This window comes from Pseudomonas sp. Irchel s3b6, assembly GCF_900187415.1.
Classification (GTDB): Bacteria; Pseudomonadota; Gammaproteobacteria; order Pseudomonadales; family Pseudomonadaceae; genus Aquipseudomonas.
This window is the reverse complement of record NZ_FYDM01000020.1, coordinates 1-57,032: the sequence shown is the minus strand read 5'-3', so window position 1 is coordinate 57,032 and position 57,032 is coordinate 1. Positions and strand designations below refer to the sequence as shown.

Below are 57,032 nucleotides of genomic sequence, written 5' to 3'. Positions count from 1 at the left end.
ACGCCGACCCCGAAAAAGGTCTACGACGTGGTCATCGTCGGCGGCGGCGGGCATGGTCTGGCGACTGCCTACTACCTGGCCAAGGAGCACGGCATCACCAACGTGGCCGTGGTCGAGAAAGGCTGGCTGGGCGGCGGTAACACCGCGCGCAACACCACCATCGTGCGTTCCAACTACCTGTGGGATGAGTCGGCGCACCTCTACGAACACGCCATGAAACTCTGGGAAGGCCTGTCCCAGGACCTGAACTACAACGTGATGTTCTCCCAGCGCGGGGTCTACAACCTGTGCCACACCCTGCAGGACATCCGTGACTCCGAGCGTCGGGTCAGCGCCAACCGCCTCAACGGCGTCGACGGCGAATTGCTCAACGCCCAGCAAGTGGCCGACGAGATTCCGTACCTCGATTGCTCGAAGAACACCCGCTATCCGGTGATGGGCGCGACCGTCCAGCGTCGCGGCGGCGTGGCTCGCCACGATGCCGTGGCCTGGGGCTTTGCCCGTGCCGCCGACGCCCTGGGCGTGGACCTGATCCAGCAGACCGAAGTGATCGGCTTTCGCAAGGAAAACGGTGTGTGCATCGGCGTGGAAACCAACAAGGGTTTCATCGGCGCCAAGCGCGTCGGCGTGGTCACCGCCGGTAACTCCGGGCACATGGCCAAGCTGGCCGGTTTCCGCCTGCCGATCGAATCCCACCCGCTGCAAGCGCTGGTGTCCGAGCCGATCAAGCCGATTATCGACAGCGTGATCATGTCCAACGCCGTGCACGGCTACATCAGCCAGTCCGACAAGGGCGACCTGGTGATCGGTGCCGGTATCGACGGCTACAACGGCTACGGCCAGCGTGGTTCCTACCCGGTGATCGAACACACCATCCAGGCCATCGTCGAGATGTTCCCGGTATTGTCCCGCGTGCGCATGAACCGCCAATGGGGCGGCATCGTCGACACCACCCCGGACGCCTGCCCGATCATCTCGAAAACCCCGGTGCCGAACATGTTCTTCAACTGCGGTTGGGGCACCGGCGGTTTCAAGGCCACACCCGGCTCGGGCAACGTGTTTGCCGCGAGCCTGGCCAAGGGTGAAATGCACCCGTTGGCCGCACCTTTCTCCATCGACCGTTTCCACAACGGTGCGTTGATCGATGAACACGGCGCTGCTGCGGTCGCCCACTAACAGGAGAAATCCCTATGTTGCATATCTTCTGTCCTCACTGCGGCGAACTGCGCTCCGAAGAGGAATTCCATGCATCCGGCCAGGCGCACATTCCGCGCCCACTGGATCCGAACACCTGCACCGACGAGGAGTGGGGCGACTACCTGTTCTTCCGTGACAATCCTCGCGGCCTGCACCACGAACTGTGGGACCACGTTGCCGGTTGCCGCCAGTACTTCAACGTCACCCGAGACACCGTGACCTACGAGATTCTCGAGACCTACAAGATCGGCAGCAAGCCGCAGTTCACCGACAAGACTGAAAGTCCGAAAGTGGCCGCGCAGGCTCTGGGAGCGAAGGTATGAGCCAGATCAATCGCCTGTCCAACGGTGGACGGATCGACCGCAACAAAGTCCTGACCTTCACCTTCAACGGCCAGGTCTACAAAGGCTTTGAAGGCGACTCCCTGGCTGCTGCACTGCTGGCCAATGGCGTCGACATCATCGGTCGCAGCTTCAAGTATTCCCGTCCGCGCGGGATCTTCGCCGCAGGCTCCGAGGAGCCGAACGCCGTGCTGCAGATCGGCGCCACCGAAGCCACCCAGATCCCCAACGTCCGGGCCACGCAACAGGCGTTGTACCAGGGCCTGGTCGCCACTAGCACCAACGGCTGGCCGAGCGTGAACAACGACATGATGGGGATTCTCGGCAAGGTCGGCGGCAAGCTGATGCCGCCGGGCTTCTACTACAAAACCTTCATGTACCCGCAATCGTTCTGGATGACTTACGAGAAGTACATCCGCAAGGCTGCCGGCCTGGGTCGTTCGCCGACCGAGAATGATCCGGACACCTACGACTACATGAACCAGCATTGCGACGTGCTGATCGTCGGTGCCGGCCCTGCCGGTCTGGCGGCTGCCCTGGCCGCTGCGCGCAGCGGCGCCCGGGTGATCCTGGCCGATGAGCAGGAAGAGTTCGGCGGCAGCCTGCTCGATACCCGCGAAAGCCTGGATGGCAAGCCAGCCACCGAGTGGGTCGCCAACGTGATCGCCGAGCTGAAGGCCACCCCGGATGTGCTGTTGCTTCCACGGGCGACCGTCAACGGCTACCACGACCACAACTTCCTGACCATTCACGAGCGCCTCACCGATCACCTCGGCGACCGCGCGCCGATCGGCCAGGTGCGCCAGCGCATCCACCGGGTTCGCGCCACGCGCGTGGTGCTGGCCACCGGGACCCACGAGCGTCCACTGGTCTACGGCAACAACGACGTGCCGGGCAACATGCTGGCCGGTGCCGTCTCGACTTACGTGCGTCGCTACGGTGTGGCGCCGGGTAAAAAACTGGTGCTGTCCACCAACAACGATCACGCCTACCGCGTGGCCCTGGACTGGCTCGATGCCAGCCTGCAAGTGGTCGCCATCGCCGACGCCCGCAGCAACCCGCGCGGTGCGCTGGTGGAAGAAGCGCGGGCCAAAGGCATTCGTATCCTGACCGGCAGCGCGGTGATCGAAGCCCGTGGCAGCAAGCACGTGACCGCTGCCCGCGTGGCGGCCATCGATGTCAAAGCCCACACCGTGACCAGTCCGGGTGAATGGCTGGAGTGCGACATTGTCGCCAGCTCCGGCGGTTACAGCCCGGTGGTTCACCTGGCCTCGCACTTGGGTGGCAAGCCGATCTGGCGTGAAGACATCCTCGGTTTTGTACCGGGCGAAGCTCCGCAGAAGCGCGTATGCGTCGGTGGCATCAACGGCGTCTATAGCCTCGGTGACTCGCTGGCCGACGGTTTTGAGGGGGGCGCCCGCGCCGCCGCCGAAGCCGGTTTCAAAACGGTCGAAGGCGTGCTGCCCAAGGCCCTGAGCCGCCATGAGGAATCGACCCTGGCGTTGTTCCAGGTCCCCCATGAAAAGAGCACCGCACGGGCGCCGAAGCAATTCGTCGACCTGCAAAACGACGTCACCGCCGCCGCCATCGAACTGGCGACCCGCGAAGGCTTCGAATCGGTCGAGCACGTCAAACGCTACACCGCACTGGGTTTCGGTACCGACCAGGGCAAGCTGGGCAACGTCAATGGCTTGGCCATCGCCGCCCGTTCGCTGAACGTGACCATCCCGCAGATGGGCACCACCATGTTCCGCCCGAACTACACGCCGGTCACCTTCGGCGCGGTGGCCGGTCGTCACTGTGGGCATATCTTCGAGCCGGTGCGATACACCGCGCTGCATCACTGGCACGTGAAGAACGGTGCCGAATTCGAAGACGTCGGGCAGTGGAAGCGCCCTTGGTACTTCCCGCGCAACGGCGAAGACCTGCATGCCGCGGTCAAGCGCGAATGCCTGGCCGTGCGTGAAAGCGTCGGCCTGCTCGATGCCTCGACACTGGGCAAGATCGACATCCAGGGACCGGATGCGCGGGAGTTCCTCAACCGCGTCTACACCAACGCCTGGACCAAGCTGGACGTGGGCAAGGCGCGCTACGGCCTGATGTGCAAAGAAGACGGCATGGTCTTCGATGACGGCGTCACCGCCTGCCTGGCCGACAACCACTTCGTGATGACCACCACCACGGGCGGCGCCGCGCGTGTGCTGCAGTGGCTGGAGCTGTATCACCAGACCGAATGGCCGGACCTGAAGGTGTACTTCACCTCGGTCACCGATCACTGGGCGACCATGACCCTGTCCGGGCCGAACAGCCGCAAGCTGCTCAGCGAGGTCACCGACATCGACCTGGACAAGGACGGCTTCCCGTTCATGACCTGGAAAGAAGGCCTGGTCGGTGGTGTGCCAGCGCGGGTGTTCCGGATTTCGTTTACCGGTGAGCTGTCGTACGAAGTCAACGTGCAGGCCGACTACGCCATGGGCGTGCTCGAGAAAATCGTCGAGGCCGGCAAGAAGTACAACCTGACGCCGTATGGCACCGAAACCATGCACGTATTGCGGGCCGAGAAGGGCTTCATCATCGTCGGCCAGGACACGGACAGCTCGATGACTCCGGACGACTTGAACATGGGCTGGTGCGTGGGTCGCACCAAACCGTTCTCGTGGATCGGCTGGCGTGGCATGAATCGCGAAGACTGCGTGCGTGATCAGCGTAAACAGCTGGTCGGCCTCAAGCCAATCGATCCGACCAAATGGCTGCCGGAGGGTGCGCAGCTGGTGTTCAACACCAAGCAAGCGATCCCGATGACCATGGTCGGTCATGTGACCTCCAGCTACGCCCACAACTCCCTGGGCTACTCGTTTGCCATGGGTGTGGTCAAGGGCGGTCTGGAGCGCCTCGGTGAGCGAGTGTTCGCACCGTTGGCCGACGGCAGCGTGATCGAAGCGGAAATCGTTTCTTCGGTGTTCTTCGATCCGAAAGGCGATCGCCAGAACGTGTAATCGATCACCCCCGCGCCAGGCGCGGGGGGACACAGAATTCAGGACAGGTGCTTTATGACCGCAGCCAATGTGTACCAACAACGCCCAACCACCGGGGCCAAGGCCGAGTCGTCGCTGCATCATGCCGACCTCGCCAGCCTGGTGGGCAAGGGCCGCAAGAGCGCCGGTGTCACCGTGCGCGAGAAAAAACTGCTGGGCCACCTGACCCTTCGCGGCGATGGCCATGACCCTGCATTCGCAGCCGGTGTGCACAAGGCCCTGGGTCTGGAACTGCCCGTGGCCCTGACCGTGGTCGGCAAAGGTGAAACCAGCCTGCAATGGATGGGACCGGACGAGTGGCTGCTGATCGTGCCGACCGGCGAAGAGTTCGCCGCCGAGCAGAAGCTGCGCGCCGCGCTGGGTGACCTGCACATCGCCATCGTCAATGTCAGCGGCGGTCAGCAGCTCCTCGAGCTGAGCGGCCCGAATGTGCGTGAAGTGCTGATGAAATCCACCAGCTATGACGTGCACCCCAACAACTTCCCGGTGGGCAAGGCGGTGGGCACGGTGTTCGCCAAGTCCCAGCTGATGATTCGCCATACCGCTGAAGACACCTGGGAACTGCTGATCCGTCGCAGCTTCTCCGATTACTGGTGGCTGTGGTTGCAGGATGCGGCAGCGGAATACGGGCTGAGCGTCCAGGCCTGATGATCATTCCCACCTGTGGCGAGGGAGCAAGCTCCCTCGCCACAGTGTGGTATTGCCTTTGCCGTGTTGGTTTCGCAACAGGAGTCACCGCACTATGAGCCGCGCCCCAGACACATGGATTCTGACCGCCGACTGCCCCAGCGTGCTCGGCACGGTAGACGCGGTGACCCGCTTTCTGTTCGAACAGGGTTGCTACGTCACCGAACACCACTCCTTCGACGACCGGCTCTCGGGCCGATTCTTCATTCGCGTGGAATTCCGTCAGCCCGACGGCTTTGACGAACAGTCATTCCGCGCAGGTCTGGCTGAACGAGCTGAAGCCTTCGGCATGATCTTCGAGCTGACACCGCCGCATCATCGACCCAAAGTGGTGATCATGGTTTCCAAGGCCGATCACTGCCTTAACGACTTGCTCTACCGCCAGCGCATCGGCCAGTTGTCGATGGACGTCGTCGCCGTGGTGTCCAACCACCCGGACCTCAAGCCCTTGGCCGACTGGCACCAGATTCCGTACTACCATTTTCCCCTCGACCCCAACGACAAACCGTCCCAGGAGCGTCAGGTGTGGCAGGTGATCGAGGCGTCCGGCGCCGAACTGGTGGTCCTTGCCCGCTACATGCAAGTGTTGTCGCCGGAGCTGTGCCGCAAGCTCGACGGCAAGGCGATCAACATTCATCACTCCCTGCTGCCCGGCTTCAAGGGTGCCAAGCCCTATCACCAGGCCTACAACAAGGGCGTGAAACTGGTGGGCGCCACGGCGCACTACATCAACAACGACCTCGACGAAGGCCCGATCATCGCCCAAGGCGTGGAAGCGGTGGATCACAGCCACTACCCCGAAGACCTGATCGCTAAAGGGCGAGATATCGAAGGCCTGACCCTGGCTCGGGCGGTGGGGTATCACATTGAGCGGCGGGTGTTCTTGAACGCCAATCGCACGGTTGTTCTCTGAAAGCAGCTTCAAGTTGCAAGCTTCAAGTAAAAGCGGTGTGCTGAGGTCAGCTTGTAGCTTGACGCTTGAAGCTTGCCGCTCAATAACAACAACAGCGAGGTGAAAGCATGTCTGGCAATCGTGGTGTGGTGTATCTCGGCGCGGGCAAGGTCGAAGTGCAGAAAATCGACTATCCGAAAATGCAGGATCCGCGCGGCAGGAAGATCGAGCACGGTGTGATCCTGCGCGTGGTCTCTACCAATATCTGTGGTTCCGACCAGCACATGGTGCGCGGTCGCACCACCGCCCAGACCGGTCTGGTGCTGGGTCATGAGATCACCGGCGAGGTGATCGAGAAGGGCAGCGATGTCGAGAACCTGAAAATCGGCGACCTGGTGTCGGTGCCGTTCAACGTCGCCTGTGGGCGCTGCCGCTCCTGCAAGGAGATGCACACCGGTGTCTGCCTGAGCGTTAACCCGGCCCGTCCTGGTGGTGCCTACGGGTATGTCGACATGGGCGACTGGACCGGTGGCCAGGCTGAATACGCCATGGTGCCGTACGCTGACTTCAACCTGCTGAAACTGCCGGATCGCGACCGGGCCATGGAAAAAATCCGTGACCTGACCTGCCTGTCCGACATCCTGCCTACCGGCTACCACGGCGCTGTCACCGCCGGCGTTGGCCCGGGCAGCACCGTATACATCGCCGGCGCCGGCCCGGTCGGCCTGGCGGCTGCCGCTTCCGCGCGCTTGCTGGGCGCTGCGGTGGTGATCATCGGTGACGTCAACCCGATCCGCCTGGCCCATGCCAAGGCCCAGGGTTTCGAAATCGCCGACCTGTCCCTGGACACCCCGCTGCACGAACAGATCGCCGCCTTGCTGGGCGAGCCTGAAGTGGATTGCGCCGTCGACGCCGTTGGCTTCGAAGCCCGTGGCCACGGCCATGCCGGGGTGAAACACGAAGCTCCGGCCACCGTGCTCAACTCGCTGATGGGCGTGGTCCGTGTCGCCGGCAAGATCGGTATCCCGGGCCTGTACGTCACCGAAGATCCGGGTGCAGTGGATGCCGCCGCAAAAATGGGCAGCCTGAGCATCCGCTTTGGTTTGGGCTGGGCTAAATCCCACAGCTTCCACACCGGCCAGACCCCGGTCATGAAGTACAACCGCCAGTTGATGCAGGCGATCATGTGGGACCGGATCAAGATTGCCGACATCGTGGGCGTTGAGGTGATCAGCCTGGATGATGCGCCACGTGGTTATGGCGAGTTTGATGCGGGTGTACCGAAGAAGTTTGTGATTGATCCGCATAAGTTGTTTAGTGCGGCTTAGGGGTATGAGGTGAAAAAGAGGGCGACGTAATGTCGCCTTTTTTAACAGTGTGGATATTGCATTGGGTCTGCGGTAGCTGGTGATTTTCTATTACTGCTGTCGGAATTTAATTGTCCAGTGTGCAGCAAGTTCTTGTTCGTACATAAATCTATTGAAGTTTGAGCTTATGTCTGAATTTTCTATATTTTTGAATGTTAAGGAAGTGTGAATTTCTTTGGGGATTTTAACTTGCTCTATATTGCTGGAGCCCTTGACTATGCCGCGTGCAGAGTATGAGCGCAGCTCTTAAAATTTATTAGTGTAAACGGCAAGGATTGAGCCATTTTCATGTAGGCTGGCGTAACTTTTCGCCCCGTCGAAGGTGTTGGTTATAAAAATATGTTTGCTGTTGTCATGGACTCCTACGCTCAATACATCGGCCGCGTTTTTTTTGCTCGTACCGTGAAAGCCAAGAAAAACATGTTCTTTATCAGCTAGGTTGGAAGGGGGTTTTGTAATCGACGTGATTTTAACAGTATTGGCAGTGCCGCGTTTTTTCATCACCCCAAGCCCGCGCAGAATGCTTTTCAGCCAGATAGGTGTATGTCCGTTAGGATCTCGTCCATTCACCGGATCCCCCACGCAATACGTGTACGCATTTAAACCACCCTCCCCGAATGGGCTCCAACTGTCCGGGCTGTTGAATCGCATCAACACTGGGTTAAACGCCCGATAACCATTGCCCAACAGATAATGCCCGGTCACCGGGTCTGGCCGTTCGCCGTTGAAACCGAGGAGGCAGACCAAGCCATTTCCGGTGAGCGGTGACCATAAGGTGTGTAGACGAACGCATCAGGCTTAATCCCATCGAGCACTTTCATCACTGAGCACTGTTGGTCGGTCGCGAGCAGGTTGGTTTGCACTGTGCCGCTCAAATGCTGTTGCTGGGTCAGCAGTTCGTCGTCGTGTTGCATGATCGAGTGCTGCACCACGCCCTGGATCTCGGTCGTCAGGCGACGTTTCTGGTAGAAGCGTTGGGTGTCGGCCTGTACTGCCGGTTTACTGGAAGCCAGGTGATCCAGCGAGTCGTAATGATATCGGCAAAGAAGAATTTTGCTGTTGATGTGCATGAGGTTCGCTCCCTGACAAGGAAATCGGATTAAGGATTAACTGCGATGCAATCGGCCTACGTTGCTACCAACTGAATTGAAAGGGTCGACGTCTTCAGGTTTACCAGCTCCTGTGGCAAGTAGGCGTAGCCTGAGGTTTGGTGCTTTATCAATGCGTTGGTCATCCATTTCAACATTCTTGAATGAGGTTATTGGAATTTGAAATCTTGTCTAATGGCAGTGATGTGAGTTATGGGGCTTCTAAGTCTTCTGGAGCTGCTAGAGCTGCTAGAGCTACTAGAGCTACTAGAGCTACTAGAGCTGCTAGAACTACCACTTTGGTGAAATTGGCTCCGCCAATTCCAGTAACTACTTGATCGCACTTCGTAATCAGGGAGTACTTTGTATCCAGGGGGTGGATTTGACTTGAAGTGCCTTGTCAGCCCGTCCAGCATTTCATCCTTCACTGCTTGGTCGGTGGTGCTGTAGTAAGTATCTCTATAAAAACGGACGATTTCAGACTCGTCGTGTCTCCAATTTTTCGGAATAGAGGGTAGATCTTCAGGGGTGGAAAGGCGGCGGCTGTTCATGTGCTGATTGTTTTTGTCTGATTTCGCAACAGGAACATTCGTCTTTTCCGCAGGCGATGGTTTTTTCGGAGATGGCTTTTTACTAAATCCCAACCTCTTCTTTATGCCATTTAAAAAGTTAAGTATCCATGGGCGGTGCCCTGTAGGATCACTCCTGTTCACCGGATCTCCCGCGCAATACCCATACGCATTCAACCCCCCCTCTCCAAACGGACTCCAACTGTCCGGGCTGTTGAACCGCATCAACATCGGGTTAAACGCCCGATAACCATTGCCCAACAAATAGTGCCCGGTCACCGGGTCTGGCCGTTCGCCGTTGAAACCGAGCAGGTTGAGCAAGCCGTTTTCCGGTACGCGATGACCATAAGGTGTATAGGCGAGGTGATGGGGGCGTGTGGCGTCGAGGATGGCCAGCACCGAGCGTTGCTGATCAGTGGCGAGCAAGCGTGTTTCCTGCATGCCGTTCTGGCGTTGTTGCTGCGCCAGCAGTTGATCTTCGTGCTGGAGGATCGAGCGCTGTATCGCGCCTTGAATCTCGGTGGCCAGGCGGTCTTTGAGGTAGAAGCGTAGGGAGCTGGCCTGTGCCGTTGGGGTGCAATCGGCCAAGCGGTCCAGAGGGTCGTAGCGGTAGCGGCAGAGTAGGGTCTCGCGGTGGGTTGGCATGGTCGGGGCTCCCTGGAAGGCGCGGCAATTCAGGGTTTACTGTGGCTCAATCGATCGGGGTTGCCTACTAGCAGAGTTGCTAGGGTTGATGGTGGGAGGTGACGCAGAGCGTCACGGGCGGCATTCTCACGCTGGGGCTGGGGCTGGGGAATGATCAAGATCGGTATTCTGAGCCTGTACGTTACCAAAGACCCGGGCGCCGTCGACGCCGCCGCGAAAATGGGTAGCCTGAGCATCCGCTTTGGTCTCGGTTGGGCAAAATCCCACAGCTTCCACACCGGCCAGACCCCAGTCATGAAGTACAACCGCCAGTTGATGCAGGCGATCATGTGGGATCGGATCAAGATTGCCGACATTGTGGGTGTTGAGGTGATCAGTCTGGATGATGCGCCACGTGGCTATGGCGAGTTTGATGCGGGTGTGCCGAAGAAGTTCGTGATTGATCCGCATAAGTTGTTTAGTGCGGCCTGACGCCTGGAACTGGCGGGGGAAAGGGCGACTTCAGTCGCCCTTTTTTAGTGTTGGAACTGTCAATTATCTGCGGTTGCTTTTCCCTATGGCTTGACCAGTGAGCTGTAGTTGAATGCACATTCTTTCTGGGAAAGTGATTCGCAGGTTTCGATGGTCTTGGCTTTTTTGTGGGCACCGTCCTTTACGTTATTTGACTGGGACTTCCACTTTGTCCCCGGCACGGACGCCCAGTCTTTAAAGGAGTACAACGTCAGCCGCGCAAACGCGAACCAGTCATCGCCCTCATAATCACAGGAGACCACGTCTGTATTACCTTCAGAGCTGACATCCCGGTACAGCGCTCCGGTGAACTTGAACGTTTCAAGATGCTCCTCTTCCGCATAGGGGTTTTCGCCCACCCAGAGACGGCCATTCGGCCCGATTGCACTGTAGCTCCACCCTTCAGCTTCTTTCTGCTGTTTGATGCTGGACTTTTGCGGGCACATTGCGATATCCGCGAAGGCGTTGCCCGCAAGGGCTGAAAGTATCACCGTAATTGCCGCGAGTTTTTTCATTATCATGTTGTACTCCATTACATTGGTAGGAGTCTTCAGTTTGGGGTGCCAAAAACTTTTCCGCTACGATCAGAACTGATAGTTGTCAATGCTGTTTTAGTGTGAACTGAAAACGACGGGCAGAAGAACAAGCGTGAAAACTCTGGGAGGGGTGACGGGATTCCAGGTTTTAATAATATCAAAAGGCTTTTAATCGGATGGCCGAAGTGTCCCGTCTTATCATCTTGACTGACTGAGCCCCCACGCAGTATCCATAAGCATTCAAGCCACCAAGCGAAGTGATAGCATGTATCGCTTCGAGGATGGCCGGCAAGATCGGTATTCCGGGCCTGTACGTCACCGAAGATCCGGGTGCAGTGGATGCCGCCGCAAAAATGGGCAGCCTGAGCATCCGCTTTGGTTTGGTCTGGGCAAAATCCCACAGCATCCACACCGGCCAGACCCCGGTCATGAAGTACAACCGCCAATTGATGCAGGCGATCATGTGGGACCGGGTCAAGATTGCCGACATCGTGGGCGTTGAGGTGATCAGCCTGGATGATGCGCCACGGGGGTATGGTGAGTTTGATGCGGGTGCGCCGAAGAAGTTTGTGGTTGATCCGCATAATTTGTTTAATATGGCGTAAATCTGCTTTAAATGTAGAGAGGGTAACGGTGTGTCGCCCTTTCATTAGCAGATTAATTTATGAATCGGTTCTTATTGTGATCTGTTTTTTTTTGGTTGGCTTCGGCTTTTTTGATTAATGCGATTAGCTTGTTTTCATAGTGTTGTTCTAGTTCTGTTAGACGGCGCAGCTCTTTTTGAATCTGTGGGGCGTCTTTTTCTGTTAAGGTTCTAGACGGGATCGGGATGCCGTATTCTTCAGAATTTATTTTTGTGATTCTTTCCAGGTAACTATCTGGCTGGTTTTTTAAGTTTAGAATGTTATGCCTTGTATTTTGAAGTTTGGCTTCGTTTCTAGCTATTTTATTTTTAATGCTAGCTATCGTGCCTTCTGACTTGATCAGGTAGGAAACATCGGTTTTGGTGCTGGTGGAATTTGCTAGGCTGGTGGAGGCTATGGGGGTGTTTAAGCTTTCCCGTGATGAACTCAGGCTTTGTGTCGAGTTACTGAGTAATCTCTCCCTGCGGGTAACCGGCCTCCCCAGAATTTTACTGAAGATTGACCGTAAGGGCATATGTCCGGTTTCATCCCTTTGATTCACCGGATCTCCCAAGCAATAAACATACGTATTCAACCCACCTCTCCCAAACGGACTCCAACTGTCCGGACTGTTGAATCGCATCAACACCGGGTTAAACGCCCGATAACCATTGCCCAACAAATAGTGCCCGGTCACCGGGTCTGGCCGTTCGCCGTTGAAGCCGAGCAGGCCGTTCTCTGGAATGCGATGACCATAAGGTGTATAGGCGAGGTGATGGGGGCGTGTGGCGTCGAGGATGGCCAGCACCGAGCGTTGCTGATCAGTGGCGAGCAAGTGGGTTTCCTGCATGCCGTTCTGGCGTTGTTGCTGCGCCAGCAGTTGGTCTTCGTGCTGGAGGATCGAGCGCTGTATCGCGCCTTGAATCTCGGTGGCCAGGCGGTCTTTGAGGTAGAAGCGTTGGGTGCTGGTCTGTGCCGCTGGGGTGCAATCGGCCAGGCGGTCCAGTGAGTCATAGCGGTAGCGGCAGAGCAGGGTTTTGTGCTGGGTTGGCATGGGCGGGGCTCCCTGGAAGGCGCGGCGATTCAGGGTTTTACTGTGGCCCAAGCGAGCGGGGTTGTGTACTAGCAGAACTGCTAGGGTCGGCGGTGGGAGGTGACGCAGAGCGTCACGGGCGGCATTTCCACGTGGAGCATGGGAGCGATCAAATGATCAGTCTGAGCATGCTCGATCTACAACGCTGCCAACGCCCCTTGATACAACACCGGCCCCGTCGGTTGCCCGGTGGGTGAGCCGCCCTCCGGTTCCAGGCTGACCGCCAGTGCAATCGGTTCGCCTAGCAGTGCCTGCTGTTCACCGTTCAGTCCAATCCGACCTTGGCCGCCCACCGGGATCATGCCCATTGAGAGGGGTTTACCGTCGGCCGGAATCGCCCACAGTTCCAGGCTGCGACCGGGGGCGACGGCGGGCAGGGTCAGGGGGTCGACTTGCAGATAATTGTCCTGGGCCTTGATGTGCAGGGCCGGTTGGGCGCTGGCGTCGAGCAAGGTGGCGCTGTAGCGGGCGTTGTCGCGGTGGTAAAACAGCCCCAGGGTCAGCGCCACCAACAGCAAGCAGATCGCCGCCGTGATGCGCAACCCATTCCAGGACGGACGTCTGGCCGGTACGTGCAGGTGTTGTGGTTCGATGCGCGCGTTGATGGCGGCCCATACCCGGTCTGGCACCGGGACGGCCACCAGGGGTTCATTGAGCCGGGCCAGGCTTTCTTGCCATTTGGCCACCTCGTTGCGCAGTTCGGTGTCGTCCAGCAGCCGCTGTTCGAAACGCCGGCGCGCGGGTACCGACATCAGGCCAATGGCGTAGTCGGCGGCCAGCGCTCGGCGCAGGCGGCGGTTATGAATGTTCATGACTCCAGGCACCTGCGCAGGCGTTCCATGCCACGGCGAACCGAGGATTTGACCGAACCCGGGGACGCGGACAGGTGCTCGGCCAGTTCCCGGCAGTTCAACCCCTGAAAGTAGGCCGCGCTGATCGACTGGCGCTGTTTGTCATCCAGGGTCTCCAGGCTGCGGTTCAGCGCATGGGTTTCGCGGTCGCTACTGAAAGATTCCTGGGTTGAAGGCGCATTGTCGGCCAGTGCCTGTTCCTCTTGAGCGGTCAGGCGCCGGTCGCGGTGTTTGCGTAGCTGGTCGATGGCCTGGTGGCGGGTGATGTTGATCATCCAGGTCATCGGCGCCGACACCTGCGCCTGATAACGCGAGGCGTTGTTCCAGATGCGCACGAAGCTTTCCTGCAGTACGTCTTCGGCCATCGCCGGGTTGCCCATGAAGCGCAGGGCCACGCCATGCAGGCGTGGTGCGGTGCTGCGATACAGGGTCTCGAATGCACGGCGGTCACCGAGTGAGCATTGCGCGAGGAGCTGGCTGAGGGAATCGGCGTCGGCGGTGGAAATGGTCATTCTCCAGGCGAAAGCGGTGCGCGGGCGGGTTATGGGCGTGGTGCTCACAGGCTAGCCCAGCCTGGGCGGTCGTGCCATTCATCGGCTGCTGGTGCGGGTGTCACGGTCCTTATGCATCTCAGTGCTGAAAATGGATGGGTGAACGCGGAACATTCCCGGGCCGGTTTCAGTCAAAATGGCGGTTCGTCGCCCATGAAGGGCACCTTTGAGAGTTCAGGAGTTGGTTTCGATGAAGATTTCACGCGGTTTTGCTTTGGCTTCGCTCATGACTCTGGCGGCCAACCCGGTCTTCGCCGGTTTCAGCCTGAACGATGTAGCGGGTGCAGTATCGGGCATGCAAGGTGGCGACAAGGCCGCAGCCACGGCCCCAACCTCGCAGGCCGTCGGTTTGCTGAGCGCCTTGAGCGCGCTGAACGTGACGCCGGAACAAGCGATTGGCGGCACCAGTGCGATGTTGGGCCTGGCGAAGAACCAGCTCAGTTCCACTGACTATTCGGAGCTGGCCAAGAGCGTGCCGGGGATCGAAAAACTGGCGGGTGGCGGTGAGCTGGGCGCCCTGGCGGGCTTGCTGGGTTCGTCCGGTAAAACGGCCGGCCTGGAAAATGCCCTGGGCACGGTCAAGGACACCAATGACCTGAATACAGCCTTCAGCGCACTGGGCATGGACGGTGGCATGGTTGGCCAGTTTGCCCCGATCCTGCTGCAGTTCCTGGGCCAACAGGGTGTGGCCGGTACGCTGCTGCAGAGCCTGGGCGGTATCTGGGGCGCCGGTAGCTGATTCAGCGACGCTCGGCGCGCAAGGCGTCGATGCGTGCGTCTTTCTCGGTCCAGAGCTGGTTGAACCAGTTCTGGACGTCTTCCCGGAACACCGAATCGTTTTCGTAGTCGCCCTGCCACAGTGCCGGGTCCAGCTCGCGGGTCTTGATGTCGATGATCACCCGTGGCACCGCGCCGCTGATCAAATCCCAGAACCCCGGAATCTTCGCCTGTGGATACACCACGGTCACGTCGAGGATGGCGTCCAACTGTTCGCCCATGGCGGCCAATACAAACGCCACGCCACCGGCCTTGGGCTTGAGCAGGTGCTTGAAGGGGGATTGCTGGGCGCCGCGTTTGGCTTGGGTGAAGCGCGTGCCCTCCAGGTAGTTGACCACGGTCACGGGTTGGCGCTTGAACAGTTCGCAGGCCGCTTTGGTGATTTCCAGGTCCTTGCCTTTCAGCTCCGGGTGTCTGGCCAGGAAGGCTTTGCTGTAGCGCTTCATGAACGGGTAATCCAGTGCCCACCAGGCCAGGCCCAGGAACGGCACCCAGATCAGTTCCTTTTTCAGGAAGAACTTGAAGAATGGCGTGCGCCGGTTGAGGGTCTGGATCAGTGCCGGGATATCGACCCAGGACTGGTGGTTGCTGACCACCAGGTAGGAGGTGTCGACCCGCAGGCCTTCGCCCCCGCGAATGTCCCATTGGGTGGGGATGCACAGGGCAAAAATAAGCTTGTCGATTTCGGCCCAGGTCTCGGCGATCCACATCACCGCCGCGCTGGCATAGTCGCGATAACGCCCGGGCAGGAGCAGTTTGAGCAGGGCAAACACCAGCAATGGCCCGATCAGAACCAGGGTGTTGAGTAACAGCAACAGGGTGACGAAACAGCCGGTGAGCAGGCGGCGCATAAATGACTCTTGGCAATCCGTGGGCGCGCCATGATAAGCAGCTTCGACGCGCAGGCCAAATGTGGGGGCCGACGAATGTTTCACCTTTGCCCCTCTAACCTACTCGCAATGATCGTTCCCACGCGGGAGCGCGGGAACGATCATCGCCAATGCGGTCTAAAATCCCGTTGTCCTACTCCCAGGGAATCCCTTACGTGAAATCCGTCCTCGCACTGTTATCCCTCCTGGCCCTGCCAGTCATGGCCGCCGAACCGACCCTGTACGGCCGTTACGAGTACATCGCGCTGCCGGAAATCGGCGGTGAAGTGCTCAAGGCCAAGATGGACACCGGCGCGTTGACCGCCTCGCTGTCGGCCAGGGATATCGAAACCTTTACCCGCGATGGCGAGGAGTGGGTACGTTTCCGCCTGGCGACCAAGGATGCGAGCAACAAGGTCTACGAACACAAAGTCGCGCGAATCAGCAAGATCAAGACCCGCTCGGAAGAGAGCGACGATGAAGACGAAGAGGTCGCACCCACCAAGCGGCCAGTGGTCGATCTGGAGCTGTGCCTGGGCAACGTCAAGCGCACGGTCGAGGTCAACCTGACTGATCGCAGCAGCTTTAACTATCCGTTGCTGATTGGGGCGAAGGCGTTGCGTGAATTTGGCGCAGCGGTGAATCCGGCTCGGCGCTTTACGGCGGATAAGCCGGACTGTTGAAACAGCAGAGTGCCTATCAATAGTATGGCTCTGTTCTTCGGAATGCCTAATGTGACAAGCTGCCGTGGGGATCACGGATTCGGCTCAATTCGTCTCTGCGGATTGCAATGCTAAGTCTTGCCAGTGAGTAGTTTGGATCGTCGGGGCTTATGTGCGGAACGGCTTCGTCATAAGTCGGGAGTCCGGCATTTTCCCCCGTTGTGGAAGTAGATGGTAGTGCCCGGCCATTCATTGTTTCAGAGGAATTGTTCCTCCCGCTATACATTCCACTGGTAGGTGTATGAGGCCTTGGTGGAGGGTTGGCAACCGACCTTCCATATGATTCAGATGAGGGGCCTCCTCGACCATATATCGTTTGTCCAGGCGCGAAGTTACCTGGAGTTGAGCCTATAGCTGGCGGTGGTGGAGGTAAATCCACTACGAGTTCGATGCGCGTCCATTCAGGCATCTGCCTGGTTGGGACATTCGCGACGGTCGTTAAAGGCGCTGCTCGATTTGTGTTAGCCAATGGGGTAATCAATGGACTAGGAGGGACTACAGCTATCGTAGTAGGTCGTCGTAAACTACGTAAAGTTGGCAGAATCGTGAAGTGTCCGTTTGGATCTGTTAGATTAACCGGATCCCCTACGCAATACGCATACGCATTCACCCCCCCCTTGCCAAACGGACTCCAACTGTCCGGACTGTTAAACCGCATCAACACCGGGTTGAACTGTCGATACCCATTCCCCAAATGATAATGCCCGGTCAGCGGGTCCGGCCGTTCGCCGTTGAACCCGAGCAGGCTGAGCAAACCATTTTCCGCTGGGCGATGGCCGTAGGGGGTGTAGGTAAGGTGATGAACTTGAGCCGCGTCGAGGGCGCTCAATACCGAGCGTTGTTGATCCGTCGCCAGTAGGGCCGTATTGGCCTTGCCGCTCTGGTAGCTCTGTTGCGCGAGCAATTGATCGTCGTGCTGGAAAATGCGGGTGTGCAGTGAACCCTGGATTTCAGTGGCCAATCGACTCTTGAAGTAAAAGCGCTGGAAGGTGGCCTGGTTCAATAGTGAGCAACCGACTTGGCGATCTAGCGGGTCGTAGTGATAGCGGGACAATTCGGTTAAGCGCGAGGAAGCAGGCATCAACTTTGCTCCATGCAGGATCCCAAAAAATGAACCTTGAGCATCGGCGCTTTTTCAGCCGTTGCCTACTATCAGAACTGCTAGGTACTACAGTCCCGCCGCTGATTCACCGCTGTCGGATTGACGACGACTGCGCCTTGGGGCACCGTTCGTCCATTCAATTGCCGGGCCTGGATGCCATGCCTCATATCCTGATTGTCGAAGACGAAGCGGCGATTGCCGATACCCTGGTGTATGCGTTGCAAGGCGAGGGGTTCACCACCACGTGGTTGAGCCTGGGGGCGGCCGCGCTTGAGCATCAACGGATGACACCGGCCGATCTGATCATTCTCGACATCGGCTTGCCGGACATCAGCGGCTTTGAAACTTGCAAGCAACTGCGACGTTTCAGTGAAGTGCCAGTGATGTTCCTCAGTGCCCGCGACGGTGAGATCGACCGGGTGGTGGGCCTGGAGATCGGCGCGGACGATTACGTGGTCAAGCCGTTCAGCCCGCGTGAGGTAGCGGCGCGGGTCCGGGCGATTCTCAAGCGCATGGCGCCGCGTCCGGGGATCGAGTCCACCAGCGCGTTGTTTCAGGTCGACGGCGAGCGGGTGGTGATCAGCTATCGCGGTCAGCCGTTGAGCCTGACCCGGCATGAGTTTCGACTGTTACAGTGCCTGCTGGAACAACCCGAACGGGTGTTCAGCCGCGAGCAATTGCTCGATGCGCTCGGGGTGGCCGCCGATGCCGGGTACGAGCGCAGCATCGACAGCCACATCAAAAGCGTGCGCGCCAAGTTGCGCCTGGTGGCGGCCAACGCCGAGCCGATCCAGACCCACCGAGGCCTCGGTTACAGCTACAGCCCAGGGCACAGCTGATGCCATTGGGGATCCGGATCTTCCTGGTCTATGTGCTGTTCATCGGCCTGACCGGCTACTTCGTGCTCAGCACCGTGATGGAAGAGATCCGCCCCGGCGTGCGCCAGTCCACCGAAGAAACCCTGGTGGACACCGCCAACCTGATGGCCGAGATCCTGCGCGACGACTTCAAGGCCGGCACCCTCAATCAGAACCGCTGGCCCGAGTTGCTCAAGGCCTATGGCGAGCGGCAACCCGCGGCAAGTATCTGGGGCTTGCCGAAGAACCAGGTCAACCACCGTATCTACGTCACCGACGCCAAGGGCATCGTGGTGCTGGACTCCAGCGGCACGGCGCTGGGCCAGGACTATTCACGCTGGAACGATGTCTACCTGACCCTGCGCGGTCAATACGGTGCACGCTCGACCCGCAGCATTGCCGACGACCCCGGTTCATCGGTGATGCACGTCGGCGCGCCGATTCGCGACAACGGGCAGATCATCGGCGTGGTCACCGTGGCCAAGCCCAACAGTTCCTTGCAGTCCTACGTCGACCGTACCGAGCGCCGCTTGCTGTGGTACGGCGCCGGGTTGATCGGTTTGGGCCTGCTGTTCGGCGCGGCGCTGTCGTGGTGGCTGAGCAGGGCTTTGCGGCGTCTGACCGGCTACGCCCAGGCCGTCAGTGAAGGCCAGCGGGCCCAATTGCCTCACTATCGGGGAGGCGAACTGGAGCAGTTGGCCGTGGCCGTGGAGCACATGCGCACGCAACTGGAGGGCAAGGCCTACGTCGAGCGTTATGTGCATACCCTGACCCACGAATTGAAAAGCCCGCTGGCGGCGATTCGCGGTGCCGCCGAGTTGCTGCAGGGTGAGATGCCGGCGGCGCAGCAACAGCGTTTTGTCAGCAACATCGACAGCGAAAGCGCGCGGATGCAGCAGTTGATCGAGCGCTTGTTGAACCTGGCTCAGGTTGAACAGCGCCAGGGACTGGAGGAGCGGGTGGCGGTGCCATTGGCGGCGTTGGTGGATGAACTGCTCAGCGGCCAGCAGGCGCGGATCGAGCGCAAGCAACTGCGGGTCGACCTGCGGATTTCAGCGGATTTGAATGTGATGGGCGAGCCGTTTTTACTGCGTCAGGCGCTAGGCAACTTGCTGGAAAACGCCTTGGATTTCAGTCCGGTCGAGGGTGTGTTGCGCTTCAGTGCCGAGCGGCAGGGCGATCAGCTTGTGTTCAAGGTGTTCAACCAGGCCGAGCCGATTCCCGAATACGCCTTGCCGCGATTGAGTGAGCGTTTCTACTCACTACCCCGCCCGGACAGTGGACGTAAAAGCACCGGGCTGGGGCTTAACTTTGTCGAAGAGGTGGTGAAGTTGCATGGCGGGGCAATGCACGTCGGCAATGTGCCGGGCGGCGTGGAAGTCACACTGCAGCTTCCCTGACCCCCTGCGTGTGGCTTATTGAAGTGAGTGATCTCCACACAGTCTCCACATTGCCTCCATAAAACCCCCACAGCGCCCCCTCAGACTTTCCCTCATTCGAACAGGGAGAGACCCCATGAACCGCAGCCTGGCCTTGAAACTCGGGGCGATTGCCCTATTGATTCTGTTGTTGCTGATTCCGTTATTGATGATCAGCGGCATGATTTACGACCGCCAGCAACTGCGCGACGGCGTCCTCGAAGACATCGCCCGCAGCTCCAGCTACAGCCAGCAGTTGAGCGGGCCGCTGATGGTGGTGCCGTACCGCAAGGTGGTGCGTACCTGGAAACGCAACGAAAAAACCAACGCGCGTTATCAGGAAACCAGCCTGGAGCGCGGGCGCCTGTATTTCCTGCCGGAGCGTTTCGAACTTGAGGGGCAGGTGCAGACCGAACTGCGTGCCCGTGGCATCTACGAGGCGCGGTTGTTCCATGCGGATAACCGCATCAGCGGGCACTTTTCGATTCCGGAGCGCCTGGGGATCGAGGAAGACTTTGCCGACTACACGTTTGATTCGCCCTATCTGGCCGTGGGCATCAGTGATATCCGCGGCATCGAAAACGCCTTGCAACTGGAACTCGATGGCCAGCGCCTGGACTTCGTACCGGGCACCCAAGAGGAATGGCTGGGGGAGGGGGTGCATGTCACGCTGGCGCCACTGGACGTTCGCAAAGCCAATGAACTGACCTTCGCGTTCGACCTGCGCTTGCAGGGCACCGGCCAGTTGCAGATCACCCCGGTGGGCAGGACCAGCAACGTGACGGTGTCCGCCAACTGGCCCCACCCCAGCTTTATCGGCAACTACCTGCCGGCCCAACGAGCGATCAGCGCTGAAGGCTTCAAGGCCAACTGGCAGACCTCGTTCTTCTCCACCAACCTGGAAGAAGCGCTGAGCACCTGCGTTGTCCGTGACAGTTGCGAAGAGTTCAAAAGCCGCAGCTTCGGCGTGAGCTTCATCGACCCGGTGGACCAGTACCTCAAGAGCGAGCGGGCGATCAAATACGCCCTGCTGTTCATCGTGCTGACCTTCGCCGGGTTCTTCCTCTTCGAAGTGCTGAAAAGCCTGGCCGTGCACCCGGTGCAATACGCCTTGGTCGGCGTGGCGCTGGCGTTCTTCTACCTGCTGCTGTTGTCGCTGTCCGAGCACATCGGTTTTGCCCTGGCGTATCTGTTGTCGGCCAGTGCTTGTGTGTTGCTGATCGGCTTTTATGTTTGCCACGTATTGCGCAGTGCGGTGCATGGCTTGAGTTTTTCGGCGGGGTTGGCGGCGTTGTATGGGCTGCTTTACGGATTGTTGAGTGCCGAGGATTACGCGTTGTTGATGGGCTCGTTACTGCTGTTTGGGTTGTTGGGGGTGTTTATGGTGCTGACGCGTAGGCTGGATTGGTATGGGATGGGGCAGGGGAAGATGGGCAAGGTGGAGGTGGGAGGTGAGTAGGTCGTTAGGGTTGCGGGAGGATCGGGAGGCAGGGAGAGAGCTGGCGATCAAGATCGCCAGCCTGTTCATCTTGAGTCATATTGAGTGTGGAGATTTAGTTGTTAGTGGATGGGCTCCATGTAAGTTGCCGTATAACGGCGCTTTGGCTGGTCAGTGTTGGATTGGAGTGGATGTTGTTGAGTATTTTTAGATCGTCTTTGTGGCGGCTGAAATACATTGCTTGTGAGTGTAGGTTTAATACTGCTTGCCCTCTGGCGCTCGAAGTATTTGTCACCGTGGGATATTGTATGGTGCCAGTGAAATAATCAATTGCGCGTTGTTTTTCTGGGGAGTCTGGTATTTTTCCGAGTAGCAAGGTTCTTTCGTTAATTAGTTTGGTGTTGGCGGTTTCGATTACGTGGGCGTGGAGGTTGATGTCTTTGATGCTCATGTTGTCCAGTTTTATATTTGATGATCTTTCACCAAGTTGATAGCCTAAGACCTGGCCTTTATAAGTCATTCCTCGTTTCATGTTTGCGATATCGGAAGCGGTATTTATTATTTCTTGGCTGATTGCTGGTGTTGTCATGACTCTTGCTGGCGAATTTCTTGATCTAAACAAACTTAAAATCCCATGGAGTGAGTGCCCGGTGGGATCTACTTGATTCCTTGGGTCTCCTTCGCAATAGGCGTAAGCATTCAACCCGCCTTTCCCAAACGGACTCCAACTGTCCGGGCTGTTAAACCGCATCAACACCGGATTGAACTGCCGATAGCCATTGCCCAAATGATAATGCCCGGTCACCGGGTCTGGTCGTTCGCCGTTGAAACCGAGCAGGCTGAGCAGGCCGCTTTCTGCCGGGCGATGGCCGTAGGGGGTATAGGCGAGGGGATGGGGGCGGGTCGTGTCGAGTGCGCTCAATATCGAGCGCTGCTGATCGGTCGCCAGCAGGGTGGTATCGACCTTGTCGTTTTGGTGCCGATGTTGCGCCAACAATTGATCATCGTGCTGGAACAGATGGGTCCCGACTGCGCCCTGTATTTCAGTGGCCAAGCGGCTTTTGCAGTAAAAGCGCTGGAGGGTGGCCGGCTGCAATAGCGTGAGGGTGCAACCGGCCTGGCGGTCCAGTGGGTCGTAGTGATAGTGGCACAGTACGGTTTTGTATGGGGAAGTGGGCATCGACTGAGCTCTCTGCAGTTTGAAATATAGGTGCGCAGCGTGGATAGACCATCGCCAGTTCGAATGTCACTGAGTGCTCTAAGCCGGCTAATCAAATCCCGGTTCACCCTTACGGATTTCTCGGTTACTTATAGGTGGTTCTCCAAAGTACTGAGGGAATCTGCGATTTTTTTCTTGTTTTATTATGCTCAGCATCCGATCTCCTTCGGCACCTTCTTTTGCCCATGCACTTATTGCGTTCTCTTGCTGGAGTAGTTCAGCGTAAGTTGAGTGTTCTGCTGAGTTGGTAAATGCAGAAGGTGCTGGATGATTAGTTGAGTTATTTGGAGTGCCGTGTGCCCGGGTGGATAATGAAGTGGAGTGGGCAGGAGTTCCCTTTAGTTTATTGAGTTTTCGAACCAGGTTAGGAGTGTTAGCTTCACTGTTTGCGGGGCTCATGCTTGTTAATGTTTGTGAGCTAGCGATGTTCGGGTTGGGCGGAAGCTGTGCTGGAGTGTCCGATGAACGGCGCGTAGCGCCTGCTGTTTTTGTGAAAACGGAGGTCGAGCTTTTGGTGTTGCTTGGTGTTCTCAGGCCAAGGCGATTTCCAATACCCTTCCCAAAGCTTCTAATGACTTTAAAAAGTTTAAAGTGTCCCGTTGGATCGCTCCCAAGCACCGGCTCCCCTTCACAGTACGCATAGGCATTCAACCCACCCTGGCCAAACGGACTCCAACTGTCCGGGCTGTTAAACCGCATCAACACCGGGTTGAACTGACGGTAGCCATTACCCAAGTGATAGCACCCGGTGATCGGGTCTGGCCGTTCGCCGTTGAAACCGAGCAGGCTGAGCAGGCCGTTTTCTGCCGGGCGATGGCCGTAGGGGGTATAGGCGAGGGGATGGGGGCGGGTTGTGTCGAGCGCACTCAATACCGAGCGCTGCTGATCGGTCGCCAGGAGTGTGGTATCGACCTTGTCGTTTTGGTGCCGATGTTGCGCCAACAGCTGATCATCGTGCTGGAAAAGACGGGTCCGGACTGTGCCGTGGATTTCAGTGGCCAAGCGGCTTTTGCAGTAAAAGCGCTGGAGGGTGGCCGGCTGCAATAGCGTGAGGGTGCAACCGGCCTGGCGGTCCAGCGGGTCGTAGTGGTAGCGACACAACTCGGTTAGGCGAGATGAGGATGGCATCGACTGAGCTCCGTGCAGGGTCCAAAAAGCCGGACCTTCAGCATCGGAGTTTTTTCAGAAGTTGCCTACTAGCAGAACTGCTAGGTACTGGACCTTGCCGGCTTCACACCTTCGGCACAGTCGCCAGCATCGACGGCCGTTGGCTGACCTGCGCATACCAGGCGCTGAGTTGCGGATGGGCGTCACGCCAGTTCAAATCGGGGTGACGCAGGTCCAGGTAACTCAGGGCGCAGGCTACGCTGATGGCGGCGATGTCGAAGTGGCTGGTCAGTTCGGCGATGGCGTCGGCTTCCAGCACCGCGAGGGCGCGGCGGATTTTGTCGCGTTGGGCGTCGAGCCACTGGTCCCAGTGTTTTTCCGGGGCGCGTAAGGCCAGTTCGTAACGGATCGTCACCGAGGCGTCCATGATGCCGTCGGCCAGTGCGGCCAGGGTCAGGCGCCGCCAGCGGGCGCTGCCTTCACGAGGGATCAGCGGGTTGCCGACGTGTTGCTGGTCAAGGTAGTCGAGGATCACCCGGCTGTCGTACAGCACATTGCCGTCGGCCAGGCGCAGTGCCGGGATCTTGCCCAGCGGGTTGTCCTGGTTCAACGCGGCGTCGGGGCTGACCGGGCTGAGCTGGCTGTGTTGCAGGGCCACGCGGTCCAGTTGACCGGTTTCGTGCAACAGCACCATCACTTTGCGCACGTAGGGTGAGGCAGGGTTGTGGAACAGGGTCATGCTGGGGGCGGACATGGGCATTCCTCGGCGATCATCGGGGAGCAAGGGCTTAGCCTAGTGAGTTCCGGCGTGGCTGGCGAGCGAGGGTGCTCGCGCTTGGGAAGCGAAGCGATTTTCAGGCATTCAGATAAAGCTCGGCGACCTGATTTGGGGCTGCACGCAGCCCAGCGCGAGCAAGCTCGCTCGCCACACCGATGTCCATTGACACACCGCGCCTTTCACCGGCGTTGCAACAACCCCCGCAGTCCCAAAACGGCCGGCACGCCCAAGCCGATCCAGCTCAAGCCGTCCCAGATGTCGTCCCCCAGCAGCGCTGAGAACAACCCCGCCGCGCTGAGCAGGGCGATGACGGTTGGCGTGGCGAAGACTTTCCAGAAGTTCGACTGCCTCGGTCTCATGCCGCGACCTCCGCTTCAACGGCCACCGGTTTTGCCGCTTTGCGCCGCACCAGCCACAGGTACAGGCCACTGATGAGGACAATGATGGTCAGTACGTCCAGCACGGCCCAGAGGATTTTCATCGGCATGCCGCCGTAGTCACCGAAATGCAGGGGTGAAGACATGCCCATGGCGTCCATGTACCACGGTCGTTCACCGATAGCAGTGACTTGCAGGGTGCTGGCGTCGATCAATACCGGGGTCAGCAGGTGCGAGGTCAGGTGGGTGCTGCCTTTCAGGAACACCGCATAGTGATGCTCGCTGGAGAAACGCGTGCCGGGGAAGGCGATGAAGTCGGGTTGCATGTCTGGTGCCGCTGCTTTGGCAATGTCGATCAGGCGGCTGGCGGGTGCCAGTTGGGTCAGCGGTGGGGCGCCGCGATAGGGTTCGATCATTGCGCCAAGGCTGTCGTTGCGCCAGGCGGCGATGATCAGGTCGGCGCAGGCGCTGATGACGCCGGTGACGCCCACCACTAGCGCCCAGGTCAGGGTCACGACGCCAATCAGGTTGTGCAGGTCGAGCCAACGCAAGCGGGTGGATTTGTTGTGGCGCACGGTGCCGAACTCCAGGCGGCGCATGAACGGCAGGTACAGCACGGTGCCAGAGACAATCGCCATCACGAACAGAATGCCCATGAACGCCAGCAGCAACTTGCCCGGCAGCCCGGCGAACATGTCCACATGCAGGCGCAGCATGACCATCATCAGCCCGCCGTTGGCCGACGGCATTTCCACGGCTTCGCCGGTGCGGGCGTCGAGCATGAAGGTGTGGGACGAATTGGGTTCAGTGCCAGCGGTCCTGGCCATGATGGCGACCACACCGTTGGGGTCTTCCTCATCCCAGCCAAAGTACTGCATGACCTCCCCGGGACGGTGGGCCTCGGCGGCACGTACCAGCTGCTGCAGGTCCAGGTGCGGGGTGTCGACCGGCATCTGCTTGAGTTCGGGGGCATCGCCCAGCAGGTGATCGATCTCGTGATGAAAGATCAGCGGCAGGCCGGTCAGGGCCAGCATCAGCAGGAATGCGGTACAGATCAGGCTGGTCCAGGTGTGGATAAAGGACCAGCGGCGGATGGTTTTGCTTTTCATCGGTCATCCAAATGCCAGAAGGGCCACCGGACGGGTGGCCCTTCAATCACGGTGTGCGGCTCAGAACTTGTAGTTGACGCTGGCCACGACGTTGCGTTCGTCGCCGTAGTAGCACCAGTAGCCATCACAGTTGGCCAGGTAGTCCTTGTCGAACAGGTTCTTGGCTTCGACGGCGACTGTGACCCCTTTCAGGGTGTTATCCAGGCGGCCGAGGTCGTAATGCACCGAGGCGTCATAGATGGTGTAGGAACTGACATGGGCCACATCGGTGTTGGTGGTGTTGCCATAGGTGTCGCCGACGTAGCGTACCCCGGCACCGACGCCGAAACCGTCGAGCGCACCGGCGTGCCAGGTGTAGTCGGCCCACAGCGTGGCCTGGTTTTCCGGGATCAGCGCCATCCGGTTGCCGACTTCGGCTTCCAGGCCCTTGCGGATTTCGGTGTCGGTGTAAGTGTAGGAGCCGATGACCTTGAGGTTGTCGGTGACTTCTGAAGTGGCTTCCAGCTCAAGGCCGCGAACCTGCAGTTCGCCGACCTGGCGGGTGATGCTGCCTTCGGTCACGCTCACGTTTTCCTGGCGCAGGTCGTAGACCGCGGCGGTCAGCAGGGTCTTGCTGCCCACCGGCTGGAACTTGACCCCGAGTTCGTACTGGCGGCCTTCGGTCGGCTCGAACGACTCGGTGGCGGAGACGGCGGCGCCGATGCTCGGCTGGAACGACTCGGTGTAGGAGACGTAAGGGGTCACGCCATTGTCGAACACATAGCTCAGGCCAATGTTGCTGGTGAAGGCCTTGTCGCGCTGGGTGTTGGTGACATTGTTGTTGTTATAGAAGGTGGTGCCGGTGTGGACCCAGTCTTCACGACCGCCGAGGGTCAGGCGCCAGTTATCCAGGGCCATCTGGTCCTGGATGTAGACGCCCGTCTGCTGGGTCTTCTGGTTGTAGTCTTGCATGGCGAAGTAGGTGACATTGGACATGTCGCCGCCGTAGATCGGGTTGTTGACGTTGATCGGCGGTACGCCCATGCCGTACAGCCACTGGTAGTTGGTGTTGGAGCGCTGGTGATCCAGGCCCAACAACAGGGTGTGGCCGATGGCACCGGTGCTGAAGTCGGCCTGGAAGTTGTTGTCGACCGCGAACTGGCTGATGTCCTCGTTGACGATGCCCGACTCGCGGTTGACGTTGCCTTCCTCGTCGACGGTGTTCATGGTGGCGACGTTCACTGCCTGGAATTCCAGGTCGCTCTTGGTGTAGCGCAGATTCTGACGGAATTGCCAGACGTCGTTCATGCGGTGTTCGAGGGCATAGCCCAGGGCGTAGTAGGTGCGGTCGTAGAAGTCCCAGTCCGGCTCGCCAAGGTTTTTGTGATGGGAAATATCCCCGGCCGGCGAGCCGAGCTTGGTGCCCTGCAGCGGCAGGAACTGGCCGGTGATGCCCGTATCGTCGCGGGTGTACTGGGAAAGGAAGGTCAGGCTGGTGTCGTCATTGATGTTCCAGGTCAGGCTCGGCGCGATGTTGTAGCGCTTGTCCGGGATATGGTCGATCGGCGAGTTGCTGTCACGCACGACACCGCTGACGCGGTAGAGAAACTGGCCTTCGTCATCGACCTTGCCGGTGCTGTCGAAGTTGATCTGTTTGTGTTCGTTACTGCCGGTCTGGGCTTCGATCTGGTGGGCGCTTTCGACCTGCGGACGACGGCTGACCATGTCGAGCATGCCGCCTGGCGGGGTTTGACCGTAGACCGAAGAGGCCGGGCCGCGCAGCACGGTGATGCGCTCCAGGTTCCAGGGTTCGATTTTCGGGTTGGCGAACGAGCCCTTGGGCAGCGGCAGGCCGTCGAGGAACTGGCTCGGGTCGAAGCCGCGCACGCGCAGCCAGTCGGCACGGGAGTCGGAGCCGTAGCCGCTGCTCTGTACGCCGGCGGTGTAACGCAGGGCGTCATTGAGGTTGAGCACCTGGCGATCATCCAGTTGCTCGCGGGTGATCACGCTCATCGAGCGGGGGACTTCGACGATGGCGGTATCGGTCTTGGTCCCGGCTGCGGTGCGAGTGGCCACGAAACCGGCGGCCGGCCCCCAGGCGCTTTCGCTGTCTCCGACACCAATCACAGCGGTTTCCGGCAGGGCCAGCACGCCCTCGGGCACGGCCACCAGGCTGTAGGTCCCGGCGCTGCTTTGTTCCAGTTGCAGGCCGGTGCCACGCAGGGCCTGGTTCAGGGCGCCGGTGGCGTCGAACTGGCCGTTGACCGGCGACGAGGTTTTACCGGCGGCCAGCGACGGGTTCAGGCTCAGGGCCAGGCCGGCCTGGCTGGCGATCTGGTTCAGGGTGCTGGCCAATGGCGCGGCTGGCAGGTTGTAGGCGCGAACGCTGGACACCTGTTCGGCGGCGACCAGCACAGTGCTGGTCAACGGCACGCAGAAGGCAATCGCCATGGCCAACAGGCCGGGGCGCAACAAGGTGTCTAGCGAACGGGGCATACGGCGGCTCCTGAATGGAAATATTTCTCAATTGCCTATGAGCCGGATGAGATTGGAAAAGTGATAGGGCTGGATGAAAATAATTTAGATTCACGTAATGCCGAGCTACACATCAAGGGTGAAGGCTTGCACCCTGTGGCGAGGGAGCTTGCTCCCGCTGGGCCGCTCAGCGGCCCCTGTGCAGGTCACCCTGGCCCGCCAGATAAGCGCAGAGCCGGTTTACGGTCGCTTCGCAACCGAGCGGGAGCAAGCTCCCTCGCCACAAGGAGGAAATTGGCCACAGTGAATGGGGATTGGCTCAGGGTTGGGTATCGGCCTTTGCCACTACCGTCACCCACCACGCGGTGTGCTGCTCGATCTGTACCGGCAGGGTTGGCAGCAGGGCGGTCAATGCCAGGTCGGTGTTGTGCAGCGGGAAGCTGCCGGTGATGCGCAGGTCGGCGACCTCCGAGGCGACGCCGAGGTGGCCGGGACGGTAGCGGCCGAGTTCGCGGACCAGGTCTTCCAGGCGCGCGTTGTCGACCACCAGCATGCCCCGGGTCCAGGCGTCAGCCCCGGCGTTGAGTGCCGTTAGCGGGCCCAGGCCATCGCGGCGCATCAGCACTTGCTGGCCTTCCTGGAGGATTTTCTCCTCGGGGCTGGCGTCCGCTCGTGCCGCCACCGCGGATTTCAGCACGCTCAAGCGTGTGCCTTCTTCCTCGCGCTTGACCAGGAACCGCGTGCCGAGCGCGCGCATTTGCCCATCGCGGGTTTCGACGATGAACGGGCGGGCGTCGTTATGGCCGGTTTCGATGAGGATCTCGCCGTCCTGCAGGACGATTCGTCGTTGTTGCTCATCGAAGCGCACGTCCAGCGCACTGTGGGTGTTGAGGTTGATCACCGTGCCATCGGCCAGGCGCAGGGTGCGCTGCTCGCCCGTGGCGGTGCGCTGGTCGGCCAGCCAATAGCCGATGGGCAGGTACCGTTCGCCGGCAAACAGGCTCAGGCCAATCACCAGCATCACGCTGGCCACGCCGCTGCCCAGCTTGCGTACCCGACGTCGAATGCTGTCCCGCGACTGCATCAGGGCAGCGCGGGCCGGACCGCTGGCGACGCTGAAGCGTTGATCGAGCATGCCCAGTTGCTGCCAGGCGCGGGCGTGTTCTTCATCGGCCGCATGCCATCTGGCGAACGCTTCGCGCTCCACCGGACTGCCGCTACCGGCGTCGAGGGACAGTTGCCAGGCAATGGCAGCGTCGAGTACCCGCGCCGAGACCGGCCTTGAGTTGACCGGGTTCATACCGGTTCGCCGTACAGTGCCACATAGCACTGGCGAATGCCTTGGGCCAGGTATTGCCGGACCCGTGGAACGGACACCCCCAGGCGCTCGGCGATGTCGGCATGGCCAAGCCCGTCGAGGCGGTTATAGAGGAAGGCGGCGCGGGCTTTGCTCGAGAGCTTGCCGAGCAGGTGGTCGATGGCCTTGAGGTCGTCGAGGATCAGTTGCTGTTCTTCCACGGAGGGTTGTTCGGCTTCGGGAATCAGCATCAATTCGGTGAGGTAGGCCTGTTCCAGCGCGGCACGGCGGAAATGGTCGAACAACAGGCCTTTGGCGATGGCCACCAGAAACGCCCGGGGTTCACGGGGTTCCTTGAGCTCTTCACGACCGAGCAGGCGGACAAAGGTGTCCTGGCTCAGGTCTTCGGCCTTCGATGGACAGGCGACACTGCGCCGTAGCCAGGCCAATAGCCAGCCACGATGGTCGCGATACAACGCACCAACGAGCTCACTGTGAGGGCTTTGGACTGACGACAAGGGGCTTCACCGAATAAACGTTTAAACTAACGAGAATTATTCGCGATTGTGTCAGAGGCCAAGGCCCGGCGCAATTGGCGTTGGTCGGGTAACCTCGGTGAGTGTGCATGTTCCGTCGCGAGGGCGCTTGCTCCCGCTGGGGTGCAAAGCGCCCCTAATGTGCGATCGAGGTTCACCTAAAACGATTGGCGCTGCTGCCGGCGTTTCCACTGGCTCAAGCGCTGTTGCAGATTCAGCGGGCTGTGAATCTCCTGGGCCCGTGCCCGGCTGAACAGGATCAACGCCAGTTCGGCGGTGGCCATGGCATCGGCGCTGGCGTTGTGGCGCTCGAAGATTTGCAGCTTGAACCAGTCGATCCAGTCATCCAGCCCGGCTTCGCGGATGTGCGCTTGCGGGCAGAGCAAGGGGGCCATGTCGGCCACATCCAGGAACGGATGCTGCAAGCGGTAGCCCAGGCTGTCCTTCAGGGCGCGGCCGAGCATGTGCTGATCGAACGGTGCGTGGAACGCCAGCAGCGGGCTGTCGCCGACGAACGCCATGAAATCCAGCAAGGCCTCCCGCGGGTCGCAGCCCGCGGCAATCGCACTCGGCCCCAGGCCGTGCAGCAACACACTGGGCCCGAGCTTGTGGTCGTTGCGCTGCAAGGTGCGCTCGAACTGCTGGCTGAAATCGATCGCGCCGTCCTCGATGACCACGGCACCGATCGACAGCACCACATCTTTGTTCAGGTTCAACCCGGTGGTTTCCAGGTCCACCACTACCCAGCGTTGCTCACGCAGGCTGCAGTCGTGGAGTATCGGGGCGTCGGGCAACTGCTCCAGCTGTCGTTGCTGTTCGGCGGACAGCGTCGGGCCGGCAGGGCGCAGCCAGGAGAACAGGCTCATAGCTGGTACCTCAGGCTCAGGCTGGTTTGCAGGCGCTGGGCCTGGCGCAGGGATTCACGCAGGATGCGCCGGTCCAGGTGATTCAGGCTGTCCGGATCGACCCGGTTGGAATAGGGCAGGTTCTCGCGGGTCTGTCGTTGATGTTGCTGCATGCGGGTTTGCTGGATGAAGTGGTAGGCCTCCTCATAGGCGGCGCCGTCCAGCGGATCGATGACTTCCTTGGCCACCAGTTGGCGGAAGCGTTCCTGGGTATTGCTGGTTTCAATGCCGTTCGCCAGGGCTAGCAGGCGGGCGCCGTCGACAAAGGGGGTCAGGCCCTGAACCTTGAGGTCGAGGGTGGCCTTTTCGCCGTTTTTCTTCGCCAGCACGAACTCGCGCAAACGTCCCACCGGCGGACGCTGGCGCAAGGCGTTTTCGGCCATCATGCGCTGAAACAACCGGTTGTCGGCGACCTGATCGAGAATCCCGCGGCGCAATTGCTCGCCGCTTTGTTCGTTGCCCCAGACCACGCGCAGGTCGAAGTAGATGCTCGAGCCCAGCAGGTTTTCCGGCGTTGCTTCGCGAATGAACGCCGCGAAACGCCGTGCCCACTCGGCACGGGACAAGCACAGCTCAGGGTTGCCGGCCATGATGTTGCCCTTGCACAGGGTAAAGCCGCACAGCGCCAGGCTCTGGTTGACCTGCTGGGCGATGGGCAGCAGCTTGCCGCGGATCTCGGCGGCATGGGCCGCGTCGCGGGCTTCGAACAGCAGGCCGTTGTCCTGATCGGTGTGCAGGGTCTGCTCGCGGCGGCCTTCGCTACCGAAACACAGCCAGCTGAACGGGATGCCAGGGTCGCCCTTGTCGGCCAGTGTCAGTTCGATGACCCGGCACACGGTGTGATCGTTGAGCAGGGTGATGATGTGGGTGATTTGGCTCGAGGACGCACCGTGGGCGAGCATGCGCTCGACCAGTTGGCCAATTTCGCCGCGCATGGCCACCAGGTGCTCCACCCGTGGCGCATTGCGGATGGTGCGCGCCAGATGCACCAGGTCCACGCGTTGCAGGGAAAACAGGTCACGCTCGGACACCACGCCGCACAGCCGTTGATCCTTGACCAGACAGACGTGGGCGATATGTCGCTCGGTCATGGCGATGGCGGCGTCAAAGGCGCTGTGGTCCGGTGTCAGGTAGAACGGCGCGTGGGTCATGTGCTGTTCAATGGGGTGGTCAAAGTCACGGATACCGTCGGCCACCACATGCCGCAAATCGCGCAAGGTGAAGATTCCCAGCGGGGCTTTCTGCTCATCGACCACCACGATGCTGCCGACCTGTTGCTCGTGCATGAGCGTCACGGCGACCCGCAGCGGGGTGGTCGGGCCGCAAGTCACCGGGTGACGCATGGCCAGTTCGCCGAGGCGAGTGTTGAGCGAGTACTGGGTGCCGAGGGTTTCCACGGCTTTTTGCTGGACTTGCTGGTTGACCTGGTCCAGCAGGCTGCTGACTCCGCGCAGGGCGAAGTCACGGAAGGTGCCGGACAGGGCGAACAGTTTGATGAAGGCCGGTTTGTTCAGTTGCAGGCAGAAAGTGTCTTCGGCGGCCAGGTGTTCGGTACGGGTTGCGCGCTCACCGAGCAGTGCGGCAAGGGGGAAACATTCGCCGGTGGTGATCTCGAAGGTGGTTTCGGTGCCGCCCTTGGCCGTGTGCGGGCGTTCGCCCACCACGCGGCCCTGTTTGACGATGTAAAAGTGCTCGATCGGGCCATCGGCGGGCTTGATAATGCTGTCACCCGGGCCGTAGAAGCGCAGTTGGCACTGCTCCACCAGGTAGGCCAAGTGTGCGTATTCCATTTGATTGAACGGCGGGAACCGCTGCAGGAACTGCAAGGTGCCCTGGATGTTCTGCAACACCGCCGTCTTCCCGGCTTCAGTGAAGGCGTCCGTTTTATTCATAACCATGACGGCAGACTTTTTCGATTTGTTGTTGTCGGAGTGTCAGCCATGGTCGGCCCCCGCGCGCCGAGTGCCCATTGGACGTAAGTCTAGGGGGCAACGCACGAGGCGTTGTTGTGTAAATACCCTAAGCTATAAGTGCGTAAACCGTGTGCTAGTGGCGTGGGAAGTTACCCGACGAAGCGCACATTCGAGCTCTGCTTAGCGATGTCCGACCATGGTGCTAGGGGAATGATCTGATTATGTAGAGAGACCTATGTCCGACCACGATATTTTGAGCGATGCCGAGCGTGAAGCGCTGAGTGCCATCATGCTTGAGCCGAGTTTGCCCTCAGCGCCGGTACTCATTGTCGATGACGACAAGGATGCGCGAGAACTGCTTGCGGAAATTTTTACCCAGGGCGGCATTCGTTGTATGACAGCGGGCAGTGGTGAAGCGGCGCTTGAACTGTTACAGGCGACTCCCTCGATCGGTCTGATGATTACCGACTTGCGAATGGGGAAAATCGATGGTCTGGAGCTGATTCGACGGGTTCGCGGGTCAGTGGGGGTAGCATTGCCGGTCATCATCGTTTCCGGTGACGCGGATGTGAAGGACGCAATCGCCGCCATGCATTTGAGTGTGGTGGACTTTCTGCTCAAGCCGATCGACGCCAAACAGTTGTTGGCGGTGGTTCGGCATGAGTTGGGAGTGGAGTCTTAGTGTGGGCCTTGTGGCCAATGATTACGTAGCTGGTCTGCAAACGAAAAAGCCCTGATCTGTCGATCAGGGCTTTTTCATGTCCGACGCGGGTGCTTACTCAAAGGCCATTGGCGGCCTTGAACTCGCGGCGGCGACGGTGCAGGACCGGCTCGGTGTAGCCGTTTGGCTGTTTAGTCCCTTCGATCACCAGTTCGACGGCCGCCTGGAAGGCAATATTGCTGTCCAAGTCCGGTGCCAGCGGGCGATACAGCGGGTCGCTGGCGTTCTGGCGGTCAACCACCGGCGCCATGCGCTGGAGGCTTTCCATGACCTGATTCTGGGTCACGATGCCATGGCGCAGCCAGTTGGCGATGTGCTGGCTGGAGATACGCAGCGTCGCACGGTCTTCCATCAGGCCGACGTCATTGATGTCCGGCACTTTCGAGCAACCTACGCCCTGGTCGATCCAGCGCACCACGTAACCGAGAATGCCCTGGGCATTGTTGTCCAGTTCGTTCTTGATCTGTTCGGCGGTCCACTGCGGGTTTACCGCCAGCGGGATGGTCAGGATGTCGTCCACCGAGGCCCGAGCGCGCTTGGCCAGTTCGGCCTGACGGGCGAACACGTCAACCTTGTGGTAATGCAGTGCATGCAGTGCGGCCGCGGTCGGCGATGGCACCCAGGCGGTGTTGGCGCCAGCCAGTGGGTGAGCGAGTTTCTGCTCGAGCATGGCGGCCATCAGGTCAGGCATGGCCCACATGCCTTTACCGATTTGCGCGCGACCTTGCAGGCCGGTGCTCAGACCGATATCGACGTTCCAGTTCTCATAGGCTTCGATCCATTTCTCAGCCTTCATGTCGGCCTTGCGCACCATCGGGCCGGCTTCCATGGAGGTGTGGATTTCATCGCCCGTGCGGTCGAGGAAGCCGGTGTTGATGAACACGACACGCTCGCTCGCCGCCTTGATGCAGGCCTTGAGGTTGATCGTGGTACGACGCTCCTCGTCCATGATCCCGACTTTGAGAGTGTTGCGCGGCAGGCCCAACACGTCTTCGATGCGACCGAACAGCTCGTTGGTGAACGCCGCTTCTTCCGGGCCATGCATCTTCGGCTTCACGATATAGATGGAGCCGGTGCGGGTGTTTTTGCGCGTGGTATTGCCGTTCAGGTTGTGCATCGCTGCCAGGCAAGTGACCAGGCCATCGAGGATGCCTTCCGGCACTTCGTTGCCGTCTTTGTCGAGGATCGCGTCGATGGTCATCAGGTGACCGACGTTGCGCACGAACAACAACGAGCGACCGTGCAGGGTCACTTCATCGCCGTTGACGGTGGTGTAGCTGCGGTCAGGGTTCATGGTGCGGGTAAAGGTCTGGCCACCCTTGGCGACTTCTTCCGACAGGTCGCCCTTCATCAGGCCCAACCAGTTGCGGTAGATCACGACCTTGTCATCGGCATCGACGGCGGCGACGGAGTCTTCGCAGTCCATGATGGTGGTTAGCGCTGCTTCCATCAGGATGTCTTTGACGCTGGCGGCATCGGTCTGGCCGACCGGGGTGTTGGCGTCAATCTGGATTTCGAAATGCAGGCCGTTGTGTTTCAACAGGATCGCGATCGGAGCTGCCGCATCACCCTGGAAGCCGATCAGTTGCGCGTCATTGCGCAGGCCGCTGTTGCTGCCGCCCTTAAGGGAGACCACCAGCTTGCCGTCAACAATCTTGTAGCCGGTGGAATCGACGTGGGAGCCGGCCGCCAATGGCGCCGCTTCGTCGAGGAAGGCACGGGCGAACGCGATGACCTTGTCGCCGCGAACCTTGTTGTAGCCTTTGCCTTTTTGCGCGCCATCTGCTTCGCTGATGGCATCGGTGCCGTAGAGCGCGTCGTACAGCGAACCCCAGCGGGCGTTCGAAGCGTTGAGGGCGAAGCGGGCGTTCATCACCGGCACCACCAGTTGCGGGCCGGCCATGCGGGCGATTTCGTCATCGACGTTTTGCGTCGTGGCCTGGAAATCGGCCGCTTCTGGCAGCAGATAACCGATGTCTTGCAGGAAGGCTTTGTAGGCTTGCGCGTCATGCGCAACACCCGCACGAGACTGGTGCCAGGCATCGATACGCGCCTGGAAGTCGTCGCGTTTGGCGAGTAGGGCTTTGTTCTTCGGAGCCAGGTCGTGAATGACCTTGTCGGCACCGGCCCAGAACTTATCGGCGGTGAGGCCGGTACCGGGAATGGCTTCGTTGTTCACGAAGTCGAACAGGACTTTGGCGACCTGCAGGCCACCGACTTGAACGTGTTCAGTCATTGCTTGCCTCACTCTGCTCAGCTATTTCGCTTTTCAGCTCTTCAATTTGACAATGAAGCCTCTGGCCATTTAAACCACAAACCCCTCCACCAGTACATGCCATCGCTGGCGGCTGGGTGGGACCAATCAACGGCTTGGGGCCTTGCTGACGGGGCTTTCAGGGTTGCGAGCTTGCCTGCGGCGGACATCGATCCAACGTTATGTAGTGCGCGCTGCGGCATACTACATGATGAATTGCGGTTGTGAAAATCAGACTAATTACGTCGTTCTGCGACCCCGTGACGCATTGCAGTCACGTCGGGGAACTGGATGTTCTCAAAAAACCATTAGGTTGTTCCAGATAAATCTAAAAACTTGTACACAATTTGTCGTTTGCAGGCTCGTCAATGATGGTCTGCTCGCCACTGGAACCGGTAGCCGATGCACTGATTTCGGATCGGCCCAAGGTACTGATTAACCCTTGCCTATACTTGGTCTTCCAGAACAAAAGTCATGACAAGAGGGCTGCGCCATGGACCACCTCGTACTTACCGTTTTCGCTCCAGACAAGCCCGGCCAGGTCGAGCGCATTGCCCAGTGCATCGCCGAGCATGGCGGCAACTGGCTGGAGAGTCGCATGTCGCGGATGGCCGGGCAGTTTGCCGGGATCCTGCGGGTGGGCGTGCCAGCCGAGGCCTATGACGAGTTGGTGGACGCCCTGCAAGGGTTGTCGGCACAAGGGATCCGGGTGCTGATTGCCGAGAGCAGTATCGAACAGTCCTGCACCTGGAAGCCGATCGCCATGGAACTGGTGGGCAATGACCGGCCGGGGATCGTGCGTGATATCACCCGCTTGCTCAGTGAACAGGGGGTCAGTCTGGAGCGCCTGGTCACCGAAGTGCGGCCGGCGCCGATGAGCAGCGAACCGTTGTTTCACGCTGAAGCGATCCTTGCGGTGCCGTTGACCCTGTCCCTGGACGTGCTGCAGTCGCGGCTGGAAACCCTTGCCGATGACCTGATGGTGGAGTTGGTATTGCGCAGCGAAACGTAACGCGTCGAAGTTATTCAGGTAAAACCTGCACCCGCCTGTGGATAACCTGTAGAGATCGCCCGCTGGCCCAGGCGGGCCGCGACTCTTCGGTAATTGCTCAAAAAAGCAGCAGTTTCAAGGGCTTGTGCACAAACGGCGGGGATCACGTTGTGGATAACCTTGGGAAGGATGCTTGCAGGCCACGCCGGCTGTGGCCTGCAAGGGTTTGTACGTTTTTTGATCAGCTGCGGCGGCGCAAACTCACCCAGGCGTCGACGCTGTACACCGCCAGGCCGGCCCAGATGAACATGAAAGCCACCAGGGTGCTGGACGACAGGTGTTCACCGAACAGCAACACGGCTTGCAGCAGCACCAGGGTCGGTGCCAGGTACTGCAGGAAGCCCAGGGTGGTGTAGGGCAGGTGCCGTGCGGCGGCGTTGAAGCAGACCAGCGGCACCAGCGTGACCGGACCTGCGGCCACCAGCCACCAGGCTTCGGAGGTGGTCCAGAACTCGGCCTGGGCGCTGCTGGCGGTCGGGTTGAAGAGCAGCCAGGCCAGCGCAATCGGTACCAGCATCCAGGTTTCCACCACCAGGCCCGGCAAGGCCTTGACTGGCGCCTGTTTGCGGATCAGCCCGTAAAAGCCGAAGGTCAGTGCCAGCGCCAGCGATACCCACGGCAGGCTACCGACTTGCCAGACTTGCTGCGCGACCCCGGCCGCTGCGAGCCCGACGGCAATCCACTGCATGCGTCGCAGGCGTTCGCCCAGGATCAACATGCCCAGCAGCACGTTGACCAGCGGGTTGATGTAGTAACCGAGACTGGCTTCGAGCATGCGCCCGTTGTTCACCGACCAGACGTAGGTCAGCCAGTTGGCCGCGATAAGTGTGCCGCTCAGGGCCAGGACCGCCAGGCGGCGCGGGTTTTCCCGCAGTTCACGCCACCAGCCGGGGTGTTTCCAGACCATCAACAGCAAAGCGCCGAACAGTGCCGACCAGAGCACGCGATGGATAATGATCTCCACGGCGGGCACGGCGGCGATGGCTTTGAAGTAGAGCGGGAACAATCCCCAGATGATGTAGGCGCTCAGGCCCAAGATGTACCCGCGACGCGGGTTGGCGGCTTGCATGCAAAGTCCTTGCTTAGGCAGCTAACAAAGTGGTGATTGTAAGGAGATTTGTCAGGCTGTGTCCTGCCCAAATGGGTTGGGCAATTGTGAACGCCAGTGGGAGCGAGCCGGGCGGCGCTCCCACAGGCGTTCAGGGTGAATCAGAACAATTTCAACGGCTCTTCATTCAGCGCCGCCAGCTGTTCACGCAACGCCAGCACCTGGTCGCCCCAGTAACGCTCCGTACCGAACCACGGGAAGCTGCGGGGGAACGCCGGGTCATCCCAACGCCGGGCCAGCCAGGCGCTGTAGTGCATCAGGCGCAGGGCGCGCAGGGGTTCGATCAGCGCCAGTTCGCGCGGGTCGAAGTCGTGGAATTCACTGTAGCCGTCCATCAGCTCCGACAGTTGGCCGAGGCACTCCTGGCGATCACCGGCGAGCATCATCCACAGGTCCTGGACGGCAGGGCCCATGCGGCAGTCGTCGAGGTCGACGATGTGGAACATCTCATCGCGACACATCATGTTGCCGGGGTGGCAGTCGCCGTGCATGCGGATGGTCTGGTGCGGGGTGTCCTGGTAGACCTCCTCCACACGCTTGAGCAGGTCGCGAGCCACTGATTCGTAGGCCGGCAGCAAACTGCGCGGTACGAAATTGCCCTCGAGCAGGGTGGTCAGCGAATCATGCCCAAAGTTCTTCACCCCCAGTGCTTCGCGGTGCTCGAAGGGGCGGGTGGCGCCCACGGCATGCAAGCGGCCGAGCAATTGGCCAAGACGATAGAGCTGATCGAGATTGCCCGGCTCCGGCGCACGGCCGCCGCGACGGGGGAACAGGGTGAAGCGAAAACCCGCGTGTTCGAACAGGCTTTCGCCGTTGTGGATCAGCGGTGCGACCACCGGGACTTCGCATTCGGCCAGCTCGAAGGTGAAGCGGTGTTCTTCGAGGATGGCTTCGTTGGTCCAGCGTTGTGGGCGGTAGAACTTGGCGATCAGCGGTTCGCCATCTTCGATGCCGACCTGATACACGCGGTTTTCGTAGCTGTTGAGTGCCAGGACACGGGCGTCGCTGAGAAAGCCGATGCTTTCAACGGCATCGAGCACCAGATCGGGGGTAAGTGTTTCAAACGGGTGAGACATGCTGACTCCTGCGCGCAGCAGGCTGCCGCGTCCGGCCAAGCATGGTAGCGCAGACGGAGAGGCTTTAGTGGGATCGTTCCTCATGCGTGGCAAAGGCATGCAGCCAGGGAAGCTGCGCGTCGCAAAAGCAGACGCAGAGCGTCCGGTGAGTCATTCCCACGCGGAGCGTGGGAACAATCCAATGCACAGGCTTCGCAGGAACGAGGCTACCCGCGACGAGGCCCTGTCAGGCGCCGACGATCCCGCCGTCTTCACGGCGGATGGCCATCACCGACGAACGCGGCTTGCCGTTGGGCAGGTGCTCGGGGAAGGTCGAGCCGCCGTTTTCACCGGGGTGCTGGATACCGACAAACAAGGTTTTCTGATCCGGCGAGAAGGTGATGCCCGTCACTTCGCAACCGACCGGGCCGACCATGAAGCGGCGGATTTCGCCAGTCGCAGGGTCCGCGCACAGCATCTGGTTGTTGCCCATGCCGGCGAAGTCTCCGGCGTTACTGGAGTCACCGTCGGTGAGGATCCACAAGCGACCGGCCTTGTCGAAGCCCAGGCCGTCCGGGCTGTTGAACATGTTTTGCGGGGTGATGTTCGACGAACCGGCCTTTGGCGTACCGGCGTGGACGCTTGGGTTGCCGGCCACGACGAACAGGTCCCAGGCAAACGTCAGCGAGGCGTGGTCGTCACTCTCGGTGCGCCAGCGCAGAATCTGCCCGTAGAGGTTTTTTTCCCGCGGGTTCGGCCCGCCCACCGGCTGGCCTTCTTCACCGCGCTTGGCGTTGTTGGTCAGGGTGCAATAGACCTGGCCGTCGGCGGGGCTGACGACGATCCACTCGGGGCGGTCCATGCGCGTGGCGCCGACCACGCTGGCAGCCAGCCGCGCATGGATCAACACCTGGGCCTGATCGGCAAAGCCGCTGCTGGCGTCGATGCCGTGCTTGCCATGGCTCAGTTCGACCCACTGGCCCTGGCCCTTGGGGTGGTCGGGGTTGCTGTCGCCGGCATCAAAACGGGCGACGTACAGCGTGCCGTGGTCCAGCAGGTCGTGGTTGGCCTTGGGGTTTTTGTGATCGATCCTGTCGCGGCTGATGAATTTGTAGATGAACTCGCCGCGCTCGTCATCGCCCATGTACACCACGGCACGACCGTCATGGGTTTCGGCCAGGGCCGCGTTTTCGTGTTTGAAGCGGCCCAGGGCGGTGCGCTTGACCGGGGTCGACTGCGGATCGAACGGGTCGATTTCCACCACCCAGCCGTGACGGTTGAGTTCGTTGGGGTTTTTCGCCAGGTCGAAGCGCGGGTCGTGCTGATGCCAGTTAATCTCTTTGCTGGTCGCCACGACGCCATAGCGCTTTTGCGCGGCATCGAATGCCTGTTGCGGGTTGCTGCTGCCAAAGCAGTCGGTGAAGTTCTCTTCACAGGTCAGGTAAGTGCCCCATGGCGTCTTGCCATTGGCGCAGTTCTGGAACGTCCCCAGGACCTTCTCACCCTTGGGGTCGGCGCTGGTCTTGAGCAGCTCATGACCGGCTGCCGGGCCGCCGACACGAATCGGTGCGTTGCCGTGAATCCGGCGGTTGTAGCGCGAGCCTTGGACAAAGTGCCATTGACCGTCCTTGCGCTGCACCTCGATCACCGACACGCCTTCGCAGGCCAGGGCCTTGCGCACTTCTTCAGCCGACTGCGGCATGCCGCCGTGGGGGTAGAGGTAGCGATAGTTGGTGTATTCGTTGTTGATGGCCATCAGTGCGCGGTTGTCGTCGTCCGGGAAGGCGAACAGGCTCATGCCGTCGTTGTTATCGCCAAACTGGACTTCCTGCGCTTCGGCGCTGCCTTGGCCGCTGGGGTCGAAGGCCGGGCCGTTTTTCTGTAGTGGCTGGCCCCAACTGATCAATACCGATGAGGTGTAGCCGGATGGCAGCGTGATGGTGTCGCTGGTGGCGGCGGCAATGCTGTCAAAGCCCAGCAGTTTGCTCGACGCGGCGCTGACACTGGCCGCCAGTACGCTACGGCTCAGCAGGTTGCCGCCCAGAAACATCGCAGCGCCGCACAGCGCACCGGCACTGATGAAACCACGGCGGCTGAGGCCGACTATTTTTTCGAGGTCGGTGGCTTGGTTTTCTTCTAATAGGTTCACGTCAGGCTCCCTGCTGGTTTTGGCAGACACCTTAAGGGGCGTTGATGACACAAATGTTGCAGTGTGCGATCAGCGTTTAGCCGCGCTCACGAAAAGCCTGGCCGTGCCGGTTACAGCGGTGTGCCGAGCAAGACATTGGAGGGAGAGAACTGTACCTGAACGGCTTTGTCGACCTTCAGCCCCAGGGTTGCGAGGTGCAGCGGCTCGGCGAGTGCACAGAGTGTCTGGCCGTTGGGCAGAGTGATTCGCACCTCACTGGGGCCGTCTTCGGCATCGAGAATCTGCTTGATGATTCCGCTCAGGCAATTGTGTCCGGGGATAGAAGGTTGTTCGATGGCGAGCAACTGCAGCCAGCCCGCCTTGATCAAGGCCACCACTTCGGTGCCGGTTTGCAGGTCCAGCCGCTGGGTGCTGTCGTGGGTGATCTGTGCATGCAAGGTCAACCCTTGCGCCAGCGTCAGCGTGATCAGATCGTTGCGCCCTTGAGCGTCGATGCCGGCGACTTTGCCGTGGAGTTGGTTGCGCGCACTGGTACGCAGCATCAGCCGCCCCAGCAGATCGAGGTCGCTGGCCTCTTCCGCAGCCTCCAGCACCTGGGCCTGCAAGGCTTGCAGGCGCTGGTACAGGCGCAACACCCGCTCGCCTTCACTCGTCAGCCGGGCACCACCACCGCCCTTGCCGCCGACGCTACGTTCCACTAGTGGCTTTTGCGCCAGGTTGTTCAACTCGTCGATCGCATCCCAAGCGGCTTTGTAGCTCAGCCCGGCGCTTTTTGCGGCACGGGTGATCGAGCCTTGTTCGGCGATGTGTTGCAGCAAGGCAATGCGTTGCGGACGGCGGACAATGTGCTGGGACAACAAGGTGGGCAAGGACATGATGTGCGCTGCGAACGGTAATGATGGTGTCGACGTTGGCGGCTTGGCGCATGGGAGTCAAGCCAGCTCTCCGGGTTTTGCCGTGCGTGCCAGGCAATAGACGTCAACCCGCGCTGCACCCGCCTTGCGCAGCAGTTGCGCCAGGCTGTGTGCAGTGGCGCCGGTGGTCAGTACGTCATCGACCAGCGCCAGATGGCGACCGTTGACCGCGGCGCCGGCCATCAGCGCGAAGGCGTTGCGCAAGTTCTGTTTGCGGGCCCTGGCGTCCAGGTCCTGCTGCGCGGTGGTGTTCTGGGGGCGTATCAACAGTGTTTCATCCATTGGGATGTGCAGGTAGTCGCTGAGCCAGCGGGCGAGCATCGCCGCTTGATTGAATCCGCGTTCGCGCAGGCGTTTACGGGCCAGGGGCACGGGCACCAGCGCATCAGGGAGTTTGAGGCCTTCATTGAAACGATGTTGCAGGGATTGAGCGAGAATTTCGCCCAGCAAGCGGCCAAATGGCCATTTTTCGCTGTGTTTGAAGCGGGTGATCAAGGTGTCCACCGGGAAGCCGTAGACCCAGGGTGCGATGACCTGCTCGAAGGCTGGCGGAGCCCGCAAACACTGGCCGCAGGTGAGGTCGGCCATGGGCAGCGGCAGGGCGCAGACCTGGCAATGATCGCCCAGCCAGGGCAGTTCGGTTTCGCAGGGTATGCAGAGGGGGTGGCAGGCGTCGGTAGGCTCGTCGCAGAGCAAGCAGGCCTGTTTGTTTTTTAACCAGATGTAAACCGGCTTTCCGTGGCGTGGTTGACAGTGCATGCGTCTTCCTTAAATATGCTGAAACGTCCGTGTCACGTCTGTGAGATCTCCGTTGTTCCAGACGTGTATCAAGCATAAGAAAGGAAATGAGCCGATGAGCGCCAGCATCACCGCCAAATTGCGTCACGATTGGTCTTTGGCCGAAGTTAAAGCGCTGTTCGTTCAGCCTTTCAATGACCTGTTGTTCCAGGCGCAGACGGTGCACCGTGCGCATTTCGATGCCAACCGGGTCCAGGTATCGACCTTGCTGTCGATCAAGACCGGTGCTTGCCCGGAAGATTGCAAATATTGTCCGCAGTCCGGTCACTACAACACCGGTCTGGAAAAAGAAAAGCTGATGGAAGTGCAGAAGGTCCTCGAAGAGGCCGCTCGCGCCAAGGCCATCGGTTCGACCCGCTTCTGCATGGGCGCGGCCTGGAAGCACCCGTCGGCCAAAGACATGCCCTACGTGCTGAAGATGGTTGAAGGCGTGAAGGCCATGGGCCTGGAAACCTGCATGACCCTCGGTCGCCTGGATCAGGACCAGACCGAAGCCCTGGCCAAGGCCGGCCTGGACTACTACAACCACAACCTCGACACCTCGCCGGAGTTCTACGGCAGCATCATCACTACCCGGACCTACAGCGAGCGCCTGCAAACCCTGGCTTACGTTCGTGAGTCGGGGATGAAGATCTGCTCCGGCGGTATCCTGGGCATGGGCGAGTCATTGGACGACCGAGCGAACCTGCTGATCCAGTTGGCCAACCTGCCGGAGCATCCGGAGTCGGTGCCGATCAACATGCTGGTGAAAGTCGCCGGTACTCCCCTGGAAAATGCCGACGACGTCGACCCGTTCGACTTCATCCGCATGCTCGCGGTGGCCCGTATCCTGATGCCGCAATCCCACGTGCGCCTCTCGGCTGGCCGTGAAGCCATGAACGAGCAGATGCAGGCCCTGGCGTTCTTCGCCGGCGCCAACTCGATTTTCTACGGCGAAAAACTGCTGACCACCGCCAACCCGCAAGCGGACAAGGACATGCAGCTGTTCTCACGCCTGGGGATCCTGCCTGAAGCCCGCGAAGAACACGCCGATGAAGTGCATCAGGCGGCGATCGAGCAAGCGCTGGTCGAACAGAAAAGCAGCGAGCAGTTCTACAACGCCGCTGTTTGATCGTCTGGAATGCACAACCTTTGTAGGAGCGAGCTGGCTCGCGATGAACGTTAACGATAACGCGTGTTTTCTGGGTAAGCGCGTTGCTCTTGAGTTCATCGCGAGCGCGCTCGCTCCTACAGGGATCGCGTTCATTTGATTTATGTGATCTGACACTCGAGGCCTGCATGTCTTTCGATCTCGCTGCGCGCCTTGCTGCCCGTCGTGCCGAAAACCTCTATCGCCATCGCCCGCTGCTCGAAAGCCCCCAGGGCCCGGAAGTGGTGGTTGACGGCCAGCCGTTGCTGGCGTTCTGTAACAACGATTACCTGGGCCTGGCCAATCACCCGCAAGTGATCGAAGCCTGGCGCGCCGGCGCGGCCCGTTGGGGTGTCGGCGGTGGTGCATCGCACCTGGTGATCGGTCACAGCAGCCCACACCACGCCCTTGAAGAAGCCTTGGCGGACTTGACCGGTCGCCCGCGGGCGTTGCTGTTCACCACCGGCTACATGGCCAACCTCGGTGCGGTCACCGCGCTGGTCGGACAGGGCGATACCGTGCTTGAGGACCGGCTCAATCACGCCTCGTTGCTTGATGCCGGGTTGTTGTCGGGTGCGCGTTTCAATCGCTACCTGCATAACGATGCCGAGAGCCTGGCCAAGCGTCTGGAAAAGGCTACCGGCAATACGCTGGTGGTGACGGACGGGGTGTTCAGCATGGACGGGGATATCGCCGATCTGCCGGCGCTGGCCCGGGAGGCCAAGGCCAAGGGTGCGTGGCTGATGGTCGATGACGCCCATGGCTTCGGCCCATTGGGCGCCCATGGCGCTGGCATCGTCGAGCATTTCGGCTTGAGCCTGGAAGACGTGCCGGTGCTGGTCGGCACCCTGGGCAAGGCATTCGGCACGGCGGGGGCGTTTGTCGCCGGCAGTGATGATCTGATCGAGAGCCTGATCCAGTTCGCCCGGCCGTACATCTACACCACCAGTCAGCCACCCGCCTTGGCCTGTGCGACGCTGAAAAGCCTGGAGCTGCTGCGCAGCGAGCATTGGCGGCGTGAGCATTTGAAGGTGCTGATTGCCCAGTTCCGCAAAGGCGCCGAGCAGATCGGCCTTGAGTTGATGGACAGCGCCACGCCGATCCAGCCGATCATGATCGGCGACGCCGGTCGGGCCGTGCGCTTTTCTCAGATGCTGCGCGAGCGCGGCCTGATGGTGACGGCGATTCGTCCACCGACCGTGCCCGCCGGCAGTGCCCGTTTGCGCGTGACTCTCACGGCGGCCCACAGCGAGGCGCAGGTCCAGCTATTGTTAGAGGGACTGGCCGATTGTGTTCAGCAACTGGGAGCGGCGTCGAACCATGCGTGATCGACTGATTCTGTTGCCCGGTTGGGGGCTCGGTGTTTCGCCACTGGAACCGCTGGCGGCTGCATTGCAGGGGCTGGACGAACATCTGCGGGTCGAGATCGAGCCGCTGCCGGAGCTGGCCTCCAGTGACCTTGATGAATGGCTCGACGAACTGGACTCAAGCCTGGCGCAAGATGCCTGGCTTGGCGGCTGGTCGCTGGGCGGGATGCTGGCTGCCGAGCTGGCGGCGCGACGCGGCGAGCGTTGTTGCGGTTTGCTGACGCTGGCGAGCAATCCTTCATTCGTGGCTCACCCCCAATGGGCGAGCGCGATGCCGGGAGAAACCTTCGACGGGTTTCTGGCCGGATGCCGTGCCGATCCGCGCACCACCCTCAAGCGCTTCAGTCTGCTCTGTGCCCAAGGCGCTGAAGACCCACGGGGGCTGTCACGGTTATTACTGGGCGGTGCGCCGAACACCTCGCCACAGGTGCTGATGAGCGGGCTGGAACTGCTCGCGCAACTGGACACCCGGCAAGCCTTGCAAGCCTTTCGCGGGCCACAGTTGCATCTGTTCGCCGGCCTCGATGGGCTGGTGCCGGCTGAAGCGGCCGGTGAACTGCTGGCGCTGCTTCCCGATGTCGAAATTGGTCTGATTGAACAGGCCAGTCACGCGTTTCTTCTGGAGGACCCCCACGGTGTGGCGGGGGCCATCCAGGCTTTTTTGCATGAGTGCGGTGATGACTGATTTGTCTCTTCCCAACCTGCCCGGCGGTTTGCCGGACAAGCGCCAGGTCGCGGCGTCCTTTTCCCGGGCGGCGGCCAGTTACGACAGCGTTGCCGAGTTGCAGCGCACGGTGGGCAGTCAGCTGCTGGCACGCTTGCCCGCGGATTGCGCACCTGCCCGCTGGCTGGATCTGGGCTGCGGCACCGGGTATTTCAGTCGCGCGCTGGGGCAACGCTTCACCACAGGCGAAGGGCTGGCACTGGACATTGCCGAAGGCATGCTCAATCACGCCCGGCCCTTGGGGGGGGCGCGCCATTTCATCGCTGGCGATGCCGAGCGTCTACCGCTGCAGGACGCCAGCTGCGACCTGCTGTTTTCCAGCCTGGCGGTGCAGTGGTGCGCCGATTTCAGGTCGGTGCTGAGCGAGGCCAATCGCGTACTCAGGCCCGGCGGTGTACTGGCGTTCGCCAGCCTGTGCGTGGGAACCCTGTATGAGCTGCGTGACAGTTGGCGTCAGGTGGATGGCCTGGTGCACGTCAACCGTTTCCGTGAGTTCAGTACCTATCAACAGTTGTGTGCGGACAGCAGCCTCAAGGTCTTGAGCCTGCAAAGTTGTCCCCATGTGCTGCACTATCCTGATGTGCGCAGCCTGACCCATGAACTGAAAGCCTTGGGCGCACATAATCTTAATCCGGGTCGGCCAGGTGGGCTGACAGGCCGGGCGCGGATCAAGGGATTGATCGATGCCTATGAGCAGTTTCGTCAGGCGCAAGGACTCCCCGCGACTTACCAGGTGGTCTACGCCGTGTTGGAGAAACCTTGATGAGCGCAGCCTATTTCATTACCGGCACCGATACCGATGTCGGCAAGACCACCATTGCCGCCGGCCTGTTGCAGGCAGCGCGGTCGGCCGGATTGAGTACGGCGGCTGGAAAACCCGTGGCGTCGGGCTGCGATGTGACGCCAAAAGGGCTGCGCAACGCCGACGCTCTGGCACTACTGGACCAATGCTCGGTGCCGCTGACCTATGCCGAAGTCAACCCGATGGCCTTTGAACCGGCCATCGCCCCCCATCTGGCGGCGCGGGAATCGGGGGTTGCGCTGACGGTTCAGTCGTTGCTGGTGCCTATGCGCCACATCCTGGGCAAGCAGGCCGACTTCACCTTGATTGAAGGCGCAGGTGGCTGGCGGGTGCCATTGGCGGACCAGGACAACCTGTCGGACCTGGCGATGGCGCTCGGTCTGCCGGTGATCCTGGTGGTCGGCGTGCGGCTGGGCTGCATCAACCACGCGTTGTTGACCGCCGAGGCGATTGCCCGGGACGGTTTGCAACTGGCCGGCTGGGTGGCCAACATCATTGAGCCCAGGACATCCCGGCTGGAAGAAAACCTGGCGACCCTGGCCGAGCGGCTGCCCGCGCCGTGCCTGGGCAAAGTACCGAAACTCAAGGTGGTCACCGCGCAAGCCGTGGCCGAGTACCTTGAACTGGATTTGCTGGACTAGGCTTTGCCTATGACAAGGCATTGTGCCATTGGTGTTTTTGTCGGGTGTTTTGCCGGTGGCTCTGCTTCAATGAGGACCGATCACTTTTGCAGGATGGAGTCGTCCCTTGGACATTTCGGGCAACAGCGCGTTTTATCCCGGGCTGAGCACGATCAATGCCGGGTTGAACCGCATCGCTCAGACTGCCGGTCAGATCGCCAATACCACGGTCGAGCGCGCGGTGAGCAGCCAGTCCTCCGATGCTCAAGTCGACCGACTGCGCTCGGTCGATCACAGCCAGCAATCGGATCTGGCCAGCAATAGAGTCGAATTGTTTCAAGGCAAACTCCAGGCAGCGCTGGGCGTCAATATCGCCAAGGCGTCTGACGAAATGCTCGGTACGTTGATCGATACGTACGCCTGATCCCTCGCTGAATCCTTTGCCCTAACGCCGCTGTCTGCGCGGCGTTCTGTCGGGCATGTCCTTGCCGTTCAACTAATCTTTCCTACACGTTCTGTTGCTTTGTGCACCGGCTGAACGCCTGTGCGCGCGTGCTTTTCCCACAGCTGATGACGAACGGCAAAAGATCGATGCTTGACAAGATTTCGGCGTAAACGTATGTTTCAAACAACTGTTTGACCGTCACAACAAATCATCACGGTCGTTCATTCCCGGTTACATCAGCAGAGGTTTATCGCTATGCCTGACTACAAGGCCCCCTTGCGTGATATTCGCTTCGTTCGTGACGAACTGCTCGGCTACGAAGCGCATTATCAGAGCCTTCCGGCTTGCCAGGACGCTACCCCGGACATGGTTGACGCCATTCTCGAGGAAGGCGCCAAGTTTTGTGAGCAGGTGCTGGCTCCGCTGAACCGCGTGGGTGACACCGAAGGCTGCACCTGGAGCGAGTCCGGTGTTAAGACCCCGACTGGCTTCAAAGAAGCCTACAAGCAATTCGTCGAAGGCGGCTGGCCAAGCCTGGCGCACGACGTCGAGCACGGCGGTCAAGGCCTGCCGGAGTCCCTGGGTCTGGCCGTGAGCGAAATGGTTGGCGAGTCCAACTGGTCGTGGGGCATGTACCCGGGCCTGTCGCACGGCGCGATGAACACCATCTCCGAGCACGGTACGCCAGAGCAGCAAGAGGCTTACCTGACCAAGCTGGTATCCGGCGAATGGACCGGCACCATGTGCCTGACCGAGCCGCACTGCGGCACCGACCTGGGCATGCTGCGCACCAAGGCCGAGCCTCAGGCAGATGGCTCCTACAAGGTTTCCGGCACCAAGATCTTCATCTCGGCCGGTGAACACGACATGGCCGACAACATCGTCCACATCGTGCTGGCCCGCCTGCCGGATGCACCGGCTGGCACCAAAGGCATTTCGCTGTTTATCGTTCCCAAGTTCCTGCCGAACGCCGATGGCAGCATCGGTGCACGCAACGCCGTGACCTGTGGTTCCCTGGAACACAAAATGGGTATCCACGGTAACGCCACCTGCGTGATGAACTTCGACGCGGCCACCGGTTTCCTGATCGGCCCGGCGAACAAAGGTCTGAACTGCATGTTCACCTTCATGAACACCGCACGTCTGGGTACGGCGCTGCAAGGTCTGGCTCACGCCGAGATCGGTTTCCAGGGTGGCCTGAAGTACGCTCGCGATCGCTTGCAAATGCGTTCCCTGACTGGCCCGAAAGCGCCGGAAAAAGCCGCAGACCCGATCATCGTGCACCCGGATGTACGTCGTATGCTGTTGACCATGAAGGCGTTCGCCGAAGGCAACCGTGCGATGGTTTACTTCACTGCCAAGCAAGTCGACATCGTCAAGTACGGCGTGGATGAAGAAGAGAAGAAGAAAGCCGACGCATTGCTGGCCTTCATGACGCCAATCGCCAAGGCCTTCATGACCGAAGTCGGTTTCGAGTCGGCTAACCACGGCGTGCAGATCTATGGTGGCCACGGCTTCATCGCTGAGTGGGGCATGGAGCAGAACGTTCGCGACAGCCGTATTTCCATGCTGTACGAAGGCACCACCGGTATCCAGGCACTCGACCTGCTGGGCCGTAAAGTGCTGATGACTCAAGGCGAGGCTCTGAAAGGCTTCACCAAGATCGTCCACAAGTTCTGCCAGACCAACGAAGGCAACGAAGCGGTCAAGGAATTCGTCGCACCGCTGGCTGCACTGAACAAGGAATGGGGCGAACTGACCATGAAGGTCGGTATGGCCGCGATGAAAGACCGCGAAGAAGTGGGCGCTGCGTCCGTGGACTACCTGATGTACTCCGGTTACGCCTGCCTGGCTTACTTCTGGGCTGACATGGCGCGTCTGGCTGCTGAAAAACTGGCTGCCGGCACTACCGAAGAGGCGTTCTACACCGCCAAGCTGCAGACTGCGCGCTTCTACTTCCAGCGCATCCTGCCGCGTACCCGCACTCACGTTGTGACCATGCTGTCGGGTGCGAACAACCTGATGGACATGAAAGAAGAAGACTTCGCACTGGGCTACTAAGCCTCAGGCAGTTCTTCAATAAGCCGCTGCTCCTTCGGGAACAGCGGCTTTTTCATGCCCGGAGGAACCCGATGAAAATTCCCGACTAAAACGCTAAGCAGAACGTTTTGGCTGCCGTTAAAGAGTAGGCAATGTGATGCACGTCACATTGTATGTGCTTAATTGCCAGGATTGCTGGCACAATGCCATCTACTGATTTGCCGGGCCGGAGCTTTACCCTTGCCGCGTTCTTCTGCTGCACGCTTGAGTCACTTCATACCTTCATTGCTGTTGTTACTTGCGGGGCTTGCAGCTGCCTACGTCAAGGATCTCAACGTCTTCTTCACTTCGCTGTTCAACGTGCTGCCGACCCTGGTGCTGCTGCTCGGTGGTGCGTACTGCGCGGTTTACCGCCGTCAGCGTGAACTGTTTTTGATGGTCACGGTGTACATCGCCTACTTTCTGCTCGACACCCAGACCGATTACTACCGTGATTTCGGCAAGGTCCGTGAGGACGCCGCCGTGGTGTTCCACCTCTGTTGCTTGTTGTTGCCGCTGCTCTACGGGCTGTTCGCGGCGTGGCAGGAGCGCACCCACCTGTTCCAGGACATGGTTGCGCGGTTTGCTGTGCTGCTGGCCTTTGGCAGCGTTGCCCTGGCGCTGGAGCAAAGCTATCCACAGGCGCTGCTGGCGTGGTTGGCGGAAATACGCTGGCCGGCACTGCATGGCACCTGGATGAGCCTGATCCAGCTGTCGTACCCGGTGTTCATCGCGGCCTTCATGCTGCTGGCCTACCAGTACTGGCGCAATCCACGGCCCTTGCATGCAGCGCAGTTGGTGGGCCTGCTCGGGTTGTTCTGGATGCTGCCCAAAACCTTCATCCTGCCGTTCACCCTCAACATCATGTGCAGTCAGGTCATGTTGATGATCGCGGCCGCCGTTGCCCATGAGGCCTATCAAATGGCCTTTCGTGATGAGCTGACCGGGCTGCCGGGACGCCGCGCCTTGAACGAGCGCCTGCAGCGCCTGGGGCGCAACTATGTGCTGGCGATGAGTGATGTCGACCACTTCAAGAAATTCAACGACACCCATGGCCACGACGTCGGCGACCAGGTGCTGCGTCTGGTCGCCAGCAAGCTGTCGAAGATCGGTGGTGGCGGTCGGGCCTACCGTTACGGGGGCGAGGAGTTTGCCCTGGTGTTCGCGGCCAGGACCCTGGAAGAGTGCCTGCCGCATCTGGAGGCCATTCGCGAGTCGATTGCCGACTACAACATTCAGCTGCGTAACCAGGAAAACCGCCCGCAGGACGATCAGCAAGGTCGCCAACGTCGCTCCGGTGCCAGAGCTTCCAGTGTATCGGTGACGGTGAGCATCGGCGTCGCCGAGCGGCTGGAGCAGCGAACTCCGGAAGAAGTGCTCAAGTCCGCCGACCAGGCGCTCTATAACGCCAAGGGGGCGGGGCGTAACTGTGTGATGGCCTTCGGTCAGAGTCGTCGTGGCGCGGTGCGCATGGAGGGCGCTGCGGGTTGAGTGATGATGGGCGTGGCAGGCCTACAATATTTCACCAGTGACTAAAAATTACAAACAAGTCACGAGTTGACCCTATGTGTCGTAAAAGTTGTTCGGGTACACTCAAGGACTTGTTGAAACCCGATCCTATGAATCACTTTTTCACGTTCCTGTGAGGTTTGCCATGGCTGACTACAAAGCGCCCCTGCGCGATATGCGCTTCGTCCTCAATGAAGTTTTCGAGGTGGCCAAGCTTTGGGCTGAACTGCCTGCCCTGGCCGATACCGTTGATGCCGAGACTGTCGAGGCGATCCTTGAGGAAGCCGGCAAAGTCACCAGCAAAAGCATTGCGCCCCTGAGCCGTGCGGCCGACGAAGAAGGCTGCCATTGGAGTGACGGAGCCGTGACCACGCCAGCCGGTTTCCCGCAGGCCTACCAGACTTACGCTGAAGGCGGTTGGGTCGGAGTGGGCGGTGACCCGGCCTTCGGCGGCATGGGCATGCCCAAGGCGGTTTCGGCCCAAGTCGAGGAAATGGTCAACTCGGCCAGCCTGTCGTTCGGCCTGTACCCGATGCTGACGGCCGGTGCCTGCCTGTCGATTAACGCGCACGCCAGTGAAGAACTGAAAGCCGCGTACCTGCCGAACATGTACGCCGGTGTCTGGGCCGGGTCCATGTGCCTGACCGAGCCGCATGCCGGCACCGACCTGGGGATCATCCGTACCAAGGCCGAACCTCAGGCCGACGGTTCCTACAAGGTCAGCGGCACCAAGATCTTCATCACCGGTGGTGAGCATGACCTGACCGAGAACATCATTCACCTGGTGCTGGCCAAGCTGCCGGACGCGCCAGCGGGACCAAAGGGCATTTCGCTGTTCCTGGTGCCCAAGTTCATGGTCAATGCCGATGGCAGCCTCGGCGCGCGTAACCCGGCCAACTGCGGCTCGATCGAACACAAGATGGGCATCCAGGCCTCCGCGACCTGCGTGATGAACTTCGACGAAGCCGTGGGTTACCTGGTGGGTGAGCCGAACAAAGGCCTGGCGGCCATGTTCACCATGATGAACTACGAGCGTCTGGGCGTGGGCATCCAGGGCCTGGCCACGGGCGAGCGCTCGTATCAGAACGCGGTCGAGTATGCGCGTGATCGCCTGCAGAGCCGTTCGCCAACCGGCGCACAGAACAAGGACAAGGTGGCTGACCCGATCATCGTTCACCCGGACGTGCGTCGCATGTTGCTGACCATGAAGGCTTCGAACGAAGGTGGCCGTGCGTTCTCCACCTACGTGGCGATGCAACTGGACACCGCCAAGTTCAGCGAAGACCCGGTCACTCGCAAGCGTGCCGAAGAGCTGGTGGCGTTGCTGACCCCGGTCGCCAAGGCGTTCCTCACCGACCTGGGCCTGGAAACCACCGTGCATGGCCAGCAGGTGTTTGGTGGCCACGGTTACATCCGCGAGTGGGGCCAGGAGCAACTGGTGCGCGATGTGCGGATCACCCAGATCTACGAAGGCACCAACGGCATTCAGGCCCTTGACCTGGTCGGGCGCAAGATCGTCGGTAGCGGCGGTGCGTACTACCAACTGTTCGCTGACGAGATCCGTCATTTCACTGCAACCGCCAGTGCCGATCTGGCCGAGTTCACTCAGCCGTTGAACGATGCCGTACAGACGCTGGACGAACTGACGGCCTGGTTGCTGGATCGCGCCAAGGGCAACCCGAACGAAATCGGTGCCGCGTCGGTGGAATACCTGCAGGTGTTCGGCTATGTGTCCTACGCTTACATGTGGGCGCTGATGGCCAAGGCCGCCTTCGGCAAAGAAGCGCAGGACGATTTCTACGCCAGCAAACTGGGGACTGCGCGGTTCTATTTCGCCCGTCTGCTGCCGCGGATTCACTCCCTGAGTGCGTCGGTCAAGGCGGGTAGCGAGTCGTTGTTCTTACTGGACGCGGCGCAATTCTGAGGAGTGTCACGGCATGTAAGCATTTACTTACATGTCGTGCTGTCTTTCTCTCCTATCGGTAAATTGGATCCACAGCTAATCTACTGCTCATGGACGTCGCGCAGGAAGCGCAAAGCAACAACACGGACACGTAGGATTCTGCCAGGACGGTGGAGTGAAATGGATGTCAGGGAAACAGTCTGCAAAGCCCCGCTTCGGCGGGGTTTTCTTTTGCCTGCGATTTGTGTTTTTGCTCCTCAGGCCTGTACATCCAGTACCGTCGGGCTTGCCAAGCGTCCCTCCGGACTGCTCATCACGTCTTCCAGCAGGTTACGCAGCAGCTCCAGGGTTGCTTGCTGGCGCTGCACATCGCGACAGACCAAGCCGATTTTCAGCGGCACTCGCGGTTCACTCAAGGGTTTCCACAGCAGCGCCTTGTTGCCGTGTTCCTGTTGCGAGCGACCGGGCAGGACCGTGGCCAGCCGGGTATGGGGCAAACTGTCGAGAATGCCGGCCATGTTGTTCAATTCCGCCTGTACCTGCGGGCGTCGTCCGAGACTGGCCAGTTGTCCCTGCCAGATCTGCCGGATCTGAAACTCCTCGCCCAAGAGCAGCATCGGCAACTCGGCCGCCTGGCTCATGGAGACTTTCTTGAATTCACGCAACGGGTGATCGGCGGGGATGACCAGGGTCAGTTCGTCTTCGTACAGCAACACGCCATGCAGCCCCGGTTGGCGTGGCGGTAAATAACTGATGCCGATGTCCAGTGAGCCGTTGAGCAATCGACGCTCGATTTCCAGCCCGGTGAGTTCGTAGATCTGCACCACCAGGTGCGGCTGTGCCGTGCGCACCCGTTCGAGCATTTTCGGCACCAGGCTGGTATGAACGGTTTGCAGCACGCCGATGGCCAATGTACGCAGGGCCTGCCCCTTGAAGTTACCCAGTGCCTCCCGTGCCCGTTGCAGGCCGTCGAGCAGGGGCAGGGCATGGTTGTACAGCGTATGGGCGGCCAGGGTGGGCAGCAGGCGTTTACTGCTGCGTTCGAACAGGCTCACATCGAGGTGTTGTTCCAGTTGGCGGATCTGTTGTGACAGTGCCGGCTGGGAGATCGACAAGCGTTCCGCGGCCCGCCCGACATGGCCTTCTTCATACACCGCGACGAAATAACGCAGTTGCTTAAAATCCATAAGTATTTCTTATCGAAAAAGCTGGAAAATCGAAATGGCTCAGCGCCTGACAGAAGCCTAGTCTAACCGCATTCACAAGGCTTACAGGGCCAGAGAGCGCGATGAATACCGTTTACGTTGATGGTGTTTACATAGGCAAGGCAAAAAACCTCGGGCAGGGCTTGGTCAGCGATACCGACAAAGAGCGGATTGCCAACCGGCTCTGGTTGTGGCCGCAAGGTTTGGGCAGCGACGAGCACAGCGATCCGCGCTTTCACACCGGTCCCGAACGCGCGCTGCATCACTACCCGGCCGAGCACTACACCTATTGGCGTAAACGTTATCCACAGATCGACTGGTGTGCGCCGGCCTTCGGTGAAAACCTCTCGACCCGAGGGCTCACCGAAGAACACGTGTGCCTGGGCGACCTGTTTCGTTGGGGCGGTGCCTTGCTGCAGGTCAGCCAGCCGCGCTCGCCGTGCTATCGGTTGAGCCATCGCTGGGGTGTGCCGATCCTGCCACAACTGGCCCAGGACACAGGCCGCTGTGGTTGGTTCTATCGGGTGCTCAAGCCTGGATTTGTCAGCGGTGACCAACCGTTCGAGCTGATTCAACGCAGCTATCCCGGCCTGACCGTGGCCTGGGCCTTGCGCAGTTTTTATCGCGAACCGCTGGAGCATGCCGGTTTGAAAAAGCTGGTCGATTGCCCCGCGTTGTCCTCGCGCTGGCGTGATCTTGCGCTCAAGCGCATGCGCACCGGGCGCGTGGAGAATTGGTCCTCGCGTTTGCTGGGTTTGCCACTGGAGGGGCTGCGAGCATGAACCTGTTCAATCTGCGCCGCCCTCAGCCGAGTCTTGATGACCTGACTGCGGACCCTGCTCAACCGCCAAGGGGCGATAACCCCTCCAGTGAGTGCCTGATGGCGAGTGTCGAGCGGCCCCCGCAGGTTTTCGTCCGCGGCCAGGGCTCCTGGTTATGGGACAGTAGCGACCGCGCTTACCTGGACTTCACTCAAGGCGCGGCGGCCAACAGTCTCGGACACAGCCCAACGGTGCTGGTCAAGGCCATCGCCGCTCAGGCCCAGGCGCTGATCAATCCCGGGTCGGGGTTGTTCAACCGTGGTCAGCTCAACCTGGCCGAGCGGCTGTGCCTGAGTACGGGCAGTGACCAGGCGTATCTGCTCAACACCGGCAGTGAGGCCTGTGAAGCAGCGATCAAGTTGGCGCGTAAATGGGGACAACTGCATCGCGGTGGGGCTTCGCGAATCATTACTGCCAGTGGTAGCTGTCATGGCCGCAGCCTGGCGGCAATGTCCGCGTCGGACTGTCAGAGCAATCGGTTTGAGCCACAGCTCCCGGGCTTCGCTCAGGTTCCGTTCAATGACTTGTCCGCGCTGCATGCGGCGGTGGACGCGCAGACGGTGGCCATCATGCTGGAGCCGATCCAGGTCAGCTCGGGTGTCGTGCCGGCGACGGAGCATTACCTCAAGGGCGTTGAGCGCTTGTGCCGTGAGTTGGGCATTCTGCTGATTCTCGACGAAGTACACACCGGCATCGGCCGTTGCGGCAGTCTGCTCGCCGAACAGCAGTATGCGGTGCGTGCCGACATCATCGCCTTGGGCAAGGGCCTGGGCGGCGGAGTACCGGTGGCAGCCTTGCTGGCGCGCGGAAAAGCCTGCTGTTTTGAGCCGGGCGAGCTGGATGGCACTCATCACGGCAATCCCCTGATGGCGTCGGCCGGTCTGGTGGTGCTCGACAGCGTACTCAATCACGGCTTCCTCGAGCATGTTCGCGACAGCGCACAACACCTGCGCGAAGGCTTGAATCGGCTGGCCAACCGCTATGGACATGGCGAGCCAAGAGGGCAAGGGCTGCTCTGGGGGCTTACGCTCAGTGACGACTCGGCTGACGCCGTGGTGAAAGCCGCGCGGTACGAAGGCCTGTTGCTCAGCGCCCCGCAGCCTGACTGTCTGTTGTTGACGCCGGCACTCACCGTCAGCAAGGCCAACATCGACGAAATGCTCCTGCGCCTGGCGCGAGCATTTTCCCGGGTACACACCGCTCAACTTCAATGCCGCAGGGGCATCGCGGTCTGAAGCCAGCGGCACTTTCCTAATACCTGAACCGTCTCGCGGTATAACGCGTCGCCCCATGCCTGATCTTTTTGGCATGGGGCGTTTTTTTGTCTCGACGATTTTCAGAAGCCTGTTCGGTGCTTGAACCATCGCCAAAACAATGGCCTTTTAAATGGTTCTTCACGGAATCCCGGGAAACACAGAAACAAGAACGCCGATTTGATTGATGATGTTCGTGCGAGCAAACACATCTAACAAACCGGCGTTCTTATGCGCGATATTAATACTTTCCTTCCTTTTT

At 60.2% G+C, this 57,032-nt stretch carries 49 protein-coding genes and 3 pseudogenes (1 of these 52 running past the window's edge); 26 read left to right on the top strand and 26 right to left on the bottom strand.

All coding sequences use genetic code 11. The annotated features are described in order from the left end of the window. From CKW07_RS23060 to fdhA, 6 genes are all read left to right on the top strand, one after another. Positions 1–1,176 carry the 3' portion of a sarcosine oxidase subunit beta gene (locus CKW07_RS23060; protein ID WP_027617102.1) on the top strand. The gene continues 75 nt to the left of window position 1, outside the view, so only the last 1,176 of its 1,251 coding nucleotides appear in the window; its start codon lies off the left edge, out of view; its stop codon occupies positions 1,174–1,176. Positions 1,177–1,190: 14 nt separating this feature from the next. Then, positions 1,191–1,520, top strand: a complete 330-nt coding sequence (locus tag CKW07_RS23055) for a sarcosine oxidase subunit delta (RefSeq protein ID WP_095147201.1) — start codon at positions 1,191–1,193, stop codon at positions 1,518–1,520. After that, positions 1,517–4,534: a sarcosine oxidase subunit alpha gene (locus tag CKW07_RS23050; protein ID WP_095147200.1), complete on the top strand. Its 3,018-nt coding sequence runs from the start codon at positions 1,517–1,519 to the stop codon at positions 4,532–4,534. Before CKW07_RS23055 ends, CKW07_RS23050 begins: the two co-directional genes overlap by 4 nt. 54 nt (positions 4,535–4,588) lie before the next feature. Further along, the gene (locus CKW07_RS23045; RefSeq protein WP_095147199.1) at positions 4,589–5,221 is read left to right on the top strand and encodes a sarcosine oxidase subunit gamma; all 633 of its coding nucleotides are present in this window, start codon (positions 4,589–4,591) and stop codon (positions 5,219–5,221) included. 94 nt (positions 5,222–5,315) lie between these two features. Beyond that, complete coding sequence (gene purU, locus CKW07_RS23040) at positions 5,316–6,173, top strand: formyltetrahydrofolate deformylase (RefSeq protein ID WP_095147198.1); 858 nt, start codon at positions 5,316–5,318, stop codon at positions 6,171–6,173. Positions 6,174–6,280: 107 nt separating this feature from the next. Beyond that, complete coding sequence (gene fdhA, locus CKW07_RS23035; RefSeq protein WP_095147197.1) at positions 6,281–7,480, top strand: formaldehyde dehydrogenase, glutathione-independent; 1,200 nt, start codon at positions 6,281–6,283, stop codon at positions 7,478–7,480. Between the two features lie 285 nt (positions 7,481–7,765). On the opposite strand, the gene CKW07_RS26000 is transcribed toward fdhA, so the two are convergent. The 3 genes from CKW07_RS26000 to CKW07_RS25815 form a co-directional block, all read right to left on the bottom strand. Continuing rightward, positions 7,766–8,266, bottom strand: a complete 501-nt coding sequence (locus CKW07_RS26000) for an RHS repeat-associated core domain-containing protein (protein ID WP_371850672.1) — start codon at positions 8,264–8,266, stop codon at positions 7,766–7,768. After that, a complete protein-coding gene (locus tag CKW07_RS23030; protein ID WP_371850671.1) occupies positions 8,221–8,589 on the bottom strand; it encodes a hypothetical protein in 369 nt (122 codons plus the stop codon). Before CKW07_RS23030 ends, CKW07_RS26000 begins: the two co-directional genes overlap by 46 nt. A 188-nt stretch (positions 8,590–8,777) precedes the next feature. After that, complete coding sequence (locus CKW07_RS25815; RefSeq protein ID WP_256577103.1) at positions 8,778–9,821, bottom strand: RHS repeat-associated core domain-containing protein; 1,044 nt, start codon at positions 9,819–9,821, stop codon at positions 8,778–8,780. Positions 9,822–9,977: 156 nt separating this feature from the next. Here CKW07_RS25815 and CKW07_RS23020 point away from each other — a divergent pair. Next, positions 9,978–10,292, top strand: a pseudogene (locus CKW07_RS23020) (formaldehyde dehydrogenase, glutathione-independent); the annotation flags it as partial. Positions 10,293–10,375: 83 nt separating this feature from the next. Here CKW07_RS23020 and CKW07_RS23015 read toward each other — a convergent pair. After that, a complete protein-coding gene (locus CKW07_RS23015; RefSeq protein ID WP_159950318.1) occupies positions 10,376–10,852 on the bottom strand; it encodes a DUF3757 domain-containing protein in 477 nt (158 codons plus the stop codon). Between the two features lie 290 nt (positions 10,853–11,142). On the opposite strand from CKW07_RS23015, the pseudogene CKW07_RS23010 reads away from it, so the two are divergent. Then, positions 11,143–11,472, top strand: a pseudogene (locus CKW07_RS23010) (formaldehyde dehydrogenase, glutathione-independent); the annotation flags it as partial. Between the two features lie 52 nt (positions 11,473–11,524). Here the strand turns inward: CKW07_RS23010 and CKW07_RS23005 are convergent. The 3 genes and pseudogenes from CKW07_RS23005 to CKW07_RS22995 form a co-directional block, all read right to left on the bottom strand. After that, positions 11,525–12,544: an RHS repeat-associated core domain-containing protein gene (locus CKW07_RS23005; protein ID WP_095147195.1), complete on the bottom strand. Its 1,020-nt coding sequence runs from the start codon at positions 12,542–12,544 to the stop codon at positions 11,525–11,527. Positions 12,545–12,720: 176 nt separating this feature from the next. Then, positions 12,721–13,395 (bottom strand): anti-sigma factor domain-containing protein, encoded by a 675-nt coding sequence (locus tag CKW07_RS23000; protein ID WP_095147194.1) that lies wholly within the window; start codon positions 13,393–13,395, stop codon positions 12,721–12,723. Continuing rightward, positions 13,392–14,028, bottom strand: a pseudogene (locus CKW07_RS22995) (RNA polymerase sigma factor). The gene CKW07_RS23000 and the pseudogene CKW07_RS22995 overlap by 4 nt, the downstream one beginning before the upstream one ends. Before the next feature lie 147 nt (positions 14,029–14,175). Between CKW07_RS22995 and CKW07_RS22990 the strand changes: the two are divergent. Beyond that, positions 14,176–14,724, top strand: a complete 549-nt coding sequence (locus CKW07_RS22990) for a DUF2780 domain-containing protein (RefSeq protein ID WP_095147192.1) — start codon at positions 14,176–14,178, stop codon at positions 14,722–14,724. A gap of 1 nt (position 14,725) precedes the next feature. Here the strand turns inward: CKW07_RS22990 and CKW07_RS22985 are convergent, their stop codons facing one another. Next, positions 14,726–15,613 (bottom strand): acyltransferase, encoded by an 888-nt coding sequence (locus CKW07_RS22985; RefSeq protein ID WP_095147191.1) that lies wholly within the window; start codon positions 15,611–15,613, stop codon positions 14,726–14,728. A 194-nt stretch (positions 15,614–15,807) separates the two neighbouring features. Here CKW07_RS22985 and CKW07_RS22980 point away from each other — a divergent pair, with 194 nt between their 5' ends. Then, positions 15,808–16,314 carry an ATP-dependent zinc protease gene (locus tag CKW07_RS22980; protein ID WP_159950321.1) on the top strand — a complete coding sequence of 169 codons (507 nt, stop codon included), beginning with the start codon at positions 15,808–15,810 and terminating at the stop codon, positions 16,312–16,314. 46 nt (positions 16,315–16,360) lie between these two features. On the opposite strand, the gene CKW07_RS25995 is transcribed toward CKW07_RS22980, so the two are convergent. Continuing rightward, a complete protein-coding gene (locus CKW07_RS25995) occupies positions 16,361–17,434 on the bottom strand; it encodes an RHS repeat-associated core domain-containing protein (protein WP_095147189.1) in 1,074 nt (357 codons plus the stop codon). 179 nt (positions 17,435–17,613) lie between these two features. Here CKW07_RS25995 and creB point away from each other — a divergent pair, with 179 nt between their 5' ends. From creB to creD, 3 genes are all read left to right on the top strand, one after another. Next, a complete protein-coding gene (creB, locus tag CKW07_RS22970; protein WP_095147219.1) occupies positions 17,614–18,294 on the top strand; it encodes a two-component system response regulator CreB in 681 nt (226 codons plus the stop codon). After that, positions 18,294–19,712, top strand: coding sequence for a two-component system sensor histidine kinase CreC (gene creC / locus CKW07_RS22965; RefSeq protein WP_095147188.1), 1,419 nt, complete (start codon positions 18,294–18,296; stop codon positions 19,710–19,712). Before creB ends, creC begins: the two co-directional genes overlap by 1 nt. Before the next feature lie 115 nt (positions 19,713–19,827). Further along, positions 19,828–21,189 carry a cell envelope integrity protein CreD gene (creD, locus tag CKW07_RS22960; protein ID WP_095147187.1) on the top strand — a complete coding sequence of 454 codons (1,362 nt, stop codon included), beginning with the start codon at positions 19,828–19,830 and terminating at the stop codon, positions 21,187–21,189. Between the two features lie 94 nt (positions 21,190–21,283). Here the strand turns inward: creD and CKW07_RS22955 are convergent, their stop codons facing one another. The 10 genes from CKW07_RS22955 to CKW07_RS22910 all read right to left on the bottom strand — a co-directional run bounded on the left by CKW07_RS22955 (position 21,284) and on the right by CKW07_RS22910 (position 32,848). Continuing rightward, a complete protein-coding gene (locus CKW07_RS22955; RefSeq protein WP_095147186.1) occupies positions 21,284–22,348 on the bottom strand; it encodes an RHS repeat-associated core domain-containing protein in 1,065 nt (354 codons plus the stop codon). A gap of 87 nt (positions 22,349–22,435) precedes the next feature. Continuing rightward, a complete protein-coding gene (locus tag CKW07_RS22950; RefSeq protein ID WP_095147185.1) occupies positions 22,436–23,515 on the bottom strand; it encodes an RHS repeat-associated core domain-containing protein in 1,080 nt (359 codons plus the stop codon). A 103-nt stretch (positions 23,516–23,618) separates the two neighbouring features. Next, complete coding sequence (locus CKW07_RS22945) at positions 23,619–24,248, bottom strand: glutathione S-transferase (protein WP_095147184.1); 630 nt, start codon at positions 24,246–24,248, stop codon at positions 23,619–23,621. Between the two features lie 203 nt (positions 24,249–24,451). Further along, the gene (locus CKW07_RS22940) at positions 24,452–24,631 is read right to left on the bottom strand and encodes a hypothetical protein (RefSeq protein WP_095081362.1); all 180 of its coding nucleotides are present in this window, start codon (positions 24,629–24,631) and stop codon (positions 24,452–24,454) included. Continuing rightward, positions 24,628–25,758: a PepSY domain-containing protein gene (locus CKW07_RS22935; protein ID WP_095147183.1), complete on the bottom strand. Its 1,131-nt coding sequence runs from the start codon at positions 25,756–25,758 to the stop codon at positions 24,628–24,630. The genes CKW07_RS22940 and CKW07_RS22935 overlap by 4 nt, the downstream gene beginning before the upstream one ends. Before the next feature lie 60 nt (positions 25,759–25,818). Beyond that, positions 25,819–28,233 (bottom strand): TonB-dependent siderophore receptor, encoded by a 2,415-nt coding sequence (locus CKW07_RS22930; protein ID WP_095147182.1) that lies wholly within the window; start codon positions 28,231–28,233, stop codon positions 25,819–25,821. A gap of 298 nt (positions 28,234–28,531) precedes the next feature. Further along, positions 28,532–29,512: a FecR domain-containing protein gene (locus tag CKW07_RS22925; protein ID WP_095147181.1), complete on the bottom strand. Its 981-nt coding sequence runs from the start codon at positions 29,510–29,512 to the stop codon at positions 28,532–28,534. Next, positions 29,509–30,027: an RNA polymerase sigma factor gene (locus CKW07_RS22920; RefSeq protein WP_095147180.1), complete on the bottom strand. Its 519-nt coding sequence runs from the start codon at positions 30,025–30,027 to the stop codon at positions 29,509–29,511. Before CKW07_RS22920 ends, CKW07_RS22925 begins: the two co-directional genes overlap by 4 nt. A gap of 176 nt (positions 30,028–30,203) precedes the next feature. After that, complete coding sequence (locus tag CKW07_RS22915) at positions 30,204–30,911, bottom strand: PolC-type DNA polymerase III (RefSeq protein ID WP_095147179.1); 708 nt, start codon at positions 30,909–30,911, stop codon at positions 30,204–30,206. Then, the gene (locus tag CKW07_RS22910; protein ID WP_095147178.1) at positions 30,908–32,848 is read right to left on the bottom strand and encodes a DUF294 nucleotidyltransferase-like domain-containing protein; all 1,941 of its coding nucleotides are present in this window, start codon (positions 32,846–32,848) and stop codon (positions 30,908–30,910) included. Before CKW07_RS22910 ends, CKW07_RS22915 begins: the two co-directional genes overlap by 4 nt. Before the next feature lie 250 nt (positions 32,849–33,098). On the opposite strand from CKW07_RS22910, the gene CKW07_RS22905 reads away from it, so the two are divergent. Further along, positions 33,099–33,545, top strand: coding sequence for a response regulator (locus tag CKW07_RS22905; RefSeq protein WP_095147177.1), 447 nt, complete (start codon positions 33,099–33,101; stop codon positions 33,543–33,545). 97 nt (positions 33,546–33,642) lie between these two features. Here the strand turns inward: CKW07_RS22905 and CKW07_RS22900 are convergent, their stop codons facing one another. Continuing rightward, positions 33,643–35,820, bottom strand: a complete 2,178-nt coding sequence (locus CKW07_RS22900) for a malate synthase G (protein ID WP_095147176.1) — start codon at positions 35,818–35,820, stop codon at positions 33,643–33,645. Positions 35,821–36,331: 511 nt separating this feature from the next. Between CKW07_RS22900 and CKW07_RS22895 the strand changes: the two genes are divergently transcribed. Continuing rightward, positions 36,332–36,850: a glycine cleavage system protein R gene (locus CKW07_RS22895; protein WP_095147175.1), complete on the top strand. Its 519-nt coding sequence runs from the start codon at positions 36,332–36,334 to the stop codon at positions 36,848–36,850. A gap of 220 nt (positions 36,851–37,070) precedes the next feature. Here the strand turns inward: CKW07_RS22895 and rarD are convergent, their stop codons facing one another. From rarD to CKW07_RS22870, 5 genes are all read right to left on the bottom strand, one after another. Next, positions 37,071–37,958, bottom strand: coding sequence for an EamA family transporter RarD (rarD, locus tag CKW07_RS22890; RefSeq protein WP_095147174.1), 888 nt, complete (start codon positions 37,956–37,958; stop codon positions 37,071–37,073). Between the two features lie 140 nt (positions 37,959–38,098). Further along, positions 38,099–39,073 carry a serine/threonine protein kinase gene (locus CKW07_RS22885; RefSeq protein ID WP_095147173.1) on the bottom strand — a complete coding sequence of 325 codons (975 nt, stop codon included), beginning with the start codon at positions 39,071–39,073 and terminating at the stop codon, positions 38,099–38,101. Positions 39,074–39,299: 226 nt separating this feature from the next. Further along, on the bottom strand, positions 39,300–41,201 hold the full coding sequence (locus tag CKW07_RS22880; protein WP_095147172.1) for a PhoX family phosphatase: 1,902 nt from the start codon (positions 41,199–41,201) through the stop codon (positions 39,300–39,302). A gap of 110 nt (positions 41,202–41,311) precedes the next feature. Next, positions 41,312–42,076 carry a TOBE domain-containing protein gene (locus CKW07_RS22875; protein WP_095147171.1) on the bottom strand — a complete coding sequence of 255 codons (765 nt, stop codon included), beginning with the start codon at positions 42,074–42,076 and terminating at the stop codon, positions 41,312–41,314. Positions 42,077–42,133: 57 nt separating this feature from the next. Next, a complete protein-coding gene (locus tag CKW07_RS22870) occupies positions 42,134–42,874 on the bottom strand; it encodes a ComF family protein (RefSeq protein WP_095147170.1) in 741 nt (246 codons plus the stop codon). 94 nt (positions 42,875–42,968) lie between these two features. On the opposite strand from CKW07_RS22870, the gene bioB reads away from it, so the two are divergent. The 9 genes from bioB to CKW07_RS22825 all read left to right on the top strand — a co-directional run bounded on the left by bioB (position 42,969) and on the right by CKW07_RS22825 (position 53,512). After that, complete coding sequence (gene bioB, locus CKW07_RS22865) at positions 42,969–44,024, top strand: biotin synthase BioB (protein ID WP_095147169.1); 1,056 nt, start codon at positions 42,969–42,971, stop codon at positions 44,022–44,024. Positions 44,025–44,191: 167 nt separating this feature from the next. Continuing rightward, positions 44,192–45,370 (top strand): 8-amino-7-oxononanoate synthase, encoded by a 1,179-nt coding sequence (bioF, locus tag CKW07_RS22860; RefSeq protein WP_095147168.1) that lies wholly within the window; start codon positions 44,192–44,194, stop codon positions 45,368–45,370. Next, positions 45,363–46,094 carry an alpha/beta fold hydrolase gene (locus CKW07_RS22855; protein WP_095147167.1) on the top strand — a complete coding sequence of 244 codons (732 nt, stop codon included), beginning with the start codon at positions 45,363–45,365 and terminating at the stop codon, positions 46,092–46,094. Before bioF ends, CKW07_RS22855 begins: the two co-directional genes overlap by 8 nt. Next, positions 46,087–46,896, top strand: coding sequence for a malonyl-ACP O-methyltransferase BioC (gene bioC, locus CKW07_RS22850; RefSeq protein WP_095147166.1), 810 nt, complete (start codon positions 46,087–46,089; stop codon positions 46,894–46,896). The genes CKW07_RS22855 and bioC overlap by 8 nt, the downstream gene beginning before the upstream one ends. Continuing rightward, on the top strand, positions 46,896–47,576 hold the full coding sequence (bioD, locus tag CKW07_RS22845) for a dethiobiotin synthase (protein ID WP_095147165.1): 681 nt from the start codon (positions 46,896–46,898) through the stop codon (positions 47,574–47,576). Before bioC ends, bioD begins: the two co-directional genes overlap by 1 nt. Before the next feature lie 106 nt (positions 47,577–47,682). Continuing rightward, complete coding sequence (locus CKW07_RS22840) at positions 47,683–47,979, top strand: pyrroloquinoline quinone biosynthesis protein PqqE (RefSeq protein WP_095147164.1); 297 nt, start codon at positions 47,683–47,685, stop codon at positions 47,977–47,979. 276 nt (positions 47,980–48,255) lie between these two features. Continuing rightward, positions 48,256–50,061, top strand: a complete 1,806-nt coding sequence (locus tag CKW07_RS22835) for a phenylacyl-CoA dehydrogenase (RefSeq protein ID WP_095147163.1) — start codon at positions 48,256–48,258, stop codon at positions 50,059–50,061. A gap of 219 nt (positions 50,062–50,280) precedes the next feature. Further along, positions 50,281–51,570, top strand: coding sequence for a diguanylate cyclase (locus CKW07_RS22830; RefSeq protein WP_095147162.1), 1,290 nt, complete (start codon positions 50,281–50,283; stop codon positions 51,568–51,570). A gap of 163 nt (positions 51,571–51,733) precedes the next feature. Then, positions 51,734–53,512, top strand: coding sequence for an acyl-CoA dehydrogenase C-terminal domain-containing protein (locus CKW07_RS22825; RefSeq protein ID WP_095081319.1), 1,779 nt, complete (start codon positions 51,734–51,736; stop codon positions 53,510–53,512). 236 nt (positions 53,513–53,748) lie between these two features. On the opposite strand, the gene CKW07_RS22820 is transcribed toward CKW07_RS22825, so the two are convergent. Beyond that, a complete protein-coding gene (locus CKW07_RS22820) occupies positions 53,749–54,678 on the bottom strand; it encodes a LysR family transcriptional regulator (RefSeq protein ID WP_095147161.1) in 930 nt (309 codons plus the stop codon). 101 nt (positions 54,679–54,779) lie between these two features. Here CKW07_RS22820 and CKW07_RS22815 point away from each other — a divergent pair, with 101 nt between their 5' ends. Together CKW07_RS22815 and CKW07_RS22810 are read left to right on the top strand one after the other, a co-directional pair. Next, complete coding sequence (locus CKW07_RS22815; RefSeq protein WP_095147160.1) at positions 54,780–55,478, top strand: MOSC domain-containing protein; 699 nt, start codon at positions 54,780–54,782, stop codon at positions 55,476–55,478. Beyond that, positions 55,475–56,752: an aspartate aminotransferase family protein gene (locus tag CKW07_RS22810; protein ID WP_095147159.1), complete on the top strand. Its 1,278-nt coding sequence runs from the start codon at positions 55,475–55,477 to the stop codon at positions 56,750–56,752. Before CKW07_RS22815 ends, CKW07_RS22810 begins: the two co-directional genes overlap by 4 nt. The last annotated feature ends 280 nt before the right edge of the window (positions 56,753–57,032 follow it).

Excerpts from the sequence above, each read along its gene's own strand:
- CKW07_RS23055 (WP_095147201.1), top strand. The coding sequence starts at position 1,191 with ATGTTGCATATCTTCTGTCCTCACTGCGGCGAACTGCGCTCCGAAGAG.
- CKW07_RS23050 (WP_095147200.1), top strand. The coding sequence starts at position 1,517 with ATGAGCCAGATCAATCGCCTGTCCAACGGTGGACGGATCGACCGCAAC.
- CKW07_RS23045 (WP_095147199.1), top strand. The coding sequence starts at position 4,589 with ATGACCGCAGCCAATGTGTACCAACAACGCCCAACCACCGGGGCCAAG.
- purU (WP_095147198.1), top strand. The coding sequence starts at position 5,316 with ATGAGCCGCGCCCCAGACACATGGATTCTGACCGCCGACTGCCCCAGC.
- fdhA (WP_095147197.1), top strand. The coding sequence starts at position 6,281 with ATGTCTGGCAATCGTGGTGTGGTGTATCTCGGCGCGGGCAAGGTCGAA.
- CKW07_RS23030 (WP_371850671.1), bottom strand. The coding sequence starts at position 8,589 with ATGCACATCAACAGCAAAATTCTTCTTTGCCGATATCATTACGACTCG.
- CKW07_RS25815 (WP_256577103.1), bottom strand. The coding sequence starts at position 9,821 with ATGCCAACCCACCGCGAGACCCTACTCTGCCGCTACCGCTACGACCCT.
- CKW07_RS23015 (WP_159950318.1), bottom strand. The coding sequence starts at position 10,852 with ATGATAATGAAAAAACTCGCGGCAATTACGGTGATACTTTCAGCCCTT.
- CKW07_RS23005 (WP_095147195.1), bottom strand. The coding sequence starts at position 12,544 with ATGCCAACCCAGCACAAAACCCTGCTCTGCCGCTACCGCTATGACTCA.
- CKW07_RS23000 (WP_095147194.1), bottom strand. The coding sequence starts at position 13,395 with ATGAACATTCATAACCGCCGCCTGCGCCGAGCGCTGGCCGCCGACTAC.
- CKW07_RS22990 (WP_095147192.1), top strand. The coding sequence starts at position 14,176 with ATGAAGATTTCACGCGGTTTTGCTTTGGCTTCGCTCATGACTCTGGCG.
- CKW07_RS22985 (WP_095147191.1), bottom strand. The coding sequence starts at position 15,613 with ATGCGCCGCCTGCTCACCGGCTGTTTCGTCACCCTGTTGCTGTTACTC.
- CKW07_RS25995 (WP_095147189.1), bottom strand. The coding sequence starts at position 17,434 with ATGCCTGCTTCCTCGCGCTTAACCGAATTGTCCCGCTATCACTACGAC.
- creB (WP_095147219.1), top strand. The coding sequence starts at position 17,614 with ATGCCTCATATCCTGATTGTCGAAGACGAAGCGGCGATTGCCGATACC.
- creC (WP_095147188.1), top strand. The coding sequence starts at position 18,294 with ATGCCATTGGGGATCCGGATCTTCCTGGTCTATGTGCTGTTCATCGGC.
- creD (WP_095147187.1), top strand. The coding sequence starts at position 19,828 with ATGAACCGCAGCCTGGCCTTGAAACTCGGGGCGATTGCCCTATTGATT.
- CKW07_RS22955 (WP_095147186.1), bottom strand. The coding sequence starts at position 22,348 with ATGCCCACTTCCCCATACAAAACCGTACTGTGCCACTATCACTACGAC.
- CKW07_RS22950 (WP_095147185.1), bottom strand. The coding sequence starts at position 23,515 with ATGCCATCCTCATCTCGCCTAACCGAGTTGTGTCGCTACCACTACGAC.
- CKW07_RS22945 (WP_095147184.1), bottom strand. The coding sequence starts at position 24,248 with ATGTCCGCCCCCAGCATGACCCTGTTCCACAACCCTGCCTCACCCTAC.
- CKW07_RS22940 (WP_095081362.1), bottom strand. The coding sequence starts at position 24,631 with ATGAGACCGAGGCAGTCGAACTTCTGGAAAGTCTTCGCCACGCCAACC.
- CKW07_RS22935 (WP_095147183.1), bottom strand. The coding sequence starts at position 25,758 with ATGAAAAGCAAAACCATCCGCCGCTGGTCCTTTATCCACACCTGGACC.
- CKW07_RS22930 (WP_095147182.1), bottom strand. The coding sequence starts at position 28,233 with ATGCCCCGTTCGCTAGACACCTTGTTGCGCCCCGGCCTGTTGGCCATG.
- CKW07_RS22925 (WP_095147181.1), bottom strand. The coding sequence starts at position 29,512 with ATGAACCCGGTCAACTCAAGGCCGGTCTCGGCGCGGGTACTCGACGCT.
- CKW07_RS22915 (WP_095147179.1), bottom strand. The coding sequence starts at position 30,911 with ATGAGCCTGTTCTCCTGGCTGCGCCCTGCCGGCCCGACGCTGTCCGCC.
- CKW07_RS22910 (WP_095147178.1), bottom strand. The coding sequence starts at position 32,848 with ATGGTTATGAATAAAACGGACGCCTTCACTGAAGCCGGGAAGACGGCG.
- CKW07_RS22905 (WP_095147177.1), top strand. The coding sequence starts at position 33,099 with ATGTCCGACCACGATATTTTGAGCGATGCCGAGCGTGAAGCGCTGAGT.
- CKW07_RS22900 (WP_095147176.1), bottom strand. The coding sequence starts at position 35,820 with ATGACTGAACACGTTCAAGTCGGTGGCCTGCAGGTCGCCAAAGTCCTG.
- CKW07_RS22895 (WP_095147175.1), top strand. The coding sequence starts at position 36,332 with ATGGACCACCTCGTACTTACCGTTTTCGCTCCAGACAAGCCCGGCCAG.
- rarD (WP_095147174.1), bottom strand. The coding sequence starts at position 37,958 with ATGCAAGCCGCCAACCCGCGTCGCGGGTACATCTTGGGCCTGAGCGCC.
- CKW07_RS22885 (WP_095147173.1), bottom strand. The coding sequence starts at position 39,073 with ATGTCTCACCCGTTTGAAACACTTACCCCCGATCTGGTGCTCGATGCC.
- CKW07_RS22875 (WP_095147171.1), bottom strand. The coding sequence starts at position 42,076 with ATGTCCTTGCCCACCTTGTTGTCCCAGCACATTGTCCGCCGTCCGCAA.
- CKW07_RS22870 (WP_095147170.1), bottom strand. The coding sequence starts at position 42,874 with ATGCACTGTCAACCACGCCACGGAAAGCCGGTTTACATCTGGTTAAAA.
- bioB (WP_095147169.1), top strand. The coding sequence starts at position 42,969 with ATGAGCGCCAGCATCACCGCCAAATTGCGTCACGATTGGTCTTTGGCC.
- bioF (WP_095147168.1), top strand. The coding sequence starts at position 44,192 with ATGTCTTTCGATCTCGCTGCGCGCCTTGCTGCCCGTCGTGCCGAAAAC.
- CKW07_RS22855 (WP_095147167.1), top strand. The coding sequence starts at position 45,363 with ATGCGTGATCGACTGATTCTGTTGCCCGGTTGGGGGCTCGGTGTTTCG.
- bioC (WP_095147166.1), top strand. The coding sequence starts at position 46,087 with ATGACTGATTTGTCTCTTCCCAACCTGCCCGGCGGTTTGCCGGACAAG.
- bioD (WP_095147165.1), top strand. The coding sequence starts at position 46,896 with ATGAGCGCAGCCTATTTCATTACCGGCACCGATACCGATGTCGGCAAG.
- CKW07_RS22835 (WP_095147163.1), top strand. The coding sequence starts at position 48,256 with ATGCCTGACTACAAGGCCCCCTTGCGTGATATTCGCTTCGTTCGTGAC.
- CKW07_RS22825 (WP_095081319.1), top strand. The coding sequence starts at position 51,734 with ATGGCTGACTACAAAGCGCCCCTGCGCGATATGCGCTTCGTCCTCAAT.
- CKW07_RS22820 (WP_095147161.1), bottom strand. The coding sequence starts at position 54,678 with ATGGATTTTAAGCAACTGCGTTATTTCGTCGCGGTGTATGAAGAAGGC.
- CKW07_RS22815 (WP_095147160.1), top strand. The coding sequence starts at position 54,780 with ATGAATACCGTTTACGTTGATGGTGTTTACATAGGCAAGGCAAAAAAC.
- CKW07_RS22810 (WP_095147159.1), top strand. The coding sequence starts at position 55,475 with ATGAACCTGTTCAATCTGCGCCGCCCTCAGCCGAGTCTTGATGACCTG.